Origin of the sequence: Palleronia rufa (assembly GCF_000743715.1) — a bacterium.
GTDB lineage: Bacteria > Pseudomonadota > Alphaproteobacteria > Rhodobacterales > Rhodobacteraceae > Palleronia > Palleronia rufa.
Map to the genome: position 1 here is coordinate 169,270 of NZ_JQEY01000002.1, position 56,786 is coordinate 226,055.

Genomic DNA, 56,786 nt, shown 5'->3' on the forward strand with positions numbered 1-56,786 from the left:
CGTTCTGGCGCATGGCGCGCATCGCCCGCTGGGATTGGTAGAGGTCGAACATCAGTCGTCTCCCAGCTCGGTAAGCTTGACCTGGCGCAGCGCCCGCGCCGTCTCCGGCGCCAGCCGCACGGTCGGCCGGCGCGGGTTGCGCATGTCCACCAGCACCACGTCGCGGGCGAAGAGATCCTGCGCCTCGTCCACGGCGATGACCTGCTCCAGCGCGCGCACCGGATCCTTTTCGGGCAGCTTGATCTTCTGGCCGTCGGCCAGGATCATGTCCCAGCGCCGCTCGCCGATCCGCTGCAGCCCGCGGATCCGCGCCGCCACCGGCCGGGAGGCGCGGATCAGGCGCCCGGCCTCCTCCGCGACCCGGTCCGCGCCCAGCCCGGAGATCAGCGGCAGGTCGGCCCTGTCGGCCCTGGCGGTCAGGCCCGCCACCCGCTGGCCGGTCGCGTCCACCAGCTGCAGCCCGTCGGGCGCGCGCCAGACGAAGGCGGGCACCCGCTCGGCCACGCGGATCTCCAGGACCCCGCCGGGCTTCACCCGCAGGTCGGCATCCTCCACGGCGTCCAGGCCCATGACCCTGGCCTGCATCTCGCGCAGGTCCATCTCGAACGAACTGACCGGAAACGCCAGCGGCACGATCCCGCGGATCGCCGCCGCCACCCCGTCGCTGGCCCCGTCGATGGCCATGCTCTTGACCATGAACGCGTCGCGGGACTGGAAGTCGGCCTTGACGTCGTTGACCCAGACCCGCACGGCATCGCGCCGGTCGCGGTCGGCGAAGGCGAGCGTGCCGATCAGCGCCACCGCGAACAGCGGCATCCCGAAGGTAAAGCCGCGCCGCACCGACGGCGTCAGCGCCAGCCGCTGCATCCGGTAGGCAAGGCGCGAGGGCGCGGGATCCGGGCGGGCGCGCCCGCGGCCCCGCGGGGCGGTTGTCGGGGCGGTCATCGGTCGCATGAGGCATCCTCTACCAGAAAGCGGCACAGATCCCCGAAGGACAGGCCCGCATGGACCGCCTGTTCGGGGGTGAGAGACGTGGGCGTCATGCCCGGCTGGGTGTTGGTTTCCAGCAGGATCAGCCCGTCCAGCCCGCGCGACTCGTCCCAGCGGAAGTCGGTGCGGCTGATGCCGCGGCACCCCAGCGCGTCATGGGCGCGGCGCGCGTAGTCGCCGCAGGCATCGGCGATGTCGGACGGTACATCCGCGGGGATCACGTGGCGCGATCCGCCCGGCGCGTATTTGGCGTCGTAGTCGTACCAGCCGTCGGAATAGATGTCGGTCAGGCCCAGCGCCCGGTCGCCCAGGACGGTCACGGTCAGCTCGCGCCCCGGCGCGAAACGTTCCACCATCACCATGTCCGGCATGTCGGGGGCCAGCTGCGGAGGGCCGTTCGCCGCCTCGTGGATCAGGTACACCCCGACAGAGGATCCCTCGTTCACCGGCTTGACCACATAGGGCGGGTCCATGGCATGGGCGCGGCGCACGTCCTCTGCCCGCGCGACCAGCGACGGGACCACGGGCAGGCCGGCGGCGCGATACGCGGCCTTGGTGCGTTCCTTGTCCATGGTCAGCGCAGAGCACAGCACGCCCGAATGGGTGTAGGGGATGCGCATCCATTCCAGCAGCCCCTGGACGCAGCCGTCCTCTCCCCAGCGGCCGTGGAGCGCGTTGAACGCCACGTCCGGGGCGATCCGGGACAGCCGGAGGCACAGGTCAGGACCCGCATCCACCTCGACCACTTCGAATCCCTCGCCCCTCAGCGCAGCGGCGCATTCGCGCCCGGAAGACAGGGACACCTGGCGCTCGGCCGAGGGTCCGCCCATCAAAACTACCACCTTGGGGGCTGTCCTGCTCGACATACCCGCCACTCGATTTTTTGTTGCGAGACCCTTGTTTCCGGGCCTTCGACTGCCTCTACGCGGCGTTTTCCGCCATCATTCCAGCGCGTGTTTGCCCACGCGTCTGATCTCCCACTGTAACCGAATGCCGCTGTTTTGGAAGACCCTTTCTCGCACCAATTCACCCAGACGTTCCAGGTCCGCAGCACTGGCGTTTCCGGCGTTCAGAAGAAAATTGGGATGCTTTTCCGACATTTGCGCGCCGCCAAGGCGGTGGCCGCGCAATCCCGCCCGGTCGATCACCGTCCAGGCTTTCAACTCATGGTTGTCATCCGCCCGCCCCGTAGAGGACCGCCCCGCCGGGTTGCGGAAGGTCGAGCCGGCGCTGCGTTCGCCGGTCGGCTGGCTTGCGTCCCGACGCGCGACCTGCGCCTCCATCGCGGCGGCCAGCGCCTGGGGCGCGCCCCGCTTTGCGCGCAGCAGCGCCGAGGTCAGGACCCAACCCTCCGGCAGGTCGGACGCGCGATAGGCCAGGTTCAGGTCGGCGGCGGGGATGGTGACCGCGCGTCCCGTGCGCGTCACCGCCTCGACCTCCAGCAGGTGGTCGGCCACATAGGCGCCGTAGCATCCGGCGTTCATGCGGACCGCGCCGCCGATGGCGCCGGGGATCGTGCGCAGGAACGTCAGGTCCAGCCCCGCCGCCGCCGCCTTGCGCGCCACATGCGCGTCCAGCGCCGCGGCCCCGGCCCGCACCCGGTCGCCGTCTATGTCGATGCCGTTGAAGCCGCGGCCCAGCCGGATCACGACGCCGTCGATGCCGCCGTCGCGCACGATCAGGTTCGAGCCGACGCCGATGGGAAACACCGGCACCTCTGCGGGCAATGCGGCCAGAAAGCCGCACAGGTCGTCCCGGTCGGCGGGCTGGAACAGCCATTCGGCCGGACCGCCGACCCTGAGCCAGGTCAGATCCGCCAGCGGGCGGGCGGCGGTCAGCGGTCCGCGGGCATCGGGAAGGTCGGTCATGGGGCGCTCCGTCGTCGCATCTGTGCCGGTGGGCCGGATCGCGCCACGCGGTGGACGGCGGCCGGGCGCCGCGCCCCCTTGGCCGCGCGGGCGGCGTTCCGGGCCGGGACCGCGGGGCTAGGCCCGGACCTCCAGCCGCTCGGCCAGGTTGCCGGCCCAGGCCGAGATCGTCCCCGCCCCCAGGCAGACCACGATATCGCCCGGCCCGGCCTGCTCGCGGACCAGCCGCTCCAGGTCGTCCTCGTCCAGCAATGCCCGCGCGTGGCGGTGGCCGTGGCGGATCAGCCCCTGGACCAGGTCCTCTCGGGTGGCGCCGGGGATCGGATCCTCGCCGGCGGGATAGACCTCGGCGATGGCCACCACGTCGGCCTCGTTGAAGCAGGAACAGAAATCGTCGAACAGCGAATGGAGGCGCGAGTAGCGGTGCGGCTGGTGGACCGCGATCACCCGGCCCTCGCTGGCCTGCCGCGCGGCCTTGAGCACCGCGGCGATCTCGACCGGGTGGTGGCCGTAGTCGTCGATGATGGTGACGCCGCCGACCTCGCCCACGCGGGTAAAGCGCCGGTTGACCCCGCCGAACCCCGCAAGCCCCGCGCGGATCTCGTCCAGCTTCAGGCCCAGATGCCGCGCCACGGCCACCGCCGACAGCGCGTTGGACACGTTGTGATCGCCCGGCATCGGCAGGGTGCAGCCCTCGATCACCTTGTCCTCGGCGGCCAGCACCACGTCGAAATGCGCGATACCCTGCCGGTAGGTCAGGTTCACCGCGCGCACGTCCGCCTGGGCGTTGAAGCCGAAGGTCACCACCCGCCGGTCGGTGATCCGGCCGACCAGCGTCTGCACCTCATGGTGGTCGGTGCAGCACACGGCCAGCCCGTAGAACGGGATGTTGGACACGAAATCCAGGAACCCCTGCTTCAGCCGGTCGAAATCGCCCCAGTGCTCCATATGCTCGGGGTCGATGTTGGTGACGATGGCGATGGTCGCCGGCAGCCGGTTGAACGAACCGTCGCTCTCGTCGGCCTCGACCACCATCCATTCGCCGTCGCCCATCCGCGCGTTGGAGCCGTAGGCGTGGATCACCCCGCCGTTGATCACCGTGGGATCGACCCCGCCGCCGTCCAGCAGCGCCGCAACCATGGTGGTGGTGGTGGTCTTGCCGTGGGTACCGGCCACCGCGATGTTCGACTTCAGCCGCATGAGCTCGGCCAGCATCTCGGCCCGGCGCACCACCGGCAGGCCCTGCGCCCGCGCGGCGTCGAGCTCGGGATTGCCCGGCTTGATGGCAGAGGACACCACGACCACCTCGGCCGCCTCCAGGTTGTCCGGCGCCTGGCCCATGAACACCCGCGCGCCCAGGCTCTCCAGCCGTTCGGTGATCGGCGACGCCTTCAGGTCGGAGCCCTGCACCTGATAGCCGTGGCTCAGCAGCACCTCCGCGATGCCGGACATGCCGATGCCGCCGATGCCGACGAAATGGATCGGGCCCATGTCGGTGGGCAGCTTCGTCGCGCGCGCGGCATTCATGGCGACCTCTCTGCGAATGACCTCGTCCTTCACCGCATCTCTCCTTCTGTTCGTCCATTGTCCAGACCGGCCAGCGCCGCGACCAGGTCCGCGAGTTCGTCCGCCGCGTCCGGGCGGCCCAGCGACAGGGCGGCGCGGGCCATCTGCTCGGCCGCGTCCGGCTGGCTCAGGATAGCGCCCACATGATCGGCCAGCGCGGCGGGGGTAAAGCGCGACTCCGGCATCAGCACGGCGGCACCGGCGGCCACCAGGCCGCGCGCATTGGCCGTCTGCTCGTCGCGCACCGCCTGGCCCAGCGGCACCAGCACCGACGGCCGCCCGATCACGGTCAGGTCCGCGATCGTCGAGGCGCCCGCCCGGCTGATGACCAGCTGCGCCTCCGGCATCCAGCGCGGCACGTCGAAGAACGGCTCGACCGTGGCCGAGAGCCCCGCCGCCGCATAGGCCGCGGCGACCCGCGCGCGGTCCTCCGGCCGCGCCTGGTGGAGCACGCGGACATGGCGGCGCAGCGCGTCGGGCAGTTGCGCCATCGCCGCGGGCACCACGTCCGACAGGATCCGCGCGCCCTGGCTGCCGCCCAGCACCAGCAGCGACATGGGCCAGTCGCCGGGTGCGATATAGCCCGCCCCCGCCCGCGCCCGCACCGCGGCGCGCACCGGATTGCCGACATGGATGCCCTCGACCCCTTCGGGCAGGTCCGTGGGCCAGGTCCCGCAGGCCACGGCCGCGACACGGGGCGCGAAGATCTGGTTGACCCGGCCCAGCACGCCGTTCTGCTCATGGATCAGCCGCGGGATCTTCAGCATCCCCGCCGCGGCCATGGCCGGGATCGACGGATAGCCGCCGAAGCCCGCCACCACCGCCGGCCGGTCGCGCCGCATCCGCAGCAGCGACTGCGCCACGCCCCCCGCCACCCGGAACGGCACGCCGGCCCGCGCCAGCCCGCCGCCCCGCGCGAAGGTGGCCGAGGCCGACCGCTCGACCGGCACGGCGTCGGGAAAGCCGCCCGCGTATCGCGCGCCCCGCGCGTCGGTGGACAGGCGCACCCGCCAGCCGCGGTCCAGCAGCGTCTCGGCCAGGGCCTGGGCCGGGAACATGTGGCCGCCGGTGCCGCCCGCCGCGATCAGGCAGAGCGGCGCATATGGGCCAGGCCCGCTCACCGCCCGCGCCGGATCAGGATATCGCCGATCTCGCCCTGGGGACGCTTGCGGGTAAAGGCCAGCAGCATCCCCATCCCCAGCCCCATGGCGATGACCGACGACCCGCCGTAGCTGACGAAGGGCAGCGTCATGCCCTTGGCCGGCAGCAGCCGCACCGCCACGCCCATGTTGATCATCGCCTGCACCCCGAAGGTGCAGGCCAGCCCCGTGCCCGCCAGGCGGATGAACGGATCGCGCTCGCGCGTCAGGCGGATCAGCGACCGCACCACGATCGCGGCATAAAGGGCGATCACCGCCAGAACCAGGACCAGCCCGTATTCCTCCGCCGCGACGGCGATGATGAAATCCGTATGGGCATCCGGCAGGGACCACTTGACCTGCCCCTCGCCCACGCCGACGCCGAAGAACCCGCCCTCCTGGATGGCATTGGCGGCATAGCCCAGCTGCGTGCGCGGATCCACGTCGGGGCTGAGGAACCCGTCGATCCGGCGCGCGAAATGCTCGGAACTGGAATAGGCGACGCTGCCGCCCAGCGCCACGAACCCGGCCAGCACCAGCAGCAGCAGGATCGGCGCGCCGGCCACGAAATAGATCACCGCCCAGCTGAACAGCACCAGCACGGCCTGTCCGAAATCCGGCTGCATGGCCAGCAGCCCCACGATGAACAGGCAGAGCGCCAGGCTCATCCCCTTGCCCGGCGGGCCGTTCACCTCCTGGCTGGCGGCCATCATCCAGGCGGCGACGACCACGAAACCGGGCTTGAGGAATTCCGACGGCTGGAGGCTGGCGAAGCCCAGCGAGTACCAGCGGACGGCCCCCTTGCCGAAGTCGGTTCCGGCGAAGGGCAGCCCCAGAAGCGCCACGAAGGCCAGCGCGAAGCCGATCACCGCCAGCCGCCGGACCAGCCGCGGCGACATCATGGTGGTCAGCGCCAGCGCGATCAGCGCCAGCCCGCCGAACACCGCCTGCCGGGTGACGTAGTAGAACGGTTCGAACCCGTTGCGCGCGGCCAGGGGCGGAGACGCGGCCAGCCCCAGCAGCAGCCCGATGGCGAAAAGCGCCACGACGCAGCCCAGCGACCACTTGTCGATGGTGCGCCACCATCTGGGAAGAATCGGCTCACCCGCCTGGAGCGGAACCGCCCCATAGACCATCTCTGTCATGGTATAGACTGCCTGTGCCTCGTTCCGCCCGTTTCCCGGGTCTGGTCGGCAGGGTAGCGACTCCGCCCGGGCGTGACCAGTTTTTTTGCGTCCCGCCCGCGCATCGTGCGGTTGCGTTGCGCGCGCTCCCCGCGCAGAGGGGGGCGATGGAGGTCAAGACCCTGATCCTGGGCGCCGGCGCGGCCGGCATGATGTGCGCGGCCCGGGCAGGCGCGGGCACGCTGGTGGTCGACCACGCCCGCGCGCCGGGGGAAAAGATCCGCATCTCCGGCGGCGGGCGGTGCAACTTCACCAACCTGGCCACGGCGCCGGAGCGGTTCCTGTCCCGCAACCCGCATTTCGCCAAGTCCGCGCTCAGCCGCTACAGCCAGTGGGATTTCCTGGATCTGGTGCGGTCTCACGGCATCTCCTGGCACGAAAAGACGCTGGGCCAGCTTTTCTGCGACGGCAAGGCCACGCAGATCGTCGCTATGCTGCGCGACGCGATGGCCCGCGCCGGCGCAGAGCTGCGCCTGCGCACCCGGCCCGTCGAGGTCGGCCATGACGGCACCGGCTTTCGCGTCGTGCTGGAGCGGGACGGAACGCGGCAGACCGTGACCGCCCGGCATCTGGTGCTGGCCACCGGCGGGCTGTCGATCCCGAAGATGGGGGCGACGGGACTGGCCTACCGTCTGGCGCGGCAGTTCGGGCATGACCTGGTGGCGACCCGCCCCGCGCTGGTGCCGCTGACCTTCTCGGGCGCTTCGCTGGAACCGCTGGCCGCCCTTGCCGGCGTCGCCGCGCCCGCCCGCGTGACCTGCGGCGGAACCGGTTTCGATGAGGCCGTGCTCTTCACCCATCGCGGACTGTCGGGGCCGGCGATCCTGCAGATCAGCTCCTACTGGCAGGAGGGCGACACGATCGCGCTGGACTTCGACCCGGACGCGCGACTGGCCGGCGCGCTCGGCGCCGCGCGGGCGGCAGAGGGGCGCAAGGCCCCGGCCACGGTCCTGGCCCAGCATCTGCCCGCGCGACTGGTGGCCGCGCGTCTGCCGCGCGGGCTGCCGCCCCGGCTGGCCGAATGTTCCGACGGAACTCTTACGGAACTCCTACGGAATTATCATGCCTGGAATATCCGCCCCGCCGGCACCGAGGGCTACCGCACCGCAGAGGTGACGGCCGGCGGGATCGACACCGCCGGCCTGTCGTCGCGGACCATGGAAAGCCGGTCGCAGCCGGGACTCTTCGTGGTCGGAGAGGCGCTGGACGTGACCGGCTGGCTCGGCGGCTACAACTTCCAGTGGGCCTGGAGCTCGGGCTGGGCCGCAGGGGAAGAGATCAGGTCAAGGCCCTGACCAGACGGGTGAAATCCTCTCCCCGGCGCTCGAAGTCCGGGTACTGGTCGAAGCTTGCCGCGGCCGGGGCCAGCAGCACCACCTCGCCGGCCTCGGCCTCTTCGGCGGCACGGGCGACGGCCACCTCCATGGTCTCGCAGATCTCCACCGGGACGCTCGTCAACTGCACCGCGAACTCCCGCGCCGAATGGCCGATCAGGTAGGCCTTGACCACCGACCCCAGCACCGGCTCCAGCGCCGCCACGCCCCCCTCCTTGCCCAGGCCGCCTGCGATCCAGCGTATCTTTTCAAAGGCTTGCAGGGCCTTCCCGGCGGCGTCCACATTGGTCGCCTTGCTGTCGTTCACATACCGGACCCCGGCCCGTTCGGCCACCAGCTGCGAGCGGTGCGGCAGCCCGGCAAAGGACGCCAGCGCCGCCCCGATCGCCTTGGGAGACAGGCCCAGCGCCCGCGTGGCGGCATAGGCCGCACAGGCGTTTTGGTGGTTATGGCTTCCCGGCAGCCCGGCGATGGGGCGCAGGTCGATGGCCCCCACCTGGCGCCCCTTGCGCCATTCCGACAGGAACCCCTTGCGCGCCACCACGGTCCAGCCCGCACCCGGCAGCTTGCGCTCGACCGACACCCGGATCACCCGGTCGTCGCCCAGACCCTCCATCATCTGCCCGGCCAGGAACTGGCCCTCGACCTCATCCACGCCGATCACCGCGCGGTCCGGTCCACCCTCCGAGAACAGCCGCCGCTTGGCCGCGAAATATCCACCCATCCCGCCGTGACGGTCCAGATGATCCGCAGACAGGTTCGTGAACACCGCCACGTCCGGCGTCAGCGCGCGGGCAAGCTCCGTCTGGTAGCTCGACAACTCCAGGACGACCACGTCCCCCTCTCCCGGCGGATCGAGGTCCAGCACCCCCCGCCCGATATTGCCGGCAAGCTGCACGCGCCGCCCCTCGACCCCCAGGATATGCGCGATCAGCGCCGAGGTCGTGGACTTGCCGTTGCTGCCGGTCACGGCCACCACCCGGGGGGGGCCGTTCTGTCCCGCCCCGACGGACCGGAAGAACAGGCCGATGTCATTGTCCACCGGCACGCCGGACGCCAGGGCGGCCGAAATCACCGCGTGGGGCCGCGGGTAGAGATGCGGGATACCGGGGCTGACCACCAGTTCGGACACGCCTGCGAACGCGCCGCCGCGGGCCAGGTCGCGCAGGTCGAACCCCTCGGCCGCGGCCCGTGCGCGGCCCTCCTCGCCGTCGTCCCAGCACAGCGCCGTTCCGCCGCCCGCGCGGATCGCCCGCGCCGCCGACAGGCCGGACCGCCCCAGCCCCAGCACCGCGACGCTCCGCCCCTCTACGCCCACGACGGGGATCATGCGCCGCCCTCCTTCACCCTTTCGGAAATACCCTGCGGGGGTGCGGGGGTGCAAAACCCCCGCGACGCACCACCGCCCATCAGCGCAACTTGAGCGTGGCCAGCCCGATCAGCGCGAGGATCAGCGAGATGATCCAGAAACGGATGACGATCTGCGGCTCGGCCCAGCCACGCTTTTCGAAATGGTGGTGGATCGGCGCCATCAGGAACACCCGCTTTCCCGTGCGCTTGAAATAGAGCACCTGCACGATCACCGAAAGCGCCTCGACCACGAAGAGCCCGCCCACGATGGCCAGCACCAACTCATGCTTGATGGCCACCGCGATGGCCCCGAGCGCGCCGCCAAGGGCGAGCGATCCGGTATCGCCCATGAACACCGCCGCCGGGGGGGCGTTGTACCACAGGAACCCAAGTCCGCCGCCGATCAGGGCAGAAGTGAAGATCAGGATCTCCCCCGTGCCCGGCACATAGTGCACGTCGAGATACTCGCTGAAATCGGTGCGTCCGACGGTATAGGCAATCACCCCCAGCGTACCGGCGGCGATCATCACCGGCATGATCGCAAGCCCGTCCAGACCGTCGGTCAGGTTCACCGCGTTCGCGGCGCCGACGATGACGATCATGGCGAACGGCACGAAGAAGAACCCCAGGTTCAGCAGCACATCCTTGAACACCGGAAACGCGAGCATCCCGGTCAGATCCTCGGGGTGCGCCCATGCGGCCCAGGCGCCGGCTACGGCCGCGATGCCGAAGCCGATCGCCAGCCGGGTCCGGCCGGAAAGGCCCGCATGGGTATTCTTGGTGACCTTGCTGTAGTCGTCGAGGAACCCGATGATCCCGAACCCGCCGGTGACGAACAGCAGCATCCAGATGTAAGGGTTGTCGAGCCGCGCCCAGAGCAGGGTCGAGACCAGGAGCGCCCCCAGGATCAGCACCCCGCCCATGGTGGGGGTGCCGGCCTTGGTGATCAGGTGCCCCTCCGGCCCGTCGGTGCGGATCGGCTGTCCGTAGCGCTGACGCTTCCGCAGCAGCGCGATCAGCGGCCGGCCGAACACGAATCCGAAGATCAGGGCGGTGAAGAACGCGCCCCCGGACCGGAACGTGATGTACTGGAACAGGTTGAAGACGTCGCCGCCATCCGAGAGCTCGGTCAGCCAGTAGAGCATGGGGTCAGGTGTCCTCAGGGGCGGGTCGGCGGTGGCGATGGCCCAATTTGCGGATGGCGTCAACGACCAGCGCCGTGCGGGCGCTCTTGGACCCCTTCACCAGGACGATATCCCCGGAGTGCAGCATCTGTCCCACAACGGCGCCCAGCGCCTCGGCGGTCTCGAACCAGCGCCCGCGTCGGCCGTCGGGCAGCGCGTCGTGAAGTGCGCGCATCCGCGGACCGGCGGTATGGATGCAGCCGATTTTTTCCATAGCGGCATGACCGGCAAGTGCCGCATGGATCGCCTCCTCGTCGCGGCCGAGCTCCAGCATGTCGCCCAGGATCGCGACGCGCCGTCCGCCGGCGTCCGGGCGCGCGGCGGCCAGCCGCTCCAGCGCCGCGCCGACAGAGGCGGGGCTGGCGTTGAACGCATCGTCGATCAGCTCGATCGCGCGGCCCTCGACCTCATCCAGCAACACCGTCTCACGGGTCCCGCGCCCCCGGGGCGGATGCCAGCCCAGCATCGCCTGCGCGGCAAGGTCCGGGTCCGCGCCCAGCGGCTCCGCGGCGGCGACGACGGCGGCGGCGTTCATCGCCAGATGCCGGCCGGGGCCGCCGATGCGGAAGATCAGCTCGTGCCCCGCATGGCGGCAACGCACCACGGTCGTGTCCTGCTGCACGCGCACGTCCAGGATCTGCAGATCGGCGCCTTCGGTCTCACCGAAGGTCAGAACCCGCGGTCCGGCGGCGGCGGCCAGGATCGGGGTCGTGTCCAGGTCGGCGTTCAGGATCGCCGTGCCGCCGGACTCCAGCCCCTCGAAGATCGACGCCTTCTCCCGCGCGATCGCGTCGAGGCCCGAGAACGCCTCCAGATGCGCGGGCGCCACGCTGGTGACCATGGCGACATGGGGGCGGGCCATCCGCGTCAGGGGCGCGATCTCGCCGGGATGGCTCATGCCGATCTCGATCACCGCAAGCTCGGTTCCGGGGGGCGTGCGCGCCAGGGTCAGGGGGACGCCCCAGTGGTTGTTGTAGCTGGCCTCTGCCGCATGGACGCGCATCTGGCCGCCGAAAGCGATACGCGCCATTTCCTTGGTGGTGGTCTTGCCGACCGATCCGGTGATGGCCAGCACCCGCCCAGACAGCCGCGCCCGCGCATAACGGCCCAGCGCCTCAAGGCCGCGCTGCACATCGTCCACGACCAGCAGCGGCGCGGTCTGATCCAGCCCGTCGGGGATGCGCGACACCATCGCCGCGGCGGCGCCCTTTTCCAGCGCCTCGGCCACGAAGTCGTGGCCGTCCCGCGCCACGGTCAGCGCGATGAACAGATCGCCCGGCACCAGAGTCCGCGTGTCGATCGAGACACCGGAGGCCTGCCAGGGCGCGACGGACACGCCCCATGTCGCCTCCACGGCATCGCCGGAGGTCCACAGGATCATGCCACCCGCCCGTCGAGCGCCGCGACCGCGACGCTGGCCTGTTCGGCGTCGTCGAAGGGATAGACCGTGTCGCCGACGATCTGGCCCGTTTCGTGGCCCTTGCCCGCGATCAGCAGCGCGTCGCCGGGTTCGAGCGCATCGACGCCGCGCAGGATCGCCTCTGCGCGGTCGGCCACCTCCGTGGCATCGGGGTCGGCGGCCAGGATCTCGGCCCGGATCGCCGCGGGATCCTCGCTCCGGGGATTGTCGTCGGTGACGATGCGCAGGTCGGCCTGGGCCCGTGCGGCGGTCCCCATCAGCGGCCGCTTCGCGCGGTCCCTGTCGCCGCCGGCGCCATAGGCCACGACAAGCCGTCCCATGACATGGGGGCGCAGCGCCGAAAGCGCCGTCTCCAGCGCCGCTGGGGTATGGGCGTAATCCACGAAGACGGCGGCGCCGTTCTCACGGGTGGCGGCGTGCTGCATCCGCCCGCGGACGGTTTCGAGCGTCGGAAGCACGTCGAACACGGCCTGCGGGTCCGATCCGCTGGCGATGGCAAGGCCCGCGGCCAGCAGCACGTTCTCGGCCTGGAACCCGCCGATCAGACGCAGCCGTACCTGCCGCGCGGCCCCGTTCCAGCTGAACCGCAGGTCCTGTCCCGTGGCGTCGAAGCGCTGGCCCAGGATGCGCAGCGCGGCGTCCGCATGGCGCCCGACGGTCAGGATGTCCTGCCCGCGGGATTCGGCGATGTCGCGGATCTGCGGCCCGCGCCCGTCGTCGATGTTGACGACGGCGGTCCCGTCCTCCGACAGGACACGGGCGAAGAGCCCCGACTTGGCCGCGAAATAGGCGTCGAAATCGGCATGGTAGTCCAGATGGTCCTGCGACAGGTTGCTGAACCCCGCTGCGGCCAGGGTCACGCCGTCCAGCCGGTGCTGGTCCAGGCCGTGGGAAGACGCCTCCATCGCCGCGTGGGTGATGCCGGCGTCGACGGCCTCCGACAGCGCGCGATGCAGCGACACCGGCTCTGGCGTGGTGTGCAGCAGGCGCGCGTGCCAGTCGCCCTCCACCCCGGTGGTCCCGAGGTTCACCGCAGACTCGCCGAGCGCCTGCCAGATCTGCCGGGTAAAGGTCGCCACCGAGGTCTTGCCGTTGGTCCCGGTGACCGCGACCATGGTGGAGGGCTGCCGCCCGAACCAGAGTGCCGCCGCGAAGGCCAGCGCCTGGCGCGGCGCTTCGGCGACCACCAGCGCCACGTCGCGCCCCTCGATCTCTGCCGCCGCGATGCGCGCGCCGTCGCGATCGGTCAGGATCGCGGCCGCCCCCATGCGCAGCGCGGCGGCGATGTAGTCCGCCCCATGCGCCCGGCTGCCGGGCAGCGCCGCGAAAAGGTGTCCGCGACGGGTCTGGCGGCTGTCGACGCTGAGCCCGGTGATCCGCGCATCGCGGCCTCCCTGGGCGGACAGCCCCAGATCGGCCAGGCTTCTTGTGGTCTGTGTCATCATGCCCCCGCTACTCCGAGGCCAGTGTTACCCCGGATGCCGCGACCGGTTCAATCTTCGGCCTGAGGCCCAGGAGCGGCGCCGTGCGGCGGATCACCTCCGCGGCGACGGGAACGGCCGTCCAGCCGGCCGTGCGGCGCGGCTCTTGGCCCGAATTGTCGCTGGCCTCATCGAGCATCACGATCAGCACATAGGCAGGGTCGTCCGCCGGAAAGACGCTGGCGAAGGTATTGATGTTCTTGTCTTTGTAGTAGCCCTTGCGCCCTGCGATCGGCTTGTTCGCGGTGCCGGTCTTGCCGCCGACCTCATAGCCTGGCACGCGCCCGAAGCTGGCCGTGCCCTCCAGGACCACCTGCCGCAGCATCTTGGCCGACGCCCGGCTCACCCGCTCGCTCACCAGCCGGTCGCCCGACGGCGCGCCGTCGCGCTTCAAAAGCGTGGGCTCCACCTTGGTTCCGCCATTCAGAAGCGACGAATAGGCCGCGGCCAGATGCAGGGGAGAGGCCGAAAACCCGTGCCCGTAGGATGCGGTGATGGCCACGATCTCGGACCATTTCGGCGGCAGGAGGGGCTTGGCGCCGCTCGCCTCGACCAGCTCGACCGGGGTCGGGTCGAACACGCCGAAACTCTCCAGGAACGCCTTCTGCCGCTCCGGCCCGATCTGCAGGGCAAGCTTGGCGGTGCCGACGTTGGAGCTCTTGGTGATGACGTCGGAGACCGACAACAGCGGACCGTAGTTCTTGTTCTGGAACTCGCGAAGTGTGAACCGGCCCCATTTCATGGGCGCATCCGCATCGACAAGGGTGTTCGGCCCGACCAACCCCAATTCCATCGCCTGAGCCACCGCGAATATCTTGAAGACCGAGCCCAGCTCATAGACCCCCTGCACCGCGCGGTTGAAGAGCGGGCTGTCGCCCGCGTCGCCCTTGGTCAGCGGTCTGGGCCGGTCGTTGGGGTCGAAATCGGGCAGCGACACCATGGACAGGATCTCACCGCTGTCGATGTCCATCAGAATGCCGGCGGCACCCTTGGCGTTCATCAGCCTCATGCCACCGTAGAGAACCTCCCGCATGGTGCTCTGGACCGTCATGTCGATGGACAGGACCAGCGGGGCGCCGCCGCGCGCGGGATCGCGCAGCGTATCGTCCATGGCCTTCTCGATGCCGGCGACGCCGATCACCTCGGCCGAATTGACCCCCTCGCGCCCGAAGCTGGCGCCGCCCAGAACATGCGCGGCCAGGCGGCCATTGGGGTAGAGCCGCATTTCACGCGGTCCGAACAACAGGCCCGGATCGCCGATGTCGTGGACCGCCTGGCGCTGCTCCGGGCTGACCTTTTTCTTTATCCACAGGAACTTGCGCGTGCCGGTGAAATCCTTGACCAGACGTTCCTCGTCGAGGTCCGGGAAGATGGCGGCAAGCTTCTTGGCGGCACCGACCCTGTCGATCATCTTTGGCGGCTGGGCGTAGAGCGCGTAGGTGGACAGATTCGTGGCCAGCACCCGGCCGTTGCGGTCCGTGATGTCGGCGCGTTGACCGACGATCGGGTTTCCGGCCAGCTCGGCGCGCGGCTCCTGCGGCTCGGCGGCCGCCATCAGCCCCATGCGCAATCCGACGACGCCGAAAGCCAGGACGAACGCGCCCGCCAGCACGACAAGGCGGCCCTCCGCCCGGCGCCGGGCGGAGTCGCGCATCGCCTCGTGGCGCAGGCGCAGGTTCTCGCGCTCGATCGCGTCGGGATTCTCGCCGCGCTGGCGAGCGTCCAGGATCCGGGCGAGCGGTCGGAGCGGTGTGCGGGTCATGGCAAGGTCTCGCTCATCAGGGTGATGGTGCCGTTCAGCGGGCCGAGGTCCTCCGGCGGATAGCCGATCTGGTCCACCCCGGCGAAATGATACGGCAGCAGCGGCATCAGCCCCAGCGCCGTAAAGTTCAGGTCGGCAAGGTCGCGCAGCCGCTCCGGGCGGCTGAGATAGGCCCATTCCGCCCTGAGGATCGCCAGCGTCTCATGCTCGATCCCGATCTGGCGCTGCAGATCGCGCACCCGGGAAAGCGATTTCTGCGTCTCGTAATTCTCGGAATACGCCCAGAATGCTAGGGCCACGATGGCCAGTCCGGGAAGCACGTAAAGCAGCAGTCGCATTCAGACCTCTCCCTTGATCTCGACCCGCGGCAGGTCCAGCGCGTCGCGGTCCACGGGACCGGCGGGCGCCTCCGTGCGCCGCCCGATTCGCAGCCGTGCCGACCGGGCCCGCGGGTTGGCGTCGATTTCGGGCGCGTCGGCCGCGATGCCCCGCGTGGTGACGTCGAAGCGCGGCGCCACGGGGTCGGCCGCGGGCTGGAAGCGGTTGCCGCCGCCGCCCGTGCCGCCGCGCTGCTGAAAGAACCGTTTCACCACCCGGTCCTCCATGGAATGGAACGACACTACCGCCAGCCATCCGCCGGGCGCCAGGGCGCGCTCGGCCGCCTCCAGCCCCGCGGCGAGCTGGCCGAACTCGTCGTTCACCGCGATGCGAAGCGCCTGGAAACTGCGCGTGGCCGGGTGGCTCTGGCCCTGCTTGGGGCGCGGCAGTTGCCGTTCGACGATCCGGGCAAGGTGGCCGGTGGTGCGGATGGGGGCGACGGCGCGCGCGGCGACGATGGCGCGCGCGATCCGCCGCGAGGCACGCTCCTCGCCATATCGAAACAGGATGTCGGCGAGCGTGGTCTCGGTCGCGTCGGCCACGATGTCCGCGGCGCTGGGGCCGGTATTTCCCATGCGCATGTCGAGCGGGCCGTCGCGCATGAAGGAAAACCCGCGCTGCGGCTGGTCGAGCTGCATGGACGATACGCCGAGGTCGAGCACCACGCCTGCCACGGGCTTGTCCGCCACCGTGTCGAGATCCGAGAACGTGCCCTCGACCAGGTGCAGCGCCTCGCCGTAGTCGTCCGCCCAGGCCGATGCGAGGCCGAAGACGGTCGGATCGCGGTCGATGCCGACGACCCGGTCCGCGCCTGCCGCCAGAAGACCGCGTGCATAGCCGCCCGCGCCGAAGGTGCCGTCGATCCAGGTACCGCCGATCGGCGCGCAGTGCCGCAGGATCGGGTTCAGCAGGACCGGAACGTGGGGGCGGTCGTGGACGGTCCGGATCATCGCCTCACGCCTCATCGTCCTCATCGTCCCCGCCGATGTATTCCATCGGATCCTTGTCGGGATCGTAGCCGGTCTTCGGATCCGCAGGAGGACGGACGAATTTCGTCGCGTGGGTGTCGGGATGCCAGATCCGGAACGTATCGCCGCGGCCCAGGATGAGCGCCTTGTCCTCAAGCCCGAGCTTGCCGCGCGCATAGGGCGGCAGCACGATCCGGCCGGTATCGTCCAGGACAAGCTGCTGGGCGCGTTCGTAGATCATGTTCTCCAGGTCGAGCCGGCGCCTGTCATACTCGGGAAGGCGGCGGATCTTCTTGTTCAGGATCGCGAGGCGCCGCATGGACATGACCTCGAGGAAATCGCGCCGGTCGTCGCCGAAGATCATCACCATACGCGGAAGCGTGCCCGGTTCGCGATCCCGATCCTTCTCGTCCAGCACCTTGCGGAAATCGGCCGGGATCGACACGCGCCCTTTGCTGTCGATCTTGTTTTCGTGATGTCCGATGAAGACGTCGAACACCGAAAACTCCTCTTGACCAAACCCCCCTTCTCGGATTCTGCTGATTCCCGTGAACGGAAACGGCGACCCGAACTGCTGCCACTGTCCGGATCGCCGCTCTAGTCCCGTCTCCGGGTATGTCCGATAGCGCGCGCCACCTGGGGGGATGTCTGCTCGCCCGCGCACCGGATCTTCACATCGAGAAGCGCGTTTTTACTCCGCCTGTACGAAACCTAAGCCTCTGTTTTTTATCGGATCCTGCGGATCTTCTTGTCCGCCTGTCCGTCGCCTCTCGATGACTTACGAATGGCATGGGAAATCATGGTACACAACTTTTTTCTGGCTTCGGGCCCTGCTGCGACGCGGTGAACCAACACGGATCCGTGTGCAGGTCGGCAAATTATAGCTATATGATGTGGTCACACCGATTTGTCATGCAACATGAAGTGGGCAGATAATTTTCAGAGCGCGCTGAATTTAGACCGATATCTCGGATGGAAAATTCGCTTGCCTGTGGCGAAGGTACATCAGGGGGCCAATTTTGGCCTTTGGTGGCAGCCGAATCCAGCCAGTCTCACGTATTCCCATGGTTTGCCGATTCTCGACTGAAGAGCTGTTCCGTGAGGACCTCAGGCCCGGCCGGTCCCAACCTCGGCCCGGCGCCGCGCGCAGGAATGCGCTTGCTGCATAGCAGCATTGCCGAGGGGTTCCTTGTGCATTTGCAGCATGCGCCTATCTTCGTCTCAACCAAGGCGAACATATCGTCGGCAGAGATTTCGAGCGTCCCACCTCCTCCCGGGGCGGTCGAATAGGCGGCGGCACCTACCTCCTCCCGGGTGTCGCCGCACGAAACACCGCAATCGCGGGGCGCGCCCACCTCCTCCCGGGCACCCTCGTGACCAGAGCGGCGGCACCTACCTCCTCCCGGGTGTCGCCGCACGAAACACCGCAATCGCGGGGCGCGCCCACCTCCTCCCGGGCAACCCTCGTGACCAGAGCGGCGGCACCTACCTCCTCCCGGGTGTCGCCGTTTTGCTGTGAGGTGTTTACATCAGCCGTAGCTACGCTGGCGGGATCCGGTGCGGTGGCCGCGGCCGGTTTCGTACTCGATCACCGCCAGAAGTTCGAAGATGCTCACCGGCTTGCGCAGCACCGAGGTGATGTTCGGAGCCATGCCGAAAAGCTCTCCGCGCGCGAAGAGCGCGGATCCGGTAACCACGACCACGCAGCAGTCCGGGTTGGCGTAGTTGGCCAGCGCGGCGACGGACAGTCCGCTGTCCTCACCCAGCATGAGATCGAGAACGACGGCGTCGAACGCATGGGTCAGCAGGAGCTTGCGGGCGCATTCTGCCTCGTCCACGACAATCGCCTCATGGCCCGCATCGACCAGCACCTCATGCCAGATGCCGCCAAGAAGCGCATCGTCTTCCACAATCAGTGTTCGCATGCCGGTTCCTCTATCTGCTCCACGCAAACCTGCACGATCAGCGTAAAGAAACACTGAAACGGCGCCCGGTTTCTCAGAACGGCACGTCTCCGGCCTGATCCGCGCCGACAAGGAACCGCCCGACGACCTTTTTCTTTCCCGCCTTGTCGAATGCGACCTCGACCTTGTCGCCTTCCAGCGCCGCGACCGATCCATAACCGAACTTCTGGTGGAACACCCGGTCGCCTTCTGCGAAGGCGGACACGGCTTCGGCGTCGATGACCATGCTCCGGCTCTCTCGCGGCTGGCTCATGGGACGCGACTGGCTGCGGGCCTGCAACCGACGCCACCCCGGGGAATTGTAGACATCCGCCCGGCTCGCGCGGTCGTGCAGATCCGATTGCGACGCGGCCACGATCTGCGGAGAGGCGCTCGCCGCCATGCCCGCCGCACCGTAGCCGCCGCCATAAAGCCCCGGAGGCGTCAGCACGTCGACATGATCGGCGGGCAGTTCGTCGATGAACCGCGACGGCATGGACGATTGCCACTGACCATAGACGCGACGGTTGGCGGCGAAGCTGATCGTCGCCAGCTCCTCGGCGCGGGTGAGGCCGACGTAGGCCAGGCGCCGCTCTTCCTCGAGCCCCTTCAGGCCCGATTCGTCCATCGACCGCTGGGACGGGAACAACCCGTCCTCCCAGCCCGGCAGGAACACCGCGGGAAACTCCAGCCCCTTGGCGGCATGGAGCGTCATGATCGACACCTTGGCCTCTCCCGCATCGCTCTCATTGTCCATGATGAGCGCGACATGCTCCAGGAATCCCTGCAGGTTCTCAAAGGATTCCAGCGCCTTGACCAGTTCCTTGAGGTTCTCCAGCCGGCCCGGCGCCTCGGGTGTCTTGTCGGTCTGCCAATGGCCCGTGTAGCCGGATTCGTCCAGGATACGCTCGGCGAGTTCGATATGGCTGGTCTGCCCCGCGCGCACCAGCTCGTGCCAGCGCGCGAGGGCGTCGACCAGCATCCGCAGCTCCGCGCCGCCCTTGCCACCGAGCCCCTGGTCGGCCAGCAACAGGCGCGCGCCATCGACAAGGCTCACGCCGTTCTCCCGCGCCGTCACCTGGATCCTTTGCTGGGCCTTGTCGCCAAGGCCGCGCTTTGGCGTGTTCACGATCCGCTCGAACGCCAGGTCGTCGTCCGGACTGACGGCAAGGCGGAAATAGGCCATGGCATCACGGATCTCCAGCCGCTCGTAGAAGCGTGGTCCGCCGATGACGCGGTAGGGCAGGCCGATGGTCAGAAAGCGGTCCTCGAAAGCGCGCATCTGGTGCGAGGCGCGGACCAGGATCGCCATGTCCTCCAGTCCGAACGCCCGCATCCCGCGCGTTCCGCCGGACATGGCGTCGATCTCGTCTCCGACCCAGCGCGCTTCCTCGTCGCCGTCCCAGTGACCGATCAGACGGACCTTTTCGCCGGCCTGCTCGGCGGTCCAGAGGGTTTTTCCCAGGCGTCCCTTGTTGCCGTCGATCACCCGGGAGGCGGCGGCCAGGATATGCGGGGTCGAGCGGTAGTTCTGCTCCAGCCGCACCACCTTGGCGCCCGGAAAGTCCTTTTCGAACCGCAGGATATTGCCGACCTCGGCACCGCGCCAGCCGTAGATCGACTGGTCGTCGTCACCCACGCAGCAGATGTTCTTGTGACCTTGGGCCAGCAGCCGCAGCCAGAGATACTGGGCCACGTTGGTGTCCTGGTACTCGTCGACCAGAATGTAACGGAACCAGCGCTGGTATTGCTCCAGCACATCCGGGTGCTCCTGAAAGATCGTCACGACATGCAGCAGCAGGTCGCCGAAATCGACGGCGTTCAGGGTCTTCAGCCGGGTCTGGTAATAGTCGTAGAGTTCCGTCCCGCGATGATTGAAGGCCCCCGCCTCTGCCGCGGGCACCTTCGCGGGCGTCCAGGCGCGGTTCTTCCAGTGGTCGATGATGCCGGCCAGCTGCCGCGCGGGCCATCGCTTTTCGTCGATATTCTCAGCCAGGATGAGCTGTTTCATCAGCCGCACCTGATCGTCGGTGTCCAGGATCGTGAAGTTCGACTTCAGCCCCGCCAGTTCCGCATGGCGACGCAGCAGCTTGACGCAGATGGCGTGGAAGGTGCCCAGCCACGGCATTCCTTCGACCGTCTGGCCCAGCAGGCTGCCCACGCGGTTCTTCATCTCGCGCGCGGCCTTGTTGGTGAAGGTCACGGCCAGAATCTCGTTCGGGCGGGCGCGGCCGGTCATCATCAGGTGCGCGATGCGGGCGGTGAGCGCCTTGGTCTTGCCGGTCCCCGCACCCGCCAGCATCAGCACCGGACCGTCCAGCGCCTCGACTGCCTCCTGCTGAGCGGGGTTCAACCCGTCCAGATAGGGTGTCGGTCGCGCGGCGGCGGCCTGACGGGACAGCGGCACGGCGGCCTCGAACGCATCGCTTTCGTCGAAATCGGTCATGACAGCACCTTATCCCCGTCGCCGTCGGAACGGAAGCGCCGCGTTCGCCATCCGTTCCATGACGTTTCCGCGTCTCGACTGGGTATCTTTCCGCGCCCCGCCGCAACCGGTAACAAGCGGCATGGATCTCGACGACCGCTACCCAGCGCTGTCCGACCTGGCCCGGAAGGCGAAGTCCCGCCTGCCGCGCTTCGTCTGGGAATACCTTGATAGCGCGACCGGTAACGAGCGCGCGAACCACGCGAACACCGAGGCGCTGGACGCCGTGGCCCTCTGCCCCGGGATTCTGGCGCCGGTGCCTGCGGACCTCTCCTGTCGCCTCATGGGCGCCGCCTGGTCCATGCCCGTCGGCATCGCCCCCGTGGGCATGTCGGGGCTGATCTGGCCGGGGGCGGAGGTCACCCTGGCGCGGGCCGCGCACGACGCCGGCATCCCCTACAGCCTGTCCACGGTCGCCGCCGCGACTCCCGAAGAGGTCGGACCGGCTACCGGCGGCCGGGGCTGGTACCAGCTCTACCCGCCCCGCGATGCAGGGATCCGCCATGACATGCTGGCCCGCGCCCGCGACGCGGGCTTCGACACGCTGGTCCTGACGGCAGATGTGGGCACGCCGTCGCGGCGCGAACGCCAGCGCCGGGCGCGCCTGACGAACCCCATGCGCCTGACGCCCCGCATCGCCGCCCAGGCCGCGCTGGCCCCCGCCTGGTCGCTGGCCACGCTGCGCGCCGGGACCGCCCGGCTGAAGACCCTGGACAGATACGCGCGCCCCGATGAACCCGGCGGGACCACCGGCCATATCGGCTATCGCCTGCGCACCGCGCCGGACTGGGATTACCTGCGGGCGCTGCGCGACGAATGGGACGGCCCGCTGGTCGTCAAGGGCGTGCTCGACCCCGGCGACGCCGCGCGGCTGGCGGACATCGTGGACGCGATCTGGGTGTCGAACCACGGCGGCCGCCAGTTCGAGGCGGCGCCCCCTGCCCTGCATGTGCTGCCCGCGATCCGCGCCGCCGTGGGCCCGGACGTGCCCCTGATTGCGGACGGCGGCGTGCGTTCGGGCACCGACGTGCTGCGCTACATCGCCATGGGCGCGGATATGGTCATGTTGGGCCGGGCGTTCCACCATGGCCTGGCCGCACTGGGCCGACCCGGCGTCGATCACGCGGTCCACATCCTCCGCGCCGGGCTGGAGGCCGATATGGGACAGCTGGGACTTTCCGTTCCGCCGGGGGTCCGGGACCGGCGTTGCCTTGCAAGCGCCCCCGCACTACCGTTTTTCTGCACCTGCACAACGAGGCCCTGCCGCAATGACCGACTTCAAGAAGATCCTCATCGCGAACCGCGGTGAAATCGCCATCCGTGTCATGCGCGCGGCCAATGAACTCGGCAAGCGGACGGTCGCGGTCTATGCGGAAGAGGACAAGCTGAGCCTCCACCGGTTCAAGTCCGACGAAGCCTATCGGATCGGCGAAGGGCTCGGCCCGGTGGCCGCGTATCTTTCCATCGAAGAGATCATCCGTGTCGCGCGCGAATGCGGCGCCGACGCGATTCATCCGGGCTACGGGCTCCTTTCGGAGAACCCCGATTTCGTCGATGCCTGCACGGCCAACGGCATCGCCTTCATCGGTCCCAAGGCAGAGACGATGCGCCAGCTTGGCGACAAGGCCAGCGCCCGGCGCGTGGCGATGGAGGCCGGCGTGCCGGTGGTCCCGGCCTCGGAGGTTCTGACCGACGACATGGACGCGGCCCGCGCCGCCGCCGAAGAGATCGGCTATCCACTGATGCTCAAGGCGTCTTGGGGCGGCGGCGGGCGCGGCATGCGTCCCATCGCCGGGCCCGACGAGCTGGAGGAGAAGGTGCTGGAGGGCCGGCGCGAGGCCGAGGCCGCCTTCGGCAACGGGGAGGGCTACCTGGAAAAGATGATCCTGCGCGCCCGCCATGTGGAGGTGCAGATCCTTGGCGATTCCATGGGCAACATCTACCACCTGTGGGAGCGCGACTGCTCGGTCCAGCGGCGCAACCAGAAGGTCGTGGAGCGCGCGCCCGCCCCCTACCTGTCGGGCGCCCAACGCGAGCGGATCTGCAACCTCGGCAAGAAGATCGCCGAGCACGTGGGCTACGAATGCGCCGGGACCATCGAGTTCCTGATGGACATGGAGACGGGCGAGTTCTTCTTCATCGAGGTCAATCCCCGCGTCCAGGTCGAACATACCGTGACAGAGGAGGTCACCGGCATCGACATCGTCCGCGCCCAGATCCTCATCGCGGAGGGAAAGTCACTGATGGAGGCCACGGGCACGGCCTCGCAATATGACGTCACGCTGTCGGGTCACGCGATCCAGTGCCGCATCACCTCCGAGGATCCGACCAACAACTTCATCCCCGACTACGGTCGCATCACCGCCTATCGCGGTGCCACCGGAATGGGCATCCGGCTGGACGGCGGCACCGCCTATTCCGGCGCCGTCATCACCCGCTACTACGATTCGCTGCTGGAGAAGGTCACCGCATGGGCGCCCACGCCCGAGGCCGCCATCGCCCGCATGGACCGCGCCCTGCGCGAGTTCCGCATCCGCGGCGTCAGCACCAATATCGACTTCGTCATCAACCTGCTGCGCCACCCGACCTTCCTGTCGAACGAGTACCACACCAAGTTCATCGACCAGACGCCCGCGCTATTCGACTTCAAGCCGCGCCGCGACCGCGCCACCAAGATCCTCAACTACATCGCCGACATCACCGTGAACGGTCACCCGGAAACGGAGGGCCGCGCCATGCCCCCCGCGGAGGCCCGCGCCCCCGTTCCGCCGCGCCTGCGCGCCGACAGCCCCCGCCCCGGCAGCCGACAGATCCTGGACGATTTCGGCCCCCAGGCGGTGGCCGACTGGCTGTCCGAACAGACTGAGGTGATGATCACCGACACCACCATGCGCGACGGCCACCAGTCGCTGCTGGCGACCCGGATGCGGTCGATCGACATGATCCGCGTGGCCCCAACCTATGCGCACAACCTGCCCGGCCTCTTCTCCGTCGAATGCTGGGGTGGCGCGACCTTCGACGTGGCCTATCGGTTCCTGCAGGAATGTCCCTGGCAGCGCCTGCGCGACCTGCGCCGCACCATGCCGAACCTGATGACGCAGATGCTGCTGAGGGGCAGCAACGGTGTGGGCTACACCAACTATCCCGACAACGTCGTTCAGGGATTCGTGACGCGGGCAGCGGCATCCGGCATCGACGTGTTCCGGGTGTTCGACAGCCTCAACTGGGTCGAGAACATGCGCGTTGCCATGGACGCGGTGCAGGACACCGGCAAGATCTGCGAAGGGACCGTCTGCTATACCGGCGATATGCTCAATCCCGACCGCGACAAGTACGACCTGGACTATTACCTGAAGACCGCCCGGCAGCTCAAGGATGCCGGCGCCCATATCCTGGGCCTCAAGGACATGGCCGGCCTGCTGAAACCGGCCGCCGCCCGCGTGCTGGTCAAGGCGCTGAAGGAAGAGGTGGGCCTGCCCGTCCATCTGCACACCCACGATACCGCCGGCATCGCCTGCGGCACGATCCTGGCGGCGGCGGATGCCGGCGTGGACGCGGTGGATTGCGCCATGGACTCGCTGTCGGGCAACACCTCCCAGGCGACGCTGGGCACGGTGGTCGAGAGTCTGGCCAATTCCGACCGCGCCTCGACCCTCGACATCGACGCGATCCGCGAGATCTCCAACTACTGGGAGACGGTGCGCAGCCACTACGCAGCCTTCGAGTCGGGCATGCAGGCCCCCGCGTCCGAAGTCTATCTGCATGAGATGCCCGGCGGCCAGTTCACCAATCTCAAGGCGCAAGCCCGCGCCATGGGGCTGGAGGACCGCTGGCATGAGGTCGCCCACACCTATTCGCAGGTGAACCAGATGTTCGGGGACATCGTGAAGGTGACGCCCTCCTCCAAGGTGGTTGGGGACATGGCCCTGATGATGGTCGCCCAGGGGCTGACCCGCGCCGAGGTCGAGGATCCAGCCACCGACGTGAGCTTTCCGGAGTCGGTCGTGGACATGATGCGCGGCGCTTTGGGACAACCTCCGGGCGGCTGGCCGAAGGGGATCCAGAAAAGGATCCTCAAGGGCGAAAAGCCGTTGACCGACCGGCCTGGCAAGCATCTCAAACCGGTCGATCTGGAGGCCGCGCGCGCAGAGGCGTCGAAGGCCTGCGGCGGGGTCGAGATCGACGACGAGGACCTCATGGGGTACCTGATGTATCCCAAGGTCTTCACCGACTACCGCCTTCGCAACGAGGAATACGGCCCCGTGCGCACCTTGCCGACGCACACGTTCTTCTACGGCATGGAGCCGGGCGAGCAGATCTCGGCCGAGATCGACCCCGGCAAGACGCTTGAGATCCGCTGTCAGGCGCTGGGCGAGACCACGGCCGAGGGCGAGGTAAAGGTGTTCTTCGAGCTGAACGGCCAGCCCCGCACCGCGCGCGTGCCCAACCGCAAGGCCGCCGGCCGCGCGGCCGGCACGGCGAAGGCCGAACTGGGCAATCCGAACCACGTCGGCGCGCCGATGCCGGGGGTGGTCGCCTCCATCGTGGCGGAGACCGGCAAGGCGGTGAAGAAGGGCGATCTTCTGCTGACGATAGAGGCGATGAAGATGGAAAGCGGTCTTCATGCCGACCGCGAAGCCACGATCAAGGCCATTCACGTCACTCCCGGCGCGCAGATCGACGCCAAGGACCTGTTGATCGAGCTGGAGTGAGACCGCGGGAACAACAGCAGGTTGGCGCCGTTGGGCCTCATGCAATTGTGACAATTCTTTCGTGGAGGAACCTGCGCATGTCGATCATCCGGAACACACTCATCGGCGTCGCCTTCCTGGGACTCGCAGCCTGCGGAAACTCGGCGACCGAGCGCGCGGCGACAGGCGGACTTGGCGGGGCGGTCGTCGCGGGCCCGGCGGGGGCCGTCGTTGGCGGGACTGTCGGCGCGGCCACGACCGAAGAGTAGGCCGCGCGTCCGGATGTCGCCGATCTTGACGATGGCCCTGTAGCGGGGCCGTCATCGCGGAGCGGGACGGCGGCAGGGCAGTGATACGCGCCACCAAGGGCGTGGCCCTACGCTGACCGCTTCGGGAGACGTCCTGCGCCCGCCCCAGGGCAAACTGCCATGCCTCGCCCGGCAGTTCTTCTGTGCAGGGCAGCCGCGCCTGCATCGACCCCAGCGCGATCCGCGCCATCGATCCCGAAAATCACCCTCACCTCATTGCACGGCAGGCCAGGGGCGGAAGCATCGGGGCCCGGTGATCGGACGTACCTTCGGCAACGCGCACAACAAAACCGTCACCCACCGGGACCAGCCGTGGTCCGTCGGACGGCTGAAACCCAACGGATAGCGGCGGCCTTGGATGCCGCGGCGAAACGCCGGCGGGCAGACTTCCAGAACGTCCGCCCTACCCGACGCGGGGCCTTATTTTCCGCTTGCGCCCCGGCGCGCCCTTGTCTAAGTCCGCCCTCACCGATGGCAGCGCGGGCGTAGCTCAGGGGTAGAGCATTACCTTGCCAAGGTAAGGGTCGTGAGTTCGAATCTCATCGCCCGCTCCATCGGATCGTCCACAGAGTTATCCACAAGGCCGCCTGTCACCGGATGATGGCGAACCTGTCCACGTCGACCATACCGCGATCGGTGATCTTGAGGTGCGGAATCACCGGCAGGGCGACGAAGGCGAGTTGCAGGAAAGGCTCTTCCAGCACCACGCCCAGCGACTTGGCCGCGCGCCTCAGATCCTTCATCGCCGCGCGCACCTCCTCGAACGGCGCAAGACTCATCAGCCCGGCCACGGGCAGCGCCAGCTCGGCCAGGACGGTCCCGTTCTCCACAACGCAGAACCCGCCCTCGATCTCCGCCAACCGGTGGGCGGCCAGCGCCATGTCACCGTAATCCGCCCCGACGACGATCAGGTTGTGATGGTCGTGGCAGACGGTCGAGGCAATGGCCCCCCGCGCCAGTCCAAACCCCCGGACGAACCCGTTGGCGACATTGCCGTTGATGCCGTGCCGCTCGATCACCGTGACCCGTGCGAGGTCGCGCGCGGGGTCGGGGCACAGGTCGCCGTCGGTGGCCGAGATCTCCTCACGCAGGTGATCCGTGAGGATCCGGCCGCCGGTCACGCCGATCACCGGCGTGTCGCCCCCGGAACCCTCCAGGCGGAACGTCCCGGGTTCGATCCGCGGCACCCGTACCGATCCGCGGCCTATGCCTGGCGTACCGGACCGTCCCGCGAAGATCTCTTGCGTCAGTTCCACCCCATTGGCCCAGACCGCCCGCACGTCGCATCCTTCGACCGAGCCCAGCGCCACGATGTCCGCACGTTTTCCGGGCGCGATCTGGCCCCGGTCCTTCAGCCCGAATGCCTCGGCCGCCGACAGCGACGCGATCCTGTAGGCGACCAGCGGCGCCACCCCGCGTGCGATCGCGCGGCGGATCATGTGGTCCAGATGGCCCTCTTCGCCGATGTCCAGCGGATTGCGGTCGTCGGTGCACAGGCACAGATAGGGCGACAGCCGTTCGGTCATCAGCGGGATCAAGGCGTCCAGATCCTTCGAGACCGACCCCTCGCGGATCAGGATCCGCAGGCCCCGCGACAGCTTCTCCAGCGCTTCGGCGGTGCTGGTGGCCTCATGCTCCGTGCGGATGCCGGCGGCGGCATAGGCCGAGAGAGCCTGCCCGGAGAGAAGCGGCGCGTGGCCGTCGATGTGCCGCCCCTCGAAGGCCGAAAGCTTTTCCAAGCATTCCGCATCGCCGCCGATCACGCCGGGATAGTTCATGAATTCCGCCAGCCCGAGAGCCTTGGGATGGTCCTTCCGCGCGGCCAGCTCATCCGCGCCGATCCGCGCGCCCGACGTTTCCATGTGCGACGACGGCACGCAGGAGGACAGCATCACCCGCAAGTCGATCACGCTGGCGTCCGCCGCCGCAAGGGCCCAGTCGATCCCCGCGACGCCCAGGACGTTGGCGATCTCATGCGGATCCCATATGGCGGTTGTCACGCCGCGCGGGCCGACGCAGCGCGCGAATTCGTCCGGCGTGACCAGCGCGCTTTCCACATGCAGGTGGGTGTCGATGAATCCCGGCACCAGCGTCAGCCCGGCGAGGTCGCGCACCGGCCCGTCCCAGCGTGCGCCGATCCCGGCGATGGCGCCGTCGACAATGGCCACGTCGCCGGAAATCCGCTCGCCGGTCACCACGTCGAGCACCTCTGCGCCGCGCAGCACCTGGTCAGCGGCCGCATCGCCGCGCGCCACCGCGATCCGCCGCGCCAGACCGCCCATCAGAACACGCGGAACGTGAGGGTCGTCAGGCTGCGCTCGATCCCGTCGATGCCGAGCAGGCGATCGTTGATGAACTTGCCCACATCCTCTTCGTCGGGGACGTAGAGTTTCATCAGCAGGTCGAAATCGCCGGAGGTGGAATAGAGCTCCGAATGGATTTCCTTCAGGACGATCCTTTCGGCGACGTCGTAGGCGGTGCCGGGCCGGCAGCGGATCTGTACGAAGACACAGGTCACGGGGCGTTCTCCTTCGATTTTCCGGACAGAATCACCACCAGGACGGCAAGGCCAGCCCCGGTGACTGTCCGGGAATTCCGCACGCCACCCGCCGCACGGTTCCAGGGACAACCGCTCCGCCGGTCGGTTGCCCCGCCTGTCAGCCGGACCGTCGCTTCGCCAGTCAAGAACGCGGCCGACCCCTTGGACACAGAGCCCGACGCCCGCCAGCCCATCCCCGAACCATGGCAGCAGCGCGCGAATTCCGGCGCACCGATCCGCCCGGTCGCGGCGCGTTTCTCAGCGTGCTTCGAGCGCCTCGATCCGGGCCTTCAGCGCGTCGTTCTCCTCACGCGCCTTCTGGGCCATGGCCCGCACCGCGTCGAACTCCTCACGGGTCACGAAATCGCGATCCGCCAGCCAGCGATCGACGACGCCCTTCATGGCGGTTTCGGCTTCGGTCCGCGCACCCTGGGCCACGCCCATGGCGTTGGTCATAAGCTGCGACAGGTCCTCGAACATCTTGTTGCGCGTCTGCATGGGACTCCCCTTTTCACTCGGCCAGCATATGGTCATCGAAGCGGCCGTTCTCAAGCATTCGTGTGGTTGACTTCCCCCCCGCCCCGTCATTTCTGCCGCCCATGATCATGGCCATCCCCTTCCCCGACATCTCGCCCGAGATCTTCTCGATCGAGCTCGGCAGCTTCACGCTGGCGCTGCGCTGGTACGCGCTCGCCTATATCGTCGGCATCCTGCTGGGATGGCGGCTTGCCGTTCGCGCGGTGTCGCGGACGGACCTCTGGCCGGCGAACCGTCCGCCCATGGCACCGACGGCTGTCGAGGACCTGATGACCTGGATCATCCTGGGGTTGCTGCTCGGCGGGCGGCTCGGGTTCGTCCTGTTCTACCAGCCGGCCTATTACGTCGCCAATCCGCTTGAGATCCTGGCGATCTGGCAGGGCGGCATGTCGTTCCATGGCGGCATGCTGGGCGTCACGGCTGCCGGTCTGCTTTTCGCCTGGCGCCGCGACGTGCCGTTGCTCCAGATGCTCGATCTGCTGGCGCTGGCGACCCCGGCGGGCCTGCTCTTGGGCCGCATCGCCAATTTCATCAACGCCGAGCTGTGGGGCCGGCCCACGGACCTGCCCTGGGGCGTGATCTTTCCCGGTCCGGCCGCCCAGTCCTGTCCGGGGATCGAAGGGCTCTGCGCGCGGCATCCGTCGCAACTCTACGAGGCGCTGCTGGAGGGCCTTGTGCTTGGCGCGCTTCTCATCGTGCTCGCCTTCCGGCGCGGCTGGCTCAAGCGCCCCGGGGCGCTGACGGGCATCTTCCTGATGGGCTATGCGGTCTCCCGCATCCTGGTCGAGCTGGTCCGTCAGGCCGATCCGCAGTTCATCACCCCCGACAACCCGATGGGCTATGTCGTGCAGATCGGTGCGGCGGGTCTCAGCATGGGCCAGCTTCTGTCGCTGCCGATGCTGGCCATCGGTGCCGGGCTGGTGCTGGCCGCGCGCCGCAGGCCGTGACCCCGCTGGCGGAGATTCTCATCCGCCAGATCGCGGCCACTGGTCCGATCAGCGTGGCCGAGTACATGACCGCCTGCCTGCTGCACCCCCGCCATGGCTACTACACGACACGCGACCCGCTGGGGGCGGCGGGCGACTTCACCACCGCGCCCGAGATCAGCCAGATGTTCGGTGAACTGGTCGGCCTCTGCCTCGCCCAGGCCTGGCTCGACCGCGGCGCGCCGTCCCCCATCGCGCTGGTCGAGCTTGGCCCGGGCCGCGGCACGCTGATGGCGGATCTTCTGCGCGCCACCCGCCGCGTGCCGGGCTTCCACGACGCGATCCGGCTGCATCTGATCGAGGTCTCTCCGACCCTGCGCGCGATCCAGGCAGAGACCCTGCGCGACCACGCCCCGGTGCTCTGCACCTCCCTGGATCAGGTGCCGGACCTGCCGCTCTGGCTCGTCGCGAATGAGGTCTTCGACGCCTTGCCCATCCGCCAGTTCCTGCGCGACGGCGACAGCTGGCGTGAGCGGCTGGTCGGGGCGGCGGACGGCGCGCTGACCTTCGCGCTCAGCGACCCGGTGCCGCTGGCGGCCCTTTCCCACCGACTGGCCGACACCCACGATGGCGACATGGTGGAGACCAGCGGCGCGGCAGAGGCCTTGGCCCAGACCATCGGCGCCCGCGTCGCGGCCCGGGGCGGTGCGGCCCTCATCATCGACTACGGCAGCGACACTTCGCTTGGCGACACGTTCCAGGCGGTGCGCGGACACGCCAAGGAGGCGCCCCTTGCCTTTCCGGGCGCGGCCGACCTGACGGCGCATGTGGATTTCGGGGCACTGGCCGCCGCGTCGCCCGCAGCCGCCAGCCGTCTCGTGCCGCAGGGCGCGTGGCTGGAGCGGCTGGGCATCGCACCCCGTGCGCGGGCTCTCGCCCAGGGTCTCACGGATTCGGCCCTGGACGCCCATGTGACCGCGCACCGGCGGTTGACCCATCCCGAAGAGATGGGCACCCTTTTCAAGATCATGGCCCTGCACGACGACGCGGGCCCGCCCCCCGGACTGGAGGCCAATTGACCATCGCGCCGATCCTCTCTGGCATCCTGTCGCCCGTCGCCCATGGATTCTTCACCCGCAAGGGCGGAGCGTCCTCCGGGGTCTTCGCGGGTCTGAACTGCGGGCACGGATCGTCCGACCAGAATGACATCGTGCAGATCAACCGCGCCCGCGTGGCCGCTGCGATGGGCGTGGCGGTGGATGCGCTCAAGACCGTGCGGCAGGTCCATTCGGCGGATGCCGTCATCGTCCGGGATGCTGATCGGACCCCCGACGGACCTGCGGACGCCATGGCGACGAACGTGCCGGGCGTGGCGCTGGGCATCCTGACCGCCGACTGCATGCCGATCCTGCTGTCAGACCCGCAGGCCGGTGTGGTCGGCGCAGCCCATGCGGGGTGGCGCGGGGCGCGCGACGGGGTGATCGGCGCGGTGCTGGCAGCGATGGAGGGTCTGGGCGCGAACCGCAGCCGGGTCCGGGCGGCCATCGGGCCCACGATCTCGCAGGCGCATTATGAGGTCGGTCCGGAACTTTTGGACGAGTTTCTGTCGGAGGACCCCCAGGCGCATCGGTTCTTTGCCGGCGGACGGGGCGACCGGCTGCAATTCGACCTGCCGGGCTACGGGCTTCATCGCCTGCGCGCCGAGGGCGTGGGCGGGGCGGAATGGATCCGCCACTGCACCTACCGCGATGCCGGGCGGTTCTTCTCCTACCGCCGGGCGACCCACCGGAAAGAGGCCGACTACGGCCGCCTCATCTCGGTCATCCGCTGCGGCTGAGCCGCCGCGCCATCGCCCGATCCGTGGCCGGGACACACATTGACGAAGCGCGACATGGGCAAGGCGGTCATGCCCACCCCCGGACCGGGTCGCAGGTCCCCTTGCCGGCCGGACTGCCCGCAGTTTCGCCGCACCGCCGGGCCCTGGCGGCGGTCGCCATCGACGCCGCGGCCCAACCTGCCGAGAAGGCACAGCCGTCGGACATTGCAACTCAACGCGCGGGGTCCGCGGGGGCCGTCCAATCGGACAGCCATCGCCGGCCGGTCAGGCGCTGCGGGCCAGCCGGTCCTCAAGAATGTCGAAGGGCACGCCCGGCGCGTCCTTGGCTGCCCGGATCACCAGGGACGTCTTGACGCTGCCGACATTCGGTGCCGTCAACAGTTCCGTCGTCAGGAAGGTCTGGAAGGTCGACAGGTCCGGTGCCACGCATTTCAGCACGAAATCCACCTCGCCGTTCAGCATGTGGCATTCCCGGACCAGCGGCCAGTTCCTGCACAGGGTCTCGAAGGCCGACAGGTCCACCTCGGCCTGGCTCTGCAACCCGACCATGGCGAACACCTGAACCTCGAATCCCAGCTGCCGGACGTTGACCCTGGCGTGGTAGCCGCCGATGAACCCCGCCTCTTCCAGCGTCCGCACCCGGCGCAGGCAGGGCGGCGCAGAGATGCCCACGCGCTTGGCCAGCTCGACATTGGTCATCCGGCCGTCGCGCTGAAGCTCCGCCAGGATCTTGCGGTCGATTGCGTCGAGTTTCTGTCCGGGCATGGAGTCCTCAACCCTTTTGCCGAACCCTTACGCCCGACCGTCCCCATGCGCAATAAAGTTTCGCCGCTGGCCTGATTCCCGGTGCGGGGTTTCGGCCCGCGTCGCCAGCGCCTATATCGCGCCGCAACCCGGAGTTCGGAGACAGACCATGCCGCAGGATCGCCACGTCAAGCTTCTCATCATCGGCTCCGGCCCGGCCGGCTATACCGCCGCCGTCTATGCCGCCCGCGCGATGCTGGACCCGGTGCTGGTCCAGGGCATCCAGCCCGGCGGCCAGCTGACCATCACCACGGACGTGGAGAACTGGCCGGGCGACGCCTCTGTTCTGGGGCCCGATCTGATGCAGCGGATGGAGCACCACGCCCGCGAGATGGGCGCCGAGATCGTGTCCGACCATATCTCCTCGGTCGATCTTGGCCGCCGTCCGTTCACCGCCCGGGCCGACAGCGGCATGACCTTTACCGCCGACGCGGTGATCCTGGCCACCGGCGCCCAGGCCAAGTGGCTGGGCCTGCGGTCGGAAGACGCGTTCAAGGGCTTCGGCGTCTCGGCATGCGCCACCTGCGACGGTTTCTTCTACCGCGGCCAGGAGGTCGCCGTGATCGGCGGCGGCAACACCGCCGTCGAGGAGGCGCTGTTTCTCACCAACTTCGCCTCCAGGGTCACCGTGATCCACCGCCGCGACGAATTCCGGGCCGAAAAGATCCTTCAGAAGCGTCTGATGGACCACCCCAAGGTCAAGGTGATCTGGAACCACCGGCTGGACAGCGTTTACGGAACCGATGCGCCGAAAGGCGTGGAAGGCGTGCGTCTGGCCCATGTGGACAGCGGCAAGATCACCGATCTGCCGGTCAAGGGCGTGTTCATCGCCATCGGCCACGCGCCGGCGTCCGAGTTGGTGAAGGACCAGCTGGAAACCCATATGGGCGGCTATGTGGTGACCAAGCCCGATTCGACGGAAACCTCGATCCCCGGGGTTTTCGCGGCGGGTGACCTGACCGACCACATCTACCGCCAGGCGGTCACCAGCGCCGGGATGGGCTGCATGGCCGCGCTGGAGGCCGAGCGCTGGCTGACCGAACAAAGCCTCGACCATGGCAAGGACGAAAGCGAACCGCTGGGCTACGGCGCACCGGTCGAACCGGCCGGCTGAGCCGAGAGAACCGCCTCCTGCCGTGGAACACTCGGTCCGGCAAGGTCCGGACGCGGCAGCGGACGCACCGATGGCCCGCGATCCGTCCCGTTCGGCGACGAAGCGAACCGCGCCCCTGTTTCATCCGGTCGGGATCTTCCCGTTTGGGGGGCAGGTGTCCGTCCCTGCCGGCGAAAATGGCTAAAACACCCGGGCAAGGGTTGTGCGGCGGCCGATTTAGGGGGTAATCGCGCCTCGCCCACCTCTGGCAGGCTCGAACAGACAGGCCCATCCGATGCAAAAGCAGAATTTCGCTCCGGTCCCGGAGCTCTACGTTTCATACGACAGCGCGCAGAAGCTCAAGGTCGAGGCGGGCGAACTGCCCTCCCATGACCTCACGCCCCGGCAGACCTGCGATCTCGAACTCCTGATGAACGGCGGCTTCGCGCCGCTGAAGGGCTTTCTGAGCCAAGAGGATTACGACGGCGTCGTGAACGACATGCGCCTGGCGGATGGAAGCCTCTGGCCCATGCCGATCACCCTGGACGTGTCGGAAAAATTCGCCGACGCCATCGAGATCGGGCAGGACATCGCGCTGCGCGACCAGGAGGGGGTGATCCTGGCGACCATGACCGTCACCGACAAATGGGTGCCGGACAAGGCCCATGAAGCGCAAAAGGTGTTCGGCGCGGACGACAGCGCCCATCCGGCCGTGAACTACCTGCACAACCAGGCGGGCCCGGTCTATCTGGGCGGGCCGGTGACGGGCATCCAGCAGCCGATCCACTACGATTTCCGCGCCCGGCGCGACACGCCCAACGAATTGCGCGCCTATTTCCGCAAGATGGGCTGGCGCCGGGTCGTCGCGTTCCAGACCCGCAACCCGCTCCACCGCGCGCACCAGGAACTGACCTTCCGCGCCGCGCGCGAAGCGCAGGCCAACCTGCTGATCCATCCGGTCGTCGGCATGACCAAGCCCGGCGACGTGGACCACTTCACCCGCGTACGCTGCTACGAGGCCGTGCTCGACAAGTATCCCGCCGCCACCACGCACATGTCGCTGCTGAACCTGGCCATGCGCATGGCCGGCCCGCGGGAGGCCGTGTGGCACGGGCTGATCCGCAAGAACCACGGTGTCACCCATTTCATCGTCGGCCGCGACCACGCCGGTCCGGGCAAGAACTCCGCCGGTGACGATTTCTACGGCCCCTACGACGCGCAGGAACTGTTCAAGCAGCACCAGGAAGAGATGGGCATCGAGATGGTGCCGTTCAAACACATGGTCTATGTCCAGGAGCGCGCCCAGTACGAGCCTGCGGACGAAATCGAGGAGGGCGTCACCGTCCTCAACATTTCCGGCACCGAACTGCGCCGCCGCTTGCAGGAAGGGTTGGAGATCCCCGAATGGTTCTCCTTCCCCGAAGTGGTGAAGGAGCTGCGCCGGACCCGTCCGCCACGCGCCAACCAGGGCTTCACCGTGTTCTTCACCGGCTTCTCCGGGTCCGGCAAGTCCACCGTCGCCAACGCGCTCATGGTCAAGCTGATGGAGATGGGCGGCCGGCCGGTCACACTTCTGGACGGCGACATCGTGCGCAAGAACCTCAGCTCCGAACTCGGCTTCTCGAAAGAGCATCGCGATCTCAACATCCGCCGCATCGGCTACGTCGCCTCCGAGATCACCAAGAACGGCGGCATCGCCATCTGCGCGCCGATTGCGCCCTACGCGACCACCCGCCGCGCGGTGCGCGAGGACGTGGAGGCCTTCGGCGCCTTCGTGGAAATCCACGTGGCCACCCCGCTAGAGGAATGCGAGGCGCGGGACCGCAAGGGACTCTACAAGCTGGCGCGGGCGGGCAAGATCAAGGAATTCACCGGCATTTCGGACCCCTACGACGTGCCCGAAAGCCCTGAACTCAGGCTCGACACCACCAATGTGGACGTGGATCACTGCGCCCACCAGGTCCTGCTGAAGCTTGAAAACATGGGGCTGATCGCGGCGTGATGCTCGGACGGGTCGCGGCCGCACGGGCCGGGACCCGTCGCACCGGCGGCAGTCGGACCGGTTCGCGGGATAGACATATCCGCCGCTCTCCGCCGGCACGGAACTGTGGCTGGAGCATTGCAGCAGGTGCCGTTCCGCGCGCATCGTACAGGCGCAACTCATCGCACAGCTTTGCCTTGTCCCCTCCCTGCTGGACGCCTTCGGACACCCGGTGACGGGTCAGGGGCTGCCCGAGCGTTCCTGAGAATCGAGAATCTGCCCGGCGGGATCATGTGGATTACCTCTGCCGAGGGGGGTGATCGGTGTGCGTGCCAGTTTTTTCGCGCATGGTCGCCCTGACCCGCAGGCGTCGGTCGCGCAGGGTTTTCGTGCCTGGGCCGCTTTGCCGACCTTACACAGGTCGGGGTATCCCGGGCCCGCATCTTGCCTGCCAGTGGTGCCGAAGGTCTGCTCGTCCGTACATCTCCGTCGCGTCGTCCCGAAGAAAAGTCGGAGCCGATGAGGTCTGTATATCGATGCTTCCGCACGGACCCGCTTTTACCTCTCTCGACGCGGTGCGGGGATGCGTCCCGGTCCGTGCTCTGCTAGGACGGCAGGGACCCTCGGCCACATCACCGGAGATGCGTTCCATGACCCTTACCCGCATTGCCGCCGCGCTATGCCTTGCGCTGCTTGCCGCCCTGCCCGCCCGCGCCTTCGAAACCCAGGCGCGCGCGGCCTATGTCTACGATGTCACCACCGACACCGTCCTTCTGTCGAAGAACGCCGAAGAGCCGCTGCCGCCGGCCTCCATGTCGAAGTTGATGACGCTCAACATGCTTTTCGAGGCGCTGCGCGACGGACGCGTGGAGATGTCCACCCGGTTCGCCGTATCCTCGAAGGCCCGCGCCATGGGCGGGTCGACGATGTTTTTGAACGAGCGCGACCGCCCGACGGTAGAGGAGCTGATCCAGGGCATCATCGTGATGTCCGGAAACGATGCCTGCGTGGTGGTGGCCGAAGGGCTCGCCGGATCCGAGGACGCCTTCGCGCGGCAGATGACGGAACGGGCGCGCGACCTGGGGATGACCGACTCCAACTTCACGAACGCGTCCGGCTGGCCCGACCCCGACCACCGGATGTCCATGCAGGACCTGGGCATTCTGGCGACCCGGCTGATCACCGAGTTTCCGGATTACTACGGCTATTTCGCGCAGAAAGAGTTCGCCTACGATAATCGCGCGCCGCAGAACCGGTTCAACCGCAATCCGCTGCTGGGCCTGGGAATCGGGGCCGACGGGCTGAAGACCGGGCACACGCAGGAGGCCGGCTACGGCCTTGTCGGATCCGCGGCGCAAGGGGACCGGCGCATCGTCTTCGCGATCACGGGTCTGGAGAGCCAGAATGACCGCGCCGAAGAGGCCGAGCGCATCGTCAGCTGGGCGTTCCGCCAGTTCGTGCAGAAGACCGTGGTCGAAAAGGGCCAGCGGATCGCGACGGCCGACGTCTGGCTGGGCGCGGAGCGGCAGGTGGACCTGGTGACCATGGCGGACCGCTCCTTGCTGATACCGGCGCTGGAACAGGGCGGTCTCCAGGCCGAGGCGCGCTTCGTCTCGCCCCTGCGGGCACCCGTCGCGGAGGGAGAGGAGGTCGGCACGCTGGTGGTCTCCATGGCCGGCATGCCGGACGCGGAACTGCCCCTGGTGGCGGCCCGCACCGTGGCGAAAGGCGGCTTCGTGCCGCGTCTGCGCACTGCCGCGTCGGTCCTGCTGGCCCGGGCCATGAACAGGGCGTCCGACGCGACAGCAGAGCCTGGCCCGGACGCCCAGACCGTCACCGAGTGAGCCGCGGCCTCTTCCTTAGCTTCGAGGGGATCGATGGGTCCGGCAAATCCACCCAGGCGAGGCTGCTGGCCCGGCACCTGCAGGAATGCGGCCGGGAGGTTGTCCTGACCCGGGAACCCGGCGGATCCGAGGGCGCCGAGGAAATCCGGCGGCTGGTGCTGGAGGGCCCGCCCGACCGTTGGTCCGCAGAGACCGAGCTGTTGCTGTTCACCGCCGCACGGCGCGATCATCTGGAGCGGCTGATCCGTCCGGCGCTGAGCCGGGGCGCGGTGGTGATTTCGGACCGGTTCGCGGATTCGACGCGGGTGTATCAGGGGCTGACCCGGGGCGATCTGCGGTCCGCAGTCGATCTGCTACACGACAAGATGATCGGGATGGAACCGGACCGGACGTTCCTTATCGACATGGATCCCGCGCGTGGCCTGGCCCGGGCACTGGGGCGGCAGGGCGGCGAGGAGCGGTTCGAGAGCTTCGGCCTGGAGATGCAGTCCCGCATGCGCGCGGGTTTTGCGGATCTGGCAAAGGACGCACCGGAGCGGATCGTCGTCATCGACGGGGCGCGGGACGCCGACGCGGTCGCGCGGTCGGTGATCGAAGCACTGCCATCGGGGGCGGCAGGGGGCGGATGACGCAAGCATGGCCCTTTTTCGCTGCCCGCACCCGAAGGCGGAATGATCCGGTGCGGGGCATGGGCGGTGCGCGCGTCCCGACGTGATCTGCCGATGGCGGCGAATGGCCGGATCGGAGCAAGCCAAAGCTGCCTGACGGACAGAGGGTGGGCGCCGCAAAGCCGGATGCGCGGTTTGCATCGCGGCAACCTCCGGGCGGCCAGGCCGCGGTCACGCCCCCGCACGGCCGAGGCGACCCCGTGGCGGCGGAGCGCGCGGCGTGCTAGCTGCGGGGCGATGAGCGATCCAGAGGAATACGAACCCGACAGGGTCGAGGGCGTGCCGCATCCCAGGCAAACCGCCGTTCTCTTTGGGCAGGCCGCGGCGGAGCGGGCGATGCTCGATGCCATTGCCCGCGACAGGCTTCACCATGCGTGGCTTCTGACCGGCCCACGCGGCGTCGGCAAGGCGACGCTGGCCTGGCGGATCGCGCGCTTCCTGATCGCCGCTCCAAATCCGGGGGGCATGTTCGGCGGCCCGGAGACGCTGGACATCGCGGCCGACCATCCGGTAGCGGCGCGCATCGCCGCCCTATCCGAGCCGTCGCTGTTCCTCATGCGTCCCACCCGGTCCGACACCGGCGCCGAGCGGCGTGACATCACCGTTGACGTGGCGCGGTCCCTGCGCGATTTCCTGCATCTCAGCGCGGCCGACGGAGGCCGTCGCGTGGTCCTGGTGGACGCGGCCGACCAGCTCAACACCCAATCGGCCAACGCGATCCTGAAACTGGTCGAGGAACCCCCCGCCCGGACCGTGTTCCTGCTGGTCTGCCACGCGCCGGCGCGTCTGCTGCCGACGATCCGGTCGCGCTGCCGGACTTTGCGGTGCGACCCGCTGTCCGGCCCGGATCTGGCAGAGGCCATCGCCGCCGCCGGGCTGGATCCCGCGGTCGAGCCTGCCGCGCTGTCCCAGCTTGCCTCCGGCTCCGTCGGAGAGGCCGCGCGCCTCTTGCAGGAGGACGGTCCGGCCATCTACGCCGACCTCGTGAGCCTTGGCGCGACCGTGCCCGAAATGGACCGCGCGCGGCTGTTGAAGCTGGCCGATACGGTGACGACGGTCCGCAACCGCGGCCGGGCGGACGCGGTGTTCCGCCTCATGGACCTCCTTTTGGCCCGGCTGGCGCGGGCCGGCGCGGGGCATCCGCCGGCAGCCGAAGCCGCCCCCGGCGAGGCCGCGTTGCTGGCGCGGCTGGCACCCTCTGCCGTGGCGGGCCGCGCCTGGGCGACGCTGGCGCAAGAGGTGGGCGAGCGGGTCTCCCACGGGCGGGCGGTCAACCTTGACCCTTCGGGACTGGTCCTAGATACCGGCCTCAGGATCAACGAGACGGGCCGCGCCCTGCTCACCGGCCGGACCCCATGACCACGATCACCGACAGCCACTGCCATCTGGACTTTCCCGACTTCGACGACACGCGCGACGCGGTCGTTGCCCGTGCGCTGGAGGCCGGCGTGGCGCGCATGGTCACCATCTGCACGCGGCTGGACCGTGCGGACCGGGTCCGCGACATCGCCGAGACCCATGCCCCCGTCTACTGGGCCGCCGGCACCCATCCCATGTCCGCGGCCGACGTGCCGCTGGTTGCGGTCGAGGACCTCGTGACGCTGGCGGAACATCCCAAGTTCGTCGGCATCGGGGAAACCGGGCTGGACTACCACTACACCGCACAGACCAGGGCGATTCAGCAGCAGAGCCTGCGCGTGCATATCGAGGCCGCGCGGGCGACCGGCCTGCCGCTTATCATCCACGCCCGCGACGCGGATGAGGACATGGCCCGGATCCTGACCGAAGAACACGCGGCGGGCGCCTTCGGATGCGTCATGCACTGTTTCTCCTCCTCCGCGGCGCTGGCCGCCGCCGCGCTGGATCTCGGGTTCTACCTGTCCATGTCCGGTATCGCGGCCTTTCCGAAGTCCGGCGCCCTGCGCGAGATCTTCGCCGCGGCACCGCTCGACCGCATCCTGGTAGAGACGGACAGCCCCTATCTGGCCCCGCCGCCCCATCGCGGAAAACGCAACGAACCCGCCTTTGCAGCCCATACCGCGCGGGTGGGCGCGGGCATCTTCGGGCTGTCCGATGAGGCGTTCGCCGCCCGGACGGAGGCGAATTTCGAGCGCCTGTTCCCGAAGGCCGTGGGGTGAGCCTGCGATTCACGATCCTGGGCTGCGGCTCATCCGGCGGGGTGCCGCGGATCGGCGGACACTGGGGCGATTGCGACCCCGATGAGCCGCGGAACCGCCGCCGCCGTTGTTCCCTGCTGGTCGAGCGCGACGGACCCAAGGGCACCACGACCGTGCTGATCGACGCCTCCCCCGACATGCGCGCGCAACTGCTCGACGCCGGGGTGGGGCGGCTCGACGGCGTGGCGTTCACCCATTCCCACGCGGATCATTGTCATGGGCTGGACGACCTGCGGATGGTGGTCATCAACATGCGCCAGCGGGTGCGGGTCTGGGCGGACGATGCCACCGCCGACGCGTTGGAGGACCGCTTCGACTACGCGTTTCGCGCGCCGGAGGGCTCTGCCTACCCGCCGATCCTTGACATGAACCGGATCGGGGGGCCGATCACCATCGACGGGCCGGGCGGCGACGTGACGCTGACCCCCTTCCCCGTCAGGCACGGCAACATCGACGCGCTGGGGTTCCGGATCGCCGGCCTGGCCTACCTGCCCGACGCCGGCGCGATGACGGATGCCGCCTGGGCGGCCGTTCACGGGCTGGATATCTGGGTCGTGGACGCTTTGCGCCGGACGCCGCACCCGAGCCATTCGCACCTTGCGCAGACGCTGGAGTGGATCGCCCGCGCCCGGCCCGCCCGCGCGGTGCTGACCAACATGCACAACGACATGGACTATGCGACGGTCATGGCCGAAACCCCCGAGGGCATCGAGCCCGCCCATGACATGATGGTATTGCGCCTGGACGACGCGTGAGCGCGCTGCTCGACGTCATCCTGCCGGTGTTCCTGGTCATCGGCGGGGGCTATCTGGCCGTCTGGCGGGGGCTGTTTTCGGATGCGTCGGTCGATGGGCTGATGGCGTTCACCCAGGGGTTCGCCATCCCCATGCTGCTCTTTCGCGCCATCGCCACGCTGGACCTGGGGGCAGAATTCACCTGGCCGCTGCTGGCGTCCTTCTATCTTGGCGCGGTGTCGGGATTTCTGGCCGGGCTGCTCGGCGCGCGGGCTTTGGGCCGAAGTTGGGAGGACTCGGTCGCCATCGGCTTCTGCGGTCTCTTCTCCAACTCGGTGCTGCTGGGTCTGCCGATCGCGGAGCGTGCCTTCGGGGCCGAGGCGCTGCGGTTCAACTACGCCATCATCGCCGTCCACGCACCGTTCTGCTACCTTCTGGGCGTCACCGCCATGGAGACGGTCCGCGCCCGGGGCGCGCCGCTCTCGGGCCTGCCGCGCAAGGTGGGCCGCGCGATGTTCCACAATGCGCTGGTGATCGGAATTGCGCTGGGGTTCGCGGTCAACCTGGCCGGCATCACCCTGCCCAAGGTGATCGACGACGCGCTGTCGCTGATGATCCGCGCAGCACTTCCGGCGGCGCTGTTCGGTCTGGGCGGGATCCTGCTGCGCTATCGGATCGAGGGCGACTTGCGGATCATAGCGCTGATCTCCGCCGCATCGCTGGTGCTGCATCCCTCCGTCGCCTGGGTCGCGGGCACGGCCCTGGGGCTTTCGGTGGACCAGCTGAGGGCGGCGGTCCTGACGGCGGCCATGGCGCCGGGGGTGAACACCTACATCTTTGCCAACATCTACGGCACCGCCCGGCGCTCTGCCGCATCCGGGGTGCTGATCGGAACGGCCGCGTCGATCCTGTCGGTCTGGGTCTGGCTGCTGATCCTGCCATGAACGGCTGCACGCGGTCGCGGGCGTCGGGAGGGGCTACGCGCCCCGCCTGCCTGACGGCAGGCCCCCGCGGGATATTTTTGGAAAGATGAAGGCCCCGGGTCCCGACCGGCAAGGCCCCGCGGCGGTCCGTTGGGTCTGCCAGGCGGGGTTGAGACGCCTGGCCGCGTCAGCCGGGGCTCATGCCGCGGAGGCGCTCGGAGCGGCGGCGCAGGAGTTCGACCGTGGTCAGCAGGCCGATGGAGATGACCACCAGAATGGTGGCGACGGCGAGGATGGTGGGGGAGATCTGCTCGCGCAGTCCGATGAACATCTGCCATGGAAGGGTCTTCTGGCCCGCCGAGCCGACGAAGAGGACGACGACGACCTCATCGAAGGAGGTGATGAAGGCGAAGAGCCCGCCCGAGATCACGCCCGGCAGGATCAGCGGCATCTGCACCCGGAAGAAGGTGCGGACCGGGCCCGCACCCAGGTTCGCGGAGGCACGCGTGAGCGAGCGGTCGAACCCCACCAGGGTCGCCGTGACGGTGATGATGACGAAGGGGATGCCCAGGGCCGCATGGGCCAGGACCACCCCAAGATAGGTGCCCTGCAGGCCGATCCGGCTGTAGAAGAAATACATCCCCGCCGCGGAGATGATCAGCGGCACGATCATGGGCGAGATCAGGATCGCCATGATGAGGCGGCGGAACGGAACGTGGGATTGCGACAGGCCCACCGCGGCCAGCGTTCCCAGCGACACCGACAGCAGCGTGGCCACGGGCGCGATCTTGATCGAGTTCCACATGGCCTGCTGCCAGCCGGAATTGGTGAAGAAGTCCCTGTAGTGCTTGAGCGAATAGGCCTCCGGGTCGAACGCCAGCATTCCCGGCGTGAAGGTAAAGAAATTCTCGGCGTTGAAGCTGAGCGGAATGATCGTGAGGATCGGCGCGATCAGAAAGAAGAAGATCAGCCCGCAGATCGTCAGGAACGTGTAGTGCCAGATCTTCTGGCCCAGGGTGGCATAGGGGGGCAGTTCCATTCCGGTCTCTCCTCAGCCCAGGCTCACGTTGTCGATGCCGACGATGCGGTCGTAGAGGTAGTAGAGCACCAGCACGAGGGCGAGCAGGATCGTGCCCAGCGCCGCGGCCAGTCCCCAGTTCAGCGATTGCGAGATGTGATAGGCGATCCGGTTCGAGATGAACGTGCCGGTGGTGCCGCCGACGATCTCCGGCGTGATGTAGTAGCCGATCGACAGGATGAACACGAGGATGCAGCCCGCTCCGATCCCCGGCACCGACTGCGGGAAATAGACCCGCCAGAAGGCCGTCCAGTTGGTCGCGCCCAGCGATTTCGCGGCGCGGACGTATTGCGGCGGGATGGTCTTCATCACCGAATAGAGCGGCAGGATCATGAACGGCAGAAGGATATGCGTCATCGCGATGATCGTGCCGGTCTGGTTGTTGATGAGCTGCAACCGTCCGACATCGGAGATCGCGCCCGCCCAGACGAGGATGGCGTTGATCACGCCCTCCTGCTGGAGCAGCACCTTCCACGCGGAGGTCCGCACCAGCAAAGAGGTCCAGAACGGCAGCAGCACCAGGATCAGCAGCAGGTTCGAGGTGCGGAGCGGCAGGTTCGACAGCAGGAATGCGATCGGATAGCCCAGCAGCACGCAGGAGAACATGATCGTCAGGGACATGAACATGGTCCGCTTGAAGAGCAGGGCATAGATCTTCTGGTCGTCCGGCTGCGGCTCGATCCCCTGGGGGGTGAGCTGGTAGTCGATGGCGGAGAGGAAATAGCCCGCCGTGTAAGGCGACGAGAACGCCTTGATCGTGCCCCAGACCTCCGGATCGCCCCAGTCCTCGTCCACGTTCTCGATAAAGAATTCCTTGACGGGAAGGGTGTCGAACGCGGCGACCGCGTCGGCGGCGCGCGACAGCAGCCGGGCCTGGGCGCCGTCGTAGGATTCGCCGGTGAACCCGCCGCTCAGATCCTCATAGAGGGCCTGATAGACGATGGCCCAGGGCTGCTCCTGGGTGGGGGAGTCGCCGTCTTCGGACCGGATGACGCTCGCGAACTGCTGATAGATCCGTGACGTTCTGGGCAGCGCGTCCCGGGCGGTACCGGAGAGGCGGAAGCGCGGCTCCGGCTCCGTGAATTCCAGGGCGCGCGCCTCTTCCGCGGTGGCGGCGGCGTCCTGTGCGGCCTCTGCCTCTTTGGCGCGGGCGCTCCAGTCTGCCTGTGCCGCGATCCAGTCGGGATCGGCCATCAGCGACACCCAGGTGGCGGGCTCTTCCCAGGCCGCGTCCAGGGCGACGAACTGGTCCATGTAGATCTCACCCGCCTCGTCGATGTCCCGGCCGGTCTTGCGGAAAAGCGAAGAGATTCCGGTGGTTTCGTAGTTCAGTCGGGACCCCAGGCGGGTGTGGTTCTTCAACTCCGTCGCCACCATGAGATCGGCGGCGAGGGCGCGGTACGTCTCTTCGTCGGGCGTGCCCTCACCGTCCCAGCGGTCGAGTTCCACGACGGTGCGGGGCAGCGTCTGGCTGACGATGTCGTTCTCGACGGAGCGGAACAGCATGTCCGCGATCGGCGCGATGAAGGTGATCAGGATAAAGATCAGCAGCGGTGCGATGAGCATGAGGGCGCGCAGCTTCTGGGCCCGGAGGGCGCGGTTGAGCGACCGCTTGAGGGGCGTTCCGTCGGCGGCGAGGACCCGGCCGGCCTTGGCGCGGTCCGCGTCGCGGATGGCGTTGTCGGGCGTGGCGCCGGTGAACTGGTCGGGGCCGGTGGCCCTGGCGGGGGGAACGCTGTCGGTCATCGTGTCGCCTTTTCTGCGGTGCGGGCGCGGTCCGCGATCTGGTCCTCGACATGGGTGGAGATCCACCACCGGTTGCCGGCCGGATCCTCGACTCCGCCGTCGTCGGCTCCGTAGAAGCGGCGCTCCACCGGCATGACCCGGGTCGCGCCATGGGCGACGGCGCGCGCCGGGGTCGCGGCGGCGTCGGGAACGGTGACGTAGAGAAAGCCGGGGCGGACCATGTCACCGTCCGCCCGGGAAATCGTGATCGTGCTGTCGCCGATATTCATCTCTGTATTCCAGAGGGTTCCGTCCGACTTGCGGATCGGCGCGGCACGGGGAACGGCGCCGAAGACGGCGGTCGCGAAGGCCACCGTGCCCTCTGCGTTCGGGACCGTCACGAAGGTCGCCACCCGGCTGCGGCCGGGGGCGGCCCATGACGGTCCGGCGGTCACGCGACGCCCTCGACCAGGATGATGGTGCTGGTTGCGCAGCGCCGCCGGATCTCTGCGACCTCCTGGTAGTCGGGGTCGTCATAGGCGGCTTTCGCGGCCTCGTAACTGTCGAATTCGATCACCACGTGGCGGCCCATCTCTTCTCCCTCCGGGGTCTCGGAGCGGCCGCCGCGGATGACGAAACGCGCGCCGTGGCTCTCCAGGATGGGCGTGTCGCGGGCCACGTATTCGGGGTAGCCCTCCGGGTCCGTCACCTTGATATGGCCGATGATGTAGCCCTTGGGCATGGTGAAATCTCCCGTCTCGGACGTGTCGGACCCTTGTCGGACTCCTGTAGGAGTCCTGTAGGAGGGTCCGTACGGTGCGGCAGGGCGGCGTGAACCGCCCTGCCCCGGCGTCGCTTACTGGGCGAGCCAGCTCTGGAACTTGGCGTCCAGATCGTCGCGGTAGTCGGCCCACCACTCGTAGTTGATGACGAACGCGTTGGAGGCGTTCTCCGGGTTGGTGGGCATGTGCGGCGCCATGTCGATGCCGAGTTCGGCGTGCTGGCCGACCAGCGGCGCCGAGGACTGGCGCGCCGGTCCGTAGCTGATGTACTTCGCCTGATCGGCGAGGCGCTGGGTGTCGGTGGCGAACCACAGGAAGTCCTTGACCCGGTTCAGCGCCTCTTCCTCAAGGCCCGTGGGGATGATCCAGCCGTCCAGGTCATAGGCCTGCGCGTCCCACATCATCGCCACCGGCTGGTCCTGCTCGGCGATCAGGCTGAACAGCCGGCCGTTGTAGGTCGAGCCCATCACGACCTCTCCGTCGGCCAGAAGCTGGGGCGTGTCGGCGCCGGCGCTCCACCACACGGTCTGGTCCTTGATCGTGTCGAGCTTGGCGAAGGCCTGGTCCTGGCCCTCGTCGGTTTCGAGCACGTCGTACACGTCCTCCTGGGGAACGCCGTCGCACATCAGCGCCCATTCCAGGTTGTTGAGCGGACGTTTCTCAAGGCTGCGCTGGCCCGGGAACCTTTCCAGATCGAAGACGTCGCAGATCTGCGACGGCGTCTCGCCGTTCCACTCGGAGACGTCCGTCCGGTAGCCGAAGGTGTAGGAATAGGCGATCTGCGGAATGAAGCAGTCGCTGACCAGCATGTCTTCGGTGAAATCGTCCTCTGCGGAGGTGCCGTCCGGGGCGGGGGCGGCGATCTCGTTGATGTCGACCTCCATCGCCAGGCCCTCGTCGCACAAGCGCATGGCGTCGGCGGCGGTGACATCGACCAGATCCCAGGACAGGTTGCCCGCCTCGTTCATGGCGCGCAGCTTGGCGACCGCCTCTGCGGAGGATTCGTCCCAGGTGATCGTGACCTCCGGGTTCATCTCCTGGTAGGGATCGGTATAGGCCTTGCGCTGGCTTTCCTGGTAGGCGCCGCCCCAGGAGGAGATGACCAGCTCATCGGTCATCGGCTCACCGGCGACGGGGCTTTCGGTGGTCTGGCTGTCCTGGGCGAAGGCGCCCGTCGCCGCGACGGCGAAGGCGGCAGAGCCCATCATCAAAGTCTTGAGTGTCACGTTCGGTTCTCCTTGATAAATGCCCGTTTCACGCTTTTGTCCTTCGGCTCCGGGCGAGGCCATGAAGGTTGAGCCGCGGCACTCACGCATCGAGCGCGCGGCAATCCTGGGGCAGCCAGCCGATCTTGACGCTGTCGCCCGGCGACAGACGGACCTGATCGGCGCGGTTGCGTGTCTTGACCACGAAATCGTCGCGGCCCGCCACCTTGAGGCGGGTGCGGAAGACGTCGCCCATGTAGATGAATTCCAGCACCTCGGCATCGAGCGTATGGGCGCTTTCCCCGAGGCTGGGGTTGAACTCGACCCGTTCGGGCCGGATCGAGACGAGGGTCTTGTCGCCCTCCTTCTCGATGTTGACGGGCAGCGCGTCGATCGTCTCTCCGGTGCCGTCCAGCTTGACGGTGCAGCGGTCGGCCGAGAGCGTCGCGACGGTGCCGCGCAAGGTGTTGTTCTCACCGATGAACTGGGCGACGAAGCTGTTCTTCGGCTGTTCGTACAGCTCATCGGGGGGGGCAAGCTGCTGGATGCGCCCGTCGTCGAACACCGCGACGCGGTCCGACATGGTCAGCGCCTCCGTCTGGTCGTGGGTGACATAGACCACGGTGATGCCGAGGTCATGGGCCAGGCGGGTGATCTCGAACTGCAGCGTCTCGCGCAGCTGCTTGTCGAGCGCGCCGAGAGGCTCGTCCATCAGCACCAGCTCCGGCTCGAACACCAGGGCACGGGCCAGGGCGATGCGCTGCTGCTGGCCGCCCGAGAGCTGGGCCGGACGGCGGCCGCCGAAATCGCCCATCTGCACCATGTCGAGCGCGCGGCCGATCTTCTCCTGTCGCGTGGATTTGCCCATCTTGCGGACCTCCAGCGGAAAGGACAGGTTCTCTGCCACCGTCATGTGCGGGAAGAGCGCGTAGTTCTGGAACACCATGCCGATGCCGCGCTTGTGGGGCGGGATGTTGTTGATCTCGGACCCGTCGAGGCGGATCTCGCCGTGGGTGGCGGTCTCGAACCCGGCGAGCATCATCAGGCAGGTGGTCTTGCCCGAGCCCGACGGTCCCAGCATGGTCAGGAATTCGCCCCTGCCGATGGACAGGTTGAGGTCCTTCACGACGAGCGTCTCGCCGTCATAGCTTTTCTGCACGCGATCGAATTCCACGAACGCCTGCGCGCCTTGGGTGTCCAGCACCGACATCTCCCCGTTGTTGCTGTTGACCAGCGATTTTGGCGGAGCAAAGCAAAGCGGCGTCTGCAATGCAAGCGCGCCGCAGGATAAATCGAGCGAATCGGGAATGTGCCGGAAATTTGCCCGCAGGTGCCGCGAAATCGGGAAATCCGCCTGCGAAGGGGCCGTCGGGAGGAAAGGTCAGACCCGGCCGGAGAGTGGTGCGGTCGAGAGGACTTGAACCTCCACGGGTGTTACCCCACAGCGACCTCAACGCTGCGCGTCTACCATTCCGCCACGACCGCCCGAGGCGTCTCGGGGCCCTCTCCGGCCGGGTGGCGGCGGTGTAGCGAAAGGCCGGCCCGATGGAAAGCGGTTTTTTGGCCGCCGGGCGGGGCGGCGGGTTGCCTTCGGCGGGGCGGCGTGGAGACTGCCGGGGGGCAGCGGAAAGGGGCGCGGTGGCGATGGTCGAATGGCGGATCTCCGAAGGGCTGGTCGCCTATGAGGACGCCGTCGCCGCGATGGAGGCGCGGGCGGCCGCGATCCGCGCGGGCACGGCGGGGGAGCTGGTGTGGCTGCTGGAGCATCCGCCGCTCTACACCGCCGGCACCTCCGCGCAGGCGCGCGATCTGGTGGATCCGGAGCGGTTTCCGGTCCATGCGGTGCGGCGCGGCGGGCAGTACACCTATCACGGACCGGGCCAGCGGGTCGTCTACGTGATGCTCGACGTGGCCGCGCGGGGGCGCGACGTGCGCCGCTTCGTGGCCGATCTGGAGGCCTGGGTGATCGCCACGCTGGCGCGGTTCAACGTGCGCGGCGAGATCCGGCCCGGCCGCGTCGGGGTCTGGGTCGTGCGGCCCGACAAGGCGCCGGGGCCGGACGGGGCCACGCGCGAGGACAAGATCGCAGCGATCGGCGTGCGGCTGACGCGCTGGGTGTCGATGCACGGCATCGCCATCAACGTGGAGCCGGACCTGAGCCATTTCGACGGCATCGTGCCCTGCGGCATCGCCGATCACGGCGTCACCAGCCTGGTGGACCTGGGTCTGCCGGTGACGCTGGAGGATGTGGACGTGGCGCTGCGCGGAACCTTCGGCGCGGTCTTTGGAAAAGACGATTTTTCATCGAAAAATCGCGGGCCTAGCGTCGCGCCCTGAAAAAGGACCTCAACAGTTCGTCCGCCTCCGCGGCGCCGATCCCGTCGTAGACCTCCGGCGCGTGGTGGGACTGGGGATGGGCGAACACCCGCGCGCCATGGGCGACGCCGCCGGATTTCGGGTCCGCCGCCCCGTAGTAGAGCCGGGCGATGCGGGCCGCGGCGATGACGCCCGCGCAGGCCGCGCAGGGCTCCAGCGTCACGTAGAGATCGCAGCCCGTCAGCCGGTCCCGGCCCAGAGCGGCGCAGGCGGCGCGGATCGCCTGGACCTCCGCATGGGCGGAGGGGTCGCGCCGCGCGCGCGTCTCGTTGCCCCGCGCGGCCAGGACGCGGCCCTGGCGGGAGACCACGACCGCGCCGACCGGCACCTCGCCGCGGGCGGCGGCGGCGCGGGCCTGGGCCAGGGCCGTGCCCATGTGGCTGCGGAAGGGGCTTTGCATGGCCCCTGACTGCCCCTAGACGAAGCCCATGACAAGCCGAACCCCAGAGGGCGAACGCATCGCCAAGGTCATCGCCCGCGCCGGCCGCGCGTCGCGCCGGGAGGCCGAGCGGCTGATCGCGGAGGGCCGCGTGGCTGTGAACGGTCGCCGTATCGACGGCCCGGCGCTGAACGTCACAAGTGCCGACCGGATCGAGGTGGACGGACAGGCGCTGGCGGCGGCGGAGACGCCGCGGCTGTGGCTCTATCACAAGCCCGCGGGTCTGGTGACCACGGAGCGGGACGAGAAAGGGCGCAGGACGGTCTTCGAGAGCCTGCCCCCCGAATTGCCGCGGGTGATGTCGGTGGGGCGGCTGGACCTGACGTCCGAGGGGCTGCTGCTTCTGACCAACGACGGCGGGATCAAGCGGCGGCTGGAACTGCCCAGGACCGGCTGGCTGCGGAAGTACCGCGTCCGGATCAACGGCACCCCCGAGGATGCGGCGTTCGAGCCGCTGCGCCGGGGCATCGTGGTCGAGGGGCAGCGGTATCAGCCCATGGAGGTGCGCATCGACCGCCAGCAGGGCGCCAACGCCTGGGCCACGGTCGGCCTGCGCGAGGGCAAGAACCGCGAGATCCGCCGCGCCATGGACGTGCTGGGATTCCCGGTGAGCCGGCTGATCCGGGTGTCCTTCGGGCCGTTCCGCCTGGGCGATCTGAAGGCCGGCGAGGTCGAGGAGGTCAAACCCCGCGTGTTGCGCGACCAGCTTGGCCTGCCGACCGAGGGCCATGCCGAAAAATCCGCCGCGAAGCGGAGCGTCAGGCGGCGGCGCTGAGGGTCAGACGCCCAGGTGGCGGCGCAGTCGCGCGGGGTCCGCGGCAAGGTCGGCGCGGGTCAGGGTGCCGCGGGTCCGGCCGGTGTCGATCAGCGTCACCCGGTCGGCCAGCGCCGTGATCGCGTCGATGCGGCTTTCGACCAGCACGACGGCCAGCCCCGCGTCCCGCATCCGCAGGGTCACGTCGCGGATCAACGCGGTCATGGAGGGCTGCAACCCCTCCGTCGGTTCGTCCAGCAACAGCACCCGCGGCTCCAGCGACAGGGCGCGGGCGACGGCGAGCATCTGCTGCTCGCCCCCCGACAGGCTATGCGCCCGCTGGTCAAGCCGCTCTCCCAGGCGGGGAAAGAGGCCGATCATGCGGTCGCGGATCCCGGGGCCGGCGGTGCCGGCGCGGCGGCCCATCTCCAGGTTCTCGGCCACCGTCATGTCCGGGAACAGGCGGCGGCCCTGGGGCACGTAGCCGATGCCCCGGGCGGCGATCCGGTGGGCGGGAACGCCCGTCAGATCGGCCCCGTCCAGCGCGATCCGGCCCGCGCCCGGCACCACCAAGCCCATGACGGCGCGCAGCGTGGTGGTCTTGCCCGCGCCGTTGCGGCCCGCAAGGCAGTGGATCTCACCCGCGCGGGCCGCCAGATCGACGCCGGCAAGGACCTTGACGCGCCCGTAGGCGGCGTGAACGCCCGCAAGCTCAAGCATCCGCCGTGCCCAGATAGGCGGCCTGCACCGCCGGGTCGGCCCGGATCCGGTCGGGCGGACCCACGGCGATCAGCCCGCCGGCGTCCAGCACCGCAATCCGTCCGGCCAGGCGCATGACCACGTCCATGTTGTGCTCGACCAGCAGCACGGCGGTGGCGGCGGGCAGGTCGTCCATGAGGGCCACGAACTCGGCCACCTCGGGTTCCGACAGGCCCTGGGTGGGTTCGTCCAAGATGAACAGGGCCGGGTTCTGCGCAAGGCCCATGGCGATTTCCAGCACGCGCTGGTGGCCGTAGCTGAGATCGCCCGCGGGCTGGTCGGCGCGCGCCAGGAGGCCGACGCGGCCCAACGTCTGCTCGGTGCGGAGCTGGACCCGGCCTTCGCCGCGGACGGTGCGGCGCAGTGCCAGGGCCACGTTCTCGCGCACCGGCAGGTCGGCGAAGACGGAGGTGATCTGGAACGTATAGGCCATGCCCATGGCGATCCGCGCATGGGCCGGCAGCGCGGTGACATCGCGGCCGCGCAGCAGCACTCGGCCCCGGTCGGGCCGGATGCGGCCCGCGATCATGGCGGTGAAGGTGGATTTGCCCGACCCGTTCGGCCCGATCAGCGCCAGCGTCTCCCCCGCCGGCAGGGCAAGGTCGATGCCGTCGCAGGCGGTGACGCCGCCGAAGGATTTCGACAGGCCGCGGGTCTCCAGCAGGGTCACGGCAGCCATGGCGCCGCCTTCCTGCGGATCAGCCCGGCCACTCCCTGCGGGGCAAAGAGCGTGAGGCCGATCAGCGCCGCCCCCGCGACCAGCATGTAGGCGTCGGTCACGCGGCTGGACCAGTCGATGAGATAGAACATGAGCGCCACGCCGACGAGCGGGCCGACCGTGGTCCCCGCCCCGCCCAGAAGCACCCAGAGAAGCGGCAGGATCGAGTACTGCACGGTGGCGAAGCTGGCCCCCACATAGCCGAAGAGCATGGCATAGGCCGCCCCCGCCAGCCCCGAGAGCGTGCCCGACAGCACCACGGCGACAAGCTTCAGCCGCGCGGTGTCGTAGCCGAGCATCCGGGCGCGCTCCTCGTTCTCGCGGATGGCGATCAGGGTGCGGCCGAGGCGGGATCCGGTCAGCGCGGCGGTGGCGAGGAAACAGGCGGAAAAGAGGGTGAGCGCGGCGACCAGCCGCGCGCCGTCGCCGCGCAGGTCGAAACCGGCAAGGCGGCGCGCGGCGGCGGGCAGCACGAAGCCCTCGTCGCCGCGGGTCCAGGTGCCGAGGTAGAGGATCGTCAGGTATCCGGCCTGGGCGAACATCAGCGTCACGATCATGAAGGCGACATCGCGGGTCCGCAGCGCCAGCGCGCCGGTCAGCCCCGCCACCAGGGCGGCGGCGGCGACGCCGGCCAGAAGTGCGGCGCCCGCGGACAGGCCGCCCAGGGCCGCCGAGAGGCCGAAGCCGTACATGCCGGCCGCGAAGAACAGGGCGTGGCCCAGGCTCAAGAGCCCGGTGTAGCCGAACAGCAGATTGTAGCCCATGGCATAGACGGCCAGGACCAGGATCCGCGTCAGGTTGCCGGCGTGGTAGGCCGGAAGGGTCGCGGCCAGCAGCGCCAGGCACGCCACGATGCCGCCGTGGAGCAGCAGGCTGCGGCGCGCGTCGATCATGCCCGGGCGCGGCCCATCAGCCCCTGGGGGCGGAACACCAGCACCAGCGCCACGGCGAGGGTGGCGACGATCTTGGCCAGGGTGGGCGACAGGAACACCGACACGATCCCGTCGGTCATCCCGATCAGCAGTGCCGCGACCACGGTACCGGGCAGGCTGCCGAGTCCGCCGATGATCACGACGATGAAGGACAGAAGCAGCGGATCGCCGCCCATCAGATAATGGGCCTGCTGGATCGGCACCACCAGCACCGCCCCCATGGCCGCCAGCGCCGCGCCCAGTCCGAAGACCCGGGCAAACACGCGGGAAACGGGAACGCCGAAGGCCCGGGCCATGTCGCGGTCCTGCTGGGTCGCGCGCATCACCAGGCCCGCGCCGGTGCGGGTCATCAGCGCCCAGAGGCCGGCCAGGATCGCGGCCGCCGCGGCGATGACGAAGAGCTTGTAGGCGGTGATGGACAGACCCCAGGGCCAGTAGAGCGCCAGGCCCTCGGCGGTGCGCTCGACCCAGGGCAGCGCGATGCGGGCGTCGAAGGGCGGCGCCACCGGGCGCGCGTCGGGGCCGAAGCCCATCAGCACGGTCTGCTCGATGACGTACATGAGGCCGATGGTGGCGACGATGGTGCGCTCCGGGTCGTAGCCGACGCGGGCCAGGATCAGCCGGTCGGCCAGCATGGCGCCCGCCCCCACCAGCAGCGGTGCGGCCAGAAGCGCCGCGGCGAAGCCCAGCGCGGGATGCGCGCCGACAAGCTGTGCGATCCACCACGCGGCGACGGCGCCCAGCATGAAGAACGCGCCATGGGCCACGTTGACGACGCGCATCACACCGAACACCAGGCTGAGGCCCATGGCCGTCAGCGCCAGCACGGCCGAGGTGACCGCGCCCTCCAGCAGGGCCAGCATCAGGTGGGGACCGAACTCCATCGCGTCAGAACGGACGCGTCGTGTAGTCCACCTCGTCCTCGTAGAGCGTGTCCTCGACCGAGGTCTCGTGGACGCGGATCAGACGGCCGCCCTCCACCCGGCTGACGCTCTGGCGGCCGAACACCTGGTGGGTGCGGCCGTTGAAGAGCTTGTCGCCCTGGGGGTGGTCGTCGGACAGCGGCATGTCGGTCATGGCCTCCACCGCCTCGATCAGCGCCGGGCGGTCGGAGGGGCCGCGGTATCCCGCCGTCTCCATGCCGGCCTTGATGACCGACAGCGTTTCCCATACGCCGAACATGTGCGCGTAGGTGGAGACGTCCCGGGGATCGTCGATCGAGGCGCCGGTGTCGTCCACCCCCACGGCGGCGCGGTAGCGCGCGTCGTGCCCGGTCTGGTCGGGCTGGGCGAAGCGCGGCATCCCCTCCCACAGATGGGAGCCTTCCAGGAACTCCAGGCCGGGGCTGGCGATGTCCACCGCCTCCAGGCTGTCGATGAAGCCGAAGAGCGCAGGACCGCGGCCGCCGAAGAATTCGCCCATCTCGCGCACGAAGGTCAGGACGGCGGGGCCGACCATGACATGGTAGAGCACCTCCGTCTCACGCGGGATGCGGGGAAAGTAGCGGGTAAACGAGGTCTCCGCCGGCGGGACCGGGATCTGGGCGATGACCTCACCGCCCTGGGCCGCGATGGCGTCGGTGAAGAATTCCCGGTGATCGTGACCGAAGGCGAAGTCGGGGAAGATCATGGTGACCTTCCGGCCGATGTTCGCGGCGACATAGGGCGCCACGGAGCGGACCTGGCTTTTGACGTCGGTGATGCCGGGTTGCAGCGTGTAGCGGTTGAGCGTCCCGGAGGCGACGTGATGCCCCTCGGACACCACGAAATAGGGCATCTTCAGCTCTGCGGCCCGGGGCGCGGAGCCGATCACCACATTGGAGAACAAGGGCCCGAACACCAGGTCGGCGCCGTGGAGATTGGCGAAGCGGTCCAGCACCTCGGCGCCGCGGCGGGGGTCGGTGCCGTCGTCCTCTGCGATCATCCGCACCTGACGGCCCGCGATGCCGCCGGCGTCGTTGATCCGGGCGACGGCGGCGGTGGCCACACGCTCGTACCAGCGCCCGTAGGCGGCGCCGATGCCGGTGCGGTGGACCTGAAACCCCAGCTTCAGCGGGCCGGCGCCCTGGGAATGGGCCATGCGCGCCACATCCCCCAGCAGCACCGCGGCCCCGGCGGCGCCGAACGTGGCAAGCGCCCTGCGGCGCGTCGGGGCGGGTCGGGGGGGCTGGGTCATGGCGGCCTCTGATTGGGGCGGGGTCGATACACGTAATGGCCCCGCGCCGCGCCGCGGTCCAGCCTTTCGCGGCAATTGCGGGGCAGGGCCCGCGGGAAATCGGCACCCTGCGCGGCCGGTCGCTGGCGCCCGGGCCGGTTGGTCCCTATATCGGAGGCGAACCGTTGCCGGGGGCCGCCCATGCCGCGCCTTCTTCTGACCGCCCTGGTTGCCGCGCTGGTCGCGGCGCTGATCGCGCTTGCCGCCCGCAGCCTGGCAGAGGCCGGGCGGGGACTGCGCGGCCGTCTGGCGGGAGCGCAGGACGCCGACGGGACGGGAACCGGACGGACGGCCCGCAACAGACTGGGAGAGACACCGATGCAGCGCCTGTCCTTCGTCCTTCTGGTGGCGCTGATCTTCTACGCGGCTATCTGGGGGGCCGGATGATGGCCGAACGCTACGGAGGCGTCCATTCGCCGGGCGGCCCGCCGGCGGCCGCCGCGCGGCCCCGGCGACGCAGCCGCGCCGGCGCGCGGGCCAACGCGCTCTTCGTGGCGCCCGTGCCGCTGCTCTTGACCGCCTTTGGGCAGGACCCGCTGGGCCTGGCCTTCGACCTGGCCGCCTTCTTCGTGCTGATCGGCGCCGCGTGGCTGACCCGCGAGGGGCTGCGGGCCGAAGACGCCTATGACGCGCGGCCGACCGCCCGCCGCCCCGCCCTGCCCCGCAAGATGCTGGGCGCCGCGGCCACCGGCGCGGGCCTGGCGCTGGCCGGGCTGCCGGCGCTGGGCGGCGCGCTCGTGCTGGCGGTGCTGGGGATGGCGCTGCATGTGGCGGCCTTCGGCATCGACCCGTTGCGCAACAAGCACGCCGCCGGCGCCCCCGGCTGGCAGTCAGAGCGCGTCGCCCGCGCCGTGGACGAGGCCGAGGCGCATCTGGCCGCCATGCGGGACGCCGTGGCGCGGACCGGCGACCGGCCCCTCACGGCGCGGGTCGAGGGGTTCGCGGCCACCGCCCGCGCGCTCTTCCGGCGGGTCGAGGAAGACCCCCGCGACCTGCCCCAGGCCCGCCGCTGGCTGGGCGTCTACCTGCTGGGCGCGCGCGACGCGGCGCGCAAATACGCCGATCTTTCCGGCCGGGTGCGGGACCCGCAGGCGCGCGACGCGTTCACATCGTTGCTCGACGACCTCGAACAGGGATTCGCGCGCCGGACCGAGACGATGCTGCTTGACGACCGTTCCGATCTGGACATCGAAATCGACGTGCTCAGGGACCGTCTGGACCGCGAAGGCGTTGCCATGGGACGAAAGGACGACTGACGCGATGCCGAACGACACGCCGAAAGACCCGCTGCAGACAGAGGTCGCGGATATCGCCGCCGAACCCGCCACCGCCCCGGCGGCCACCACGGTGCCGGACTACGCCCTCACCGAAGGCGCGGCGCGGCGCGCGCTCGACGCGCGTCTGGCCGAGATCGATATCGCCGACGCCGGCTCGATCATCGGCTTCGGGTCCGCCGCGCAGGAGGAGCTGCAGCAGATCAGCCAGTCGATGCTGGCCGACGTCAAGAACAAGGAGACCGGACCGGCGGGGGACAGCTTGCGCCGGATGGTGTCTGCGCTGCGGGGGTTTTCCACCGCCGAACTGGACGTGCGGCGGCAACGGACGCTGTTCGAGCGGCTTTTGGGACGCGCCGCGCCGGTGTCGCGCTTCATCGCGAAATACGAGGACGTCCAGAGCCAGATCGACGACA

Annotated in this window: 52 protein-coding genes, 2 tRNA genes and 1 pseudogene (2 of these 55 only partly in view); 21 read left to right on the top strand and 34 right to left on the bottom strand. The window is 68.9% G+C overall.

What is annotated here, in order from left to right:
• From ftsA to ftsW, 7 genes are all read right to left on the bottom strand, one after another.
• Positions 1-52: the 5' end (the start) of a cell division protein FtsA gene (gene ftsA / locus KW83_RS04910; protein WP_036175471.1), read on the bottom strand. It extends 1,277 nt beyond the left edge of the window; 52 of the gene's 1,329 nt are visible here — the first part of the coding sequence; the start codon lies at positions 50-52; its stop codon lies off the left edge, out of view.
• Positions 52-945 (bottom strand): cell division protein FtsQ/DivIB, encoded by an 894-nt coding sequence (locus KW83_RS04915; protein WP_036176004.1) that lies wholly within the window; start codon positions 943-945, stop codon positions 52-54. Before KW83_RS04915 ends, ftsA begins: the two co-directional genes overlap by 1 nt.
• Positions 942-1,820: a D-alanine--D-alanine ligase gene (locus KW83_RS04920; RefSeq protein ID WP_036175474.1), complete on the bottom strand. Its 879-nt coding sequence runs from the start codon at positions 1,818-1,820 to the stop codon at positions 942-944. Before KW83_RS04920 ends, KW83_RS04915 begins: the two co-directional genes overlap by 4 nt.
• Before the next feature lie 111 nt (positions 1,821-1,931).
• Positions 1,932-2,858: a UDP-N-acetylmuramate dehydrogenase gene (murB, locus tag KW83_RS04925; RefSeq protein WP_036175477.1), complete on the bottom strand. Its 927-nt coding sequence runs from the start codon at positions 2,856-2,858 to the stop codon at positions 1,932-1,934.
• Positions 2,859-2,975: 117 nt separating this feature from the next.
• A complete protein-coding gene (gene murC / locus KW83_RS04930) occupies positions 2,976-4,385 on the bottom strand; it encodes a UDP-N-acetylmuramate--L-alanine ligase (protein WP_036176007.1) in 1,410 nt (469 codons plus the stop codon).
• A gap of 29 nt (positions 4,386-4,414) precedes the next feature.
• Positions 4,415-5,545, bottom strand: coding sequence for a UDP-N-acetylglucosamine--N-acetylmuramyl-(pentapeptide) pyrophosphoryl-undecaprenol N-acetylglucosamine transferase (locus tag KW83_RS04935; protein ID WP_036175480.1), 1,131 nt, complete (start codon positions 5,543-5,545; stop codon positions 4,415-4,417).
• Positions 5,542-6,708, bottom strand: coding sequence for a putative lipid II flippase FtsW (ftsW, locus tag KW83_RS04940; protein WP_036175484.1), 1,167 nt, complete (start codon positions 6,706-6,708; stop codon positions 5,542-5,544). The genes KW83_RS04935 and ftsW overlap by 4 nt, the downstream gene beginning before the upstream one ends.
• A gap of 146 nt (positions 6,709-6,854) precedes the next feature.
• Here ftsW and KW83_RS04945 point away from each other — a divergent pair, with 146 nt between their 5' ends.
• Positions 6,855-8,042 (top strand): BaiN/RdsA family NAD(P)/FAD-dependent oxidoreductase, encoded by a 1,188-nt coding sequence (locus KW83_RS04945; RefSeq protein ID WP_036175487.1) that lies wholly within the window; start codon positions 6,855-6,857, stop codon positions 8,040-8,042.
• On the opposite strand, the gene murD is transcribed toward KW83_RS04945, so the two are convergent.
• The 10 genes from murD to KW83_RS04995 all read right to left on the bottom strand — a co-directional run bounded on the left by murD (position 8,026) and on the right by KW83_RS04995 (position 21,013).
• The gene (gene murD / locus KW83_RS04950) at positions 8,026-9,411 is read right to left on the bottom strand and encodes a UDP-N-acetylmuramoyl-L-alanine--D-glutamate ligase (RefSeq protein ID WP_036175490.1); all 1,386 of its coding nucleotides are present in this window, start codon (positions 9,409-9,411) and stop codon (positions 8,026-8,028) included. The genes KW83_RS04945 and murD overlap by 17 nt on opposite strands.
• Positions 9,412-9,490: 79 nt before the next feature.
• Positions 9,491-10,576, bottom strand: coding sequence for a phospho-N-acetylmuramoyl-pentapeptide-transferase (gene mraY, locus KW83_RS04955; RefSeq protein WP_036175493.1), 1,086 nt, complete (start codon positions 10,574-10,576; stop codon positions 9,491-9,493).
• Positions 10,577-10,580: 4 nt separating this feature from the next.
• The gene (locus tag KW83_RS04960) at positions 10,581-11,996 is read right to left on the bottom strand and encodes a UDP-N-acetylmuramoyl-tripeptide--D-alanyl-D-alanine ligase (RefSeq protein ID WP_036175495.1); all 1,416 of its coding nucleotides are present in this window, start codon (positions 11,994-11,996) and stop codon (positions 10,581-10,583) included.
• The gene (locus tag KW83_RS04965) at positions 11,993-13,477 is read right to left on the bottom strand and encodes a UDP-N-acetylmuramoyl-L-alanyl-D-glutamate--2,6-diaminopimelate ligase (protein WP_036176010.1); all 1,485 of its coding nucleotides are present in this window, start codon (positions 13,475-13,477) and stop codon (positions 11,993-11,995) included. The genes KW83_RS04960 and KW83_RS04965 overlap by 4 nt, the downstream gene beginning before the upstream one ends.
• A gap of 10 nt (positions 13,478-13,487) precedes the next feature.
• Positions 13,488-15,278 carry a peptidoglycan D,D-transpeptidase FtsI family protein gene (locus tag KW83_RS04970; RefSeq protein WP_036175497.1) on the bottom strand — a complete coding sequence of 597 codons (1,791 nt, stop codon included), beginning with the start codon at positions 15,276-15,278 and terminating at the stop codon, positions 13,488-13,490.
• Entirely contained in the window at positions 15,275-15,616 is a 342-nt protein-coding gene (gene ftsL, locus KW83_RS04975) for a cell division protein FtsL (RefSeq protein WP_036175499.1), read from the bottom strand. The genes KW83_RS04970 and ftsL overlap by 4 nt, the downstream gene beginning before the upstream one ends.
• Positions 15,617-16,606, bottom strand: a complete 990-nt coding sequence (gene rsmH / locus KW83_RS04980) for a 16S rRNA (cytosine(1402)-N(4))-methyltransferase RsmH (RefSeq protein WP_036176013.1) — start codon at positions 16,604-16,606, stop codon at positions 15,617-15,619. It abuts the gene before it with no gap.
• Positions 16,607-16,610: 4 nt separating this feature from the next.
• Positions 16,611-17,123, bottom strand: a complete 513-nt coding sequence (locus tag KW83_RS04985) for a division/cell wall cluster transcriptional repressor MraZ (RefSeq protein WP_036175501.1) — start codon at positions 17,121-17,123, stop codon at positions 16,611-16,613.
• A gap of 1,030 nt (positions 17,124-18,153) precedes the next feature.
• Positions 18,154-18,549 carry a response regulator gene (locus KW83_RS04990; protein WP_036175503.1) on the bottom strand — a complete coding sequence of 132 codons (396 nt, stop codon included), beginning with the start codon at positions 18,547-18,549 and terminating at the stop codon, positions 18,154-18,156.
• Between the two features lie 73 nt (positions 18,550-18,622).
• Positions 18,623-21,013 carry an ATP-dependent helicase gene (locus tag KW83_RS04995; RefSeq protein WP_036175505.1) on the bottom strand — a complete coding sequence of 797 codons (2,391 nt, stop codon included), beginning with the start codon at positions 21,011-21,013 and terminating at the stop codon, positions 18,623-18,625.
• Positions 21,014-21,134: 121 nt separating this feature from the next.
• Between KW83_RS04995 and KW83_RS05000 the strand changes: the two genes are divergently transcribed.
• The 4 genes from KW83_RS05000 to KW83_RS05010 all read left to right on the top strand — a co-directional run bounded on the left by KW83_RS05000 (position 21,135) and on the right by KW83_RS05010 (position 26,605).
• The gene (locus KW83_RS05000; RefSeq protein WP_081904477.1) at positions 21,135-22,361 is read left to right on the top strand and encodes an alpha-hydroxy acid oxidase; all 1,227 of its coding nucleotides are present in this window, start codon (positions 21,135-21,137) and stop codon (positions 22,359-22,361) included.
• Positions 22,321-25,764 (top strand): pyruvate carboxylase, encoded by a 3,444-nt coding sequence (locus KW83_RS05005; protein WP_036175507.1) that lies wholly within the window; start codon positions 22,321-22,323, stop codon positions 25,762-25,764. Before KW83_RS05000 ends, KW83_RS05005 begins: the two co-directional genes overlap by 41 nt.
• A 77-nt stretch (positions 25,765-25,841) precedes the next feature.
• Positions 25,842-26,012 carry a hypothetical protein gene (locus tag KW83_RS21125; protein ID WP_200879656.1) on the top strand — a complete coding sequence of 57 codons (171 nt, stop codon included), beginning with the start codon at positions 25,842-25,844 and terminating at the stop codon, positions 26,010-26,012.
• A 518-nt stretch (positions 26,013-26,530) separates the two neighbouring features.
• A tRNA-Gly gene (locus tag KW83_RS05010) sits at positions 26,531-26,605 on the top strand.
• A gap of 36 nt (positions 26,606-26,641) precedes the next feature.
• Here the strand turns inward: KW83_RS05010 and ade are convergent.
• From ade to KW83_RS05025, 3 genes are all read right to left on the bottom strand, one after another.
• Complete coding sequence (gene ade / locus KW83_RS05015) at positions 26,642-28,333, bottom strand: adenine deaminase (RefSeq protein WP_036175510.1); 1,692 nt, start codon at positions 28,331-28,333, stop codon at positions 26,642-26,644.
• Positions 28,333-28,569, bottom strand: coding sequence for an Lrp/AsnC family transcriptional regulator (locus tag KW83_RS05020; RefSeq protein WP_036175513.1), 237 nt, complete (start codon positions 28,567-28,569; stop codon positions 28,333-28,335). The genes ade and KW83_RS05020 overlap by 1 nt, the downstream gene beginning before the upstream one ends.
• Before the next feature lie 279 nt (positions 28,570-28,848).
• The gene (locus KW83_RS05025; protein WP_036175516.1) at positions 28,849-29,088 is read right to left on the bottom strand and encodes an accessory factor UbiK family protein; all 240 of its coding nucleotides are present in this window, start codon (positions 29,086-29,088) and stop codon (positions 28,849-28,851) included.
• A 101-nt stretch (positions 29,089-29,189) separates the two neighbouring features.
• Here KW83_RS05025 and lgt point away from each other — a divergent pair, with 101 nt between their 5' ends.
• From lgt to pgeF, 3 genes are read left to right on the top strand one after another with little or no spacing between them, the layout of a single operon-like run.
• Positions 29,190-30,074, top strand: a complete 885-nt coding sequence (gene lgt / locus KW83_RS05030) for a prolipoprotein diacylglyceryl transferase (protein WP_036175531.1) — start codon at positions 29,190-29,192, stop codon at positions 30,072-30,074.
• Complete coding sequence (locus KW83_RS05035) at positions 30,071-31,132, top strand: class I SAM-dependent methyltransferase (protein ID WP_036175534.1); 1,062 nt, start codon at positions 30,071-30,073, stop codon at positions 31,130-31,132. The genes lgt and KW83_RS05035 overlap by 4 nt, the downstream gene beginning before the upstream one ends.
• The gene (gene pgeF, locus KW83_RS05040; protein ID WP_036175537.1) at positions 31,129-31,890 is read left to right on the top strand and encodes a peptidoglycan editing factor PgeF; all 762 of its coding nucleotides are present in this window, start codon (positions 31,129-31,131) and stop codon (positions 31,888-31,890) included. Before KW83_RS05035 ends, pgeF begins: the two co-directional genes overlap by 4 nt.
• Before the next feature lie 264 nt (positions 31,891-32,154).
• On the opposite strand, the gene KW83_RS05045 is transcribed toward pgeF, so the two are convergent.
• Positions 32,155-32,655, bottom strand: coding sequence for an Lrp/AsnC family transcriptional regulator (locus KW83_RS05045; protein WP_036175540.1), 501 nt, complete (start codon positions 32,653-32,655; stop codon positions 32,155-32,157).
• Between the two features lie 148 nt (positions 32,656-32,803).
• Between KW83_RS05045 and trxB the strand changes: the two genes are divergently transcribed.
• The 8 genes from trxB to KW83_RS05085 all read left to right on the top strand — a co-directional run bounded on the left by trxB (position 32,804) and on the right by KW83_RS05085 (position 42,135).
• Positions 32,804-33,808 carry a thioredoxin-disulfide reductase gene (gene trxB, locus KW83_RS05050; protein ID WP_036175543.1) on the top strand — a complete coding sequence of 335 codons (1,005 nt, stop codon included), beginning with the start codon at positions 32,804-32,806 and terminating at the stop codon, positions 33,806-33,808.
• A 274-nt stretch (positions 33,809-34,082) separates the two neighbouring features.
• Entirely contained in the window at positions 34,083-35,789 is a 1,707-nt protein-coding gene (locus tag KW83_RS05055; protein ID WP_036175546.1) for a bifunctional sulfate adenylyltransferase/adenylylsulfate kinase, read from the top strand.
• Positions 35,790-36,418: 629 nt separating this feature from the next.
• Positions 36,419-37,612: a D-alanyl-D-alanine carboxypeptidase family protein gene (locus KW83_RS05060; protein ID WP_152563484.1), complete on the top strand. Its 1,194-nt coding sequence runs from the start codon at positions 36,419-36,421 to the stop codon at positions 37,610-37,612.
• Positions 37,609-38,241, top strand: coding sequence for a dTMP kinase (gene tmk, locus KW83_RS05065; protein WP_036175552.1), 633 nt, complete (start codon positions 37,609-37,611; stop codon positions 38,239-38,241). The genes KW83_RS05060 and tmk overlap by 4 nt, the downstream gene beginning before the upstream one ends.
• 276 nt (positions 38,242-38,517) lie before the next feature.
• Entirely contained in the window at positions 38,518-39,639 is a 1,122-nt protein-coding gene (locus KW83_RS05070; RefSeq protein ID WP_036175555.1) for a DNA polymerase III subunit delta', read from the top strand.
• A complete protein-coding gene (locus tag KW83_RS05075) occupies positions 39,636-40,418 on the top strand; it encodes a TatD family hydrolase (RefSeq protein ID WP_036175558.1) in 783 nt (260 codons plus the stop codon). Before KW83_RS05070 ends, KW83_RS05075 begins: the two co-directional genes overlap by 4 nt.
• Positions 40,415-41,212 carry an MBL fold metallo-hydrolase gene (locus KW83_RS05080; RefSeq protein WP_036175561.1) on the top strand — a complete coding sequence of 266 codons (798 nt, stop codon included), beginning with the start codon at positions 40,415-40,417 and terminating at the stop codon, positions 41,210-41,212. Before KW83_RS05075 ends, KW83_RS05080 begins: the two co-directional genes overlap by 4 nt.
• Positions 41,209-42,135 (top strand): AEC family transporter, encoded by a 927-nt coding sequence (locus KW83_RS05085; protein WP_036175564.1) that lies wholly within the window; start codon positions 41,209-41,211, stop codon positions 42,133-42,135. Before KW83_RS05080 ends, KW83_RS05085 begins: the two co-directional genes overlap by 4 nt.
• A 166-nt stretch (positions 42,136-42,301) precedes the next feature.
• Here the strand turns inward: KW83_RS05085 and KW83_RS20435 are convergent.
• From KW83_RS20435 to KW83_RS05120, 7 genes and pseudogenes are all read right to left on the bottom strand, one after another.
• Positions 42,302-43,153: pseudogene (locus KW83_RS20435) on the bottom strand (ABC transporter permease); the annotation flags it as partial.
• A 12-nt stretch (positions 43,154-43,165) separates the two neighbouring features.
• Positions 43,166-44,938, bottom strand: a complete 1,773-nt coding sequence (locus KW83_RS20440; RefSeq protein WP_036175570.1) for an ABC transporter permease — start codon at positions 44,936-44,938, stop codon at positions 43,166-43,168.
• Positions 44,935-45,372 carry a VOC family protein gene (locus KW83_RS05100; RefSeq protein ID WP_152563485.1) on the bottom strand — a complete coding sequence of 146 codons (438 nt, stop codon included), beginning with the start codon at positions 45,370-45,372 and terminating at the stop codon, positions 44,935-44,937. The genes KW83_RS20440 and KW83_RS05100 overlap by 4 nt, the downstream gene beginning before the upstream one ends.
• Complete coding sequence (locus KW83_RS05105; protein WP_036175573.1) at positions 45,369-45,659, bottom strand: DUF1330 domain-containing protein; 291 nt, start codon at positions 45,657-45,659, stop codon at positions 45,369-45,371. The genes KW83_RS05100 and KW83_RS05105 overlap by 4 nt, the downstream gene beginning before the upstream one ends.
• A 114-nt stretch (positions 45,660-45,773) precedes the next feature.
• A complete protein-coding gene (locus tag KW83_RS05110) occupies positions 45,774-46,925 on the bottom strand; it encodes an extracellular solute-binding protein (protein WP_036175576.1) in 1,152 nt (383 codons plus the stop codon).
• Between the two features lie 82 nt (positions 46,926-47,007).
• On the bottom strand, positions 47,008-48,114 hold the full coding sequence (locus KW83_RS05115) for an ABC transporter ATP-binding protein (protein ID WP_036176023.1): 1,107 nt from the start codon (positions 48,112-48,114) through the stop codon (positions 47,008-47,010).
• Between the two features lie 189 nt (positions 48,115-48,303).
• Positions 48,304-48,389: transfer RNA gene (locus tag KW83_RS05120), tRNA-Leu, on the bottom strand.
• Between the two features lie 159 nt (positions 48,390-48,548).
• Between KW83_RS05120 and lipB the strand changes: the two genes are divergently transcribed.
• Positions 48,549-49,241, top strand: a complete 693-nt coding sequence (gene lipB, locus KW83_RS05125) for a lipoyl(octanoyl) transferase LipB (RefSeq protein ID WP_051928280.1) — start codon at positions 48,549-48,551, stop codon at positions 49,239-49,241.
• Here the strand turns inward: lipB and KW83_RS05130 are convergent.
• Positions 49,225-49,680 (bottom strand): nucleoside deaminase, encoded by a 456-nt coding sequence (locus KW83_RS05130; RefSeq protein ID WP_036175579.1) that lies wholly within the window; start codon positions 49,678-49,680, stop codon positions 49,225-49,227. The genes lipB and KW83_RS05130 overlap by 17 nt on opposite strands.
• Positions 49,681-49,708: 28 nt before the next feature.
• Between KW83_RS05130 and KW83_RS05135 the strand changes: the two genes are divergently transcribed.
• On the top strand, positions 49,709-50,494 hold the full coding sequence (locus KW83_RS05135) for a pseudouridine synthase (protein WP_036175583.1): 786 nt from the start codon (positions 49,709-49,711) through the stop codon (positions 50,492-50,494).
• Between the two features lie 3 nt (positions 50,495-50,497).
• Here the strand turns inward: KW83_RS05135 and KW83_RS05140 are convergent, their stop codons facing one another.
• The 5 genes from KW83_RS05140 to KW83_RS05160 are packed head-to-tail and all read right to left on the bottom strand — an operon-like array spanning position 50,498 to position 55,057.
• A complete protein-coding gene (locus tag KW83_RS05140; protein WP_036175586.1) occupies positions 50,498-51,193 on the bottom strand; it encodes an ABC transporter ATP-binding protein in 696 nt (231 codons plus the stop codon).
• Entirely contained in the window at positions 51,186-51,902 is a 717-nt protein-coding gene (locus tag KW83_RS05145; RefSeq protein ID WP_200879659.1) for an ABC transporter ATP-binding protein, read from the bottom strand. Before KW83_RS05145 ends, KW83_RS05140 begins: the two co-directional genes overlap by 8 nt.
• Complete coding sequence (locus KW83_RS05150) at positions 51,899-52,843, bottom strand: branched-chain amino acid ABC transporter permease (RefSeq protein ID WP_036175592.1); 945 nt, start codon at positions 52,841-52,843, stop codon at positions 51,899-51,901. The genes KW83_RS05145 and KW83_RS05150 overlap by 4 nt, the downstream gene beginning before the upstream one ends.
• The gene (locus tag KW83_RS05155; RefSeq protein WP_036175595.1) at positions 52,840-53,766 is read right to left on the bottom strand and encodes a branched-chain amino acid ABC transporter permease; all 927 of its coding nucleotides are present in this window, start codon (positions 53,764-53,766) and stop codon (positions 52,840-52,842) included. Before KW83_RS05155 ends, KW83_RS05150 begins: the two co-directional genes overlap by 4 nt.
• 4 nt (positions 53,767-53,770) lie before the next feature.
• A complete protein-coding gene (locus KW83_RS05160; protein ID WP_036175598.1) occupies positions 53,771-55,057 on the bottom strand; it encodes an ABC transporter substrate-binding protein in 1,287 nt (428 codons plus the stop codon).
• 180 nt (positions 55,058-55,237) lie between these two features.
• Here KW83_RS05160 and KW83_RS05165 point away from each other — a divergent pair, with 180 nt between their 5' ends.
• The 3 genes in view from KW83_RS05165 to KW83_RS05175 are tightly spaced (at most 4 nt apart) and all read left to right on the top strand, a layout consistent with a single transcriptional unit that may run on beyond the window.
• Entirely contained in the window at positions 55,238-55,483 is a 246-nt protein-coding gene (locus KW83_RS05165; RefSeq protein WP_036175601.1) for a hypothetical protein, read from the top strand.
• The gene (locus KW83_RS05170) at positions 55,483-56,352 is read left to right on the top strand and encodes a 5-bromo-4-chloroindolyl phosphate hydrolysis family protein (RefSeq protein ID WP_036175603.1); all 870 of its coding nucleotides are present in this window, start codon (positions 55,483-55,485) and stop codon (positions 56,350-56,352) included. The genes KW83_RS05165 and KW83_RS05170 overlap by 1 nt, the downstream gene beginning before the upstream one ends.
• A gap of 4 nt (positions 56,353-56,356) precedes the next feature.
• Positions 56,357-56,786, top strand: partial view of a toxic anion resistance protein gene (locus KW83_RS05175; RefSeq protein ID WP_036175606.1) — the beginning only. It continues 731 nt past the right edge of the window; the window shows 430 of its 1,161 coding nt (coding positions 1-430); the start codon lies at positions 56,357-56,359; its stop codon lies beyond the right edge, outside the window.

Bases quoted from the DNA above. Each gene is read 5' to 3' on its own strand.
- KW83_RS04915 (WP_036176004.1), bottom strand. From the start codon at position 945: ATGACCGCCCCGACAACCGCCCCGCGGGGCCGCGGGCGCGCCCGCCCG.
- KW83_RS04920 (WP_036175474.1), bottom strand. From the start codon at position 1,820: ATGGGCGGACCCTCGGCCGAGCGCCAGGTGTCCCTGTCTTCCGGGCGC.
- murB (WP_036175477.1), bottom strand. From the start codon at position 2,858: ATGACCGACCTTCCCGATGCCCGCGGACCGCTGACCGCCGCCCGCCCG.
- murC (WP_036176007.1), bottom strand. From the start codon at position 4,385: ATGAATGCCGCGCGCGCGACGAAGCTGCCCACCGACATGGGCCCGATC.
- ftsW (WP_036175484.1), bottom strand. From the start codon at position 6,708: ATGACAGAGATGGTCTATGGGGCGGTTCCGCTCCAGGCGGGTGAGCCG.
- KW83_RS04945 (WP_036175487.1), top strand. From the start codon at position 6,855: ATGGAGGTCAAGACCCTGATCCTGGGCGCCGGCGCGGCCGGCATGATG.
- murD (WP_036175490.1), bottom strand. From the start codon at position 9,411: ATGATCCCCGTCGTGGGCGTAGAGGGGCGGAGCGTCGCGGTGCTGGGG.
- mraY (WP_036175493.1), bottom strand. From the start codon at position 10,576: ATGCTCTACTGGCTGACCGAGCTCTCGGATGGCGGCGACGTCTTCAAC.
- KW83_RS04960 (WP_036175495.1), bottom strand. From the start codon at position 11,996: ATGATCCTGTGGACCTCCGGCGATGCCGTGGAGGCGACATGGGGCGTG.
- KW83_RS04965 (WP_036176010.1), bottom strand. From the start codon at position 13,477: ATGACACAGACCACAAGAAGCCTGGCCGATCTGGGGCTGTCCGCCCAG.
- KW83_RS04970 (WP_036175497.1), bottom strand. From the start codon at position 15,278: ATGACCCGCACACCGCTCCGACCGCTCGCCCGGATCCTGGACGCTCGC.
- ftsL (WP_036175499.1), bottom strand. From the start codon at position 15,616: ATGCGACTGCTGCTTTACGTGCTTCCCGGACTGGCCATCGTGGCCCTA.
- rsmH (WP_036176013.1), bottom strand. From the start codon at position 16,606: ATGATCCGGACCGTCCACGACCGCCCCCACGTTCCGGTCCTGCTGAAC.
- KW83_RS04990 (WP_036175503.1), bottom strand. From the start codon at position 18,549: ATGCGAACACTGATTGTGGAAGACGATGCGCTTCTTGGCGGCATCTGG.
- KW83_RS04995 (WP_036175505.1), bottom strand. From the start codon at position 21,013: ATGACCGATTTCGACGAAAGCGATGCGTTCGAGGCCGCCGTGCCGCTG.
- KW83_RS05000 (WP_081904477.1), top strand. From the start codon at position 21,135: ATGGATCTCGACGACCGCTACCCAGCGCTGTCCGACCTGGCCCGGAAG.
- KW83_RS05005 (WP_036175507.1), top strand. From the start codon at position 22,321: ATGACCGACTTCAAGAAGATCCTCATCGCGAACCGCGGTGAAATCGCC.
- KW83_RS21125 (WP_200879656.1), top strand. From the start codon at position 25,842: ATGTCGATCATCCGGAACACACTCATCGGCGTCGCCTTCCTGGGACTC.
- ade (WP_036175510.1), bottom strand. From the start codon at position 28,333: ATGGGCGGTCTGGCGCGGCGGATCGCGGTGGCGCGCGGCGATGCGGCC.
- KW83_RS05025 (WP_036175516.1), bottom strand. From the start codon at position 29,088: ATGCAGACGCGCAACAAGATGTTCGAGGACCTGTCGCAGCTTATGACC.
- lgt (WP_036175531.1), top strand. From the start codon at position 29,190: ATGATCATGGCCATCCCCTTCCCCGACATCTCGCCCGAGATCTTCTCG.
- KW83_RS05045 (WP_036175540.1), bottom strand. From the start codon at position 32,655: ATGCCCGGACAGAAACTCGACGCAATCGACCGCAAGATCCTGGCGGAG.
- trxB (WP_036175543.1), top strand. From the start codon at position 32,804: ATGCCGCAGGATCGCCACGTCAAGCTTCTCATCATCGGCTCCGGCCCG.
- KW83_RS05055 (WP_036175546.1), top strand. From the start codon at position 34,083: ATGCAAAAGCAGAATTTCGCTCCGGTCCCGGAGCTCTACGTTTCATAC.
- KW83_RS05060 (WP_152563484.1), top strand. From the start codon at position 36,419: ATGACCCTTACCCGCATTGCCGCCGCGCTATGCCTTGCGCTGCTTGCC.
- KW83_RS05070 (WP_036175555.1), top strand. From the start codon at position 38,518: ATGAGCGATCCAGAGGAATACGAACCCGACAGGGTCGAGGGCGTGCCG.
- KW83_RS05075 (WP_036175558.1), top strand. From the start codon at position 39,636: ATGACCACGATCACCGACAGCCACTGCCATCTGGACTTTCCCGACTTC.
- KW83_RS20440 (WP_036175570.1), bottom strand. From the start codon at position 44,938: ATGACCGACAGCGTTCCCCCCGCCAGGGCCACCGGCCCCGACCAGTTC.
- KW83_RS05105 (WP_036175573.1), bottom strand. From the start codon at position 45,659: ATGCCCAAGGGCTACATCATCGGCCATATCAAGGTGACGGACCCGGAG.
- KW83_RS05115 (WP_036176023.1), bottom strand. From the start codon at position 48,114: ATGTCGGTGCTGGACACCCAAGGCGCGCAGGCGTTCGTGGAATTCGAT.
- lipB (WP_051928280.1), top strand. From the start codon at position 48,549: ATGGTCGAATGGCGGATCTCCGAAGGGCTGGTCGCCTATGAGGACGCC.
- KW83_RS05130 (WP_036175579.1), bottom strand. From the start codon at position 49,680: ATGCAAAGCCCCTTCCGCAGCCACATGGGCACGGCCCTGGCCCAGGCC.
- KW83_RS05135 (WP_036175583.1), top strand. From the start codon at position 49,709: ATGACAAGCCGAACCCCAGAGGGCGAACGCATCGCCAAGGTCATCGCC.
- KW83_RS05140 (WP_036175586.1), bottom strand. From the start codon at position 51,193: ATGCTTGAGCTTGCGGGCGTTCACGCCGCCTACGGGCGCGTCAAGGTC.
- KW83_RS05150 (WP_036175592.1), bottom strand. From the start codon at position 52,843: ATGATCGACGCGCGCCGCAGCCTGCTGCTCCACGGCGGCATCGTGGCG.
- KW83_RS05155 (WP_036175595.1), bottom strand. From the start codon at position 53,766: ATGGAGTTCGGTCCCCACCTGATGCTGGCCCTGCTGGAGGGCGCGGTC.
- KW83_RS05160 (WP_036175598.1), bottom strand. From the start codon at position 55,057: ATGACCCAGCCCCCCCGACCCGCCCCGACGCGCCGCAGGGCGCTTGCC.
- KW83_RS05165 (WP_036175601.1), top strand. From the start codon at position 55,238: ATGCCGCGCCTTCTTCTGACCGCCCTGGTTGCCGCGCTGGTCGCGGCG.
- KW83_RS05170 (WP_036175603.1), top strand. From the start codon at position 55,483: ATGGCCGAACGCTACGGAGGCGTCCATTCGCCGGGCGGCCCGCCGGCG.